This is a genomic window from Micromonospora sonneratiae (genome assembly GCF_042679305.1).
Lineage (GTDB): Bacteria > Actinomycetota > Actinomycetes > Mycobacteriales > Micromonosporaceae > Micromonospora_H > Micromonospora_H sonneratiae.
Genome location: NZ_JBHTMP010000037.1, coordinates 1 through 55,783, shown reverse-complemented (window position 1 = coordinate 55,783; position 55,783 = coordinate 1). Strand labels below are relative to the sequence as shown.

57 protein-coding genes and 1 pseudogene (1 of these 58 cut by a window edge) are annotated in these 55,783 nt (G+C 70.1%); 42 read left to right on the top strand and 16 right to left on the bottom strand.

What is annotated here, in order from left to right:
• The 7 genes from ACFQ4H_RS22325 to ACFQ4H_RS22295 form a co-directional block, all read left to right on the top strand.
• Window positions 1-489 carry the 3' portion of an ABC transporter permease gene (locus tag ACFQ4H_RS22325; RefSeq protein WP_377573435.1) on the top strand. Its footprint begins 333 nt before the window's first position, so the window shows 489 of its 822 coding nt (coding positions 334-822); its start codon lies beyond the left edge, outside the window; the stop codon is at window positions 487-489.
• A gap of 12 nt (window positions 490-501) precedes the next feature.
• Window positions 502-1,833: a sensor histidine kinase gene (locus tag ACFQ4H_RS22320; RefSeq protein ID WP_377573432.1), complete on the top strand. Its 1,332-nt coding sequence runs from the start codon at window positions 502-504 to the stop codon at window positions 1,831-1,833.
• Window positions 1,830-2,486, top strand: coding sequence for a response regulator (locus tag ACFQ4H_RS22315; RefSeq protein WP_377573430.1), 657 nt, complete (start codon window positions 1,830-1,832; stop codon window positions 2,484-2,486). Before ACFQ4H_RS22320 ends, ACFQ4H_RS22315 begins: the two co-directional genes overlap by 4 nt.
• A 187-nt stretch (window positions 2,487-2,673) precedes the next feature.
• Entirely contained in the window at window positions 2,674-4,218 is a 1,545-nt protein-coding gene (ffh, locus tag ACFQ4H_RS22310) for a signal recognition particle protein (RefSeq protein ID WP_377573428.1), read from the top strand.
• Window positions 4,219-4,321: 103 nt separating this feature from the next.
• A complete protein-coding gene (locus ACFQ4H_RS22305) occupies window positions 4,322-5,401 on the top strand; it encodes an amidohydrolase family protein (protein WP_377573426.1) in 1,080 nt (359 codons plus the stop codon).
• 156 nt (window positions 5,402-5,557) lie between these two features.
• On the top strand, window positions 5,558-6,964 hold the full coding sequence (proS, locus tag ACFQ4H_RS22300) for a proline--tRNA ligase (RefSeq protein ID WP_377573423.1): 1,407 nt from the start codon (window positions 5,558-5,560) through the stop codon (window positions 6,962-6,964).
• 104 nt (window positions 6,965-7,068) lie between these two features.
• Window positions 7,069-7,719, top strand: a complete 651-nt coding sequence (locus tag ACFQ4H_RS22295; protein ID WP_377573421.1) for a ribonuclease FAU-1 family protein — start codon at window positions 7,069-7,071, stop codon at window positions 7,717-7,719.
• A 67-nt stretch (window positions 7,720-7,786) separates the two neighbouring features.
• On the opposite strand, the gene ACFQ4H_RS22290 is transcribed toward ACFQ4H_RS22295, so the two are convergent.
• Window positions 7,787-8,158: an ArsR/SmtB family transcription factor gene (locus tag ACFQ4H_RS22290; RefSeq protein ID WP_377573418.1), complete on the bottom strand. Its 372-nt coding sequence runs from the start codon at window positions 8,156-8,158 to the stop codon at window positions 7,787-7,789.
• A gap of 122 nt (window positions 8,159-8,280) precedes the next feature.
• Between ACFQ4H_RS22290 and ACFQ4H_RS22285 the strand changes: the two genes are divergently transcribed.
• From ACFQ4H_RS22285 to ACFQ4H_RS22230, 12 genes are all read left to right on the top strand, one after another.
• Complete coding sequence (locus ACFQ4H_RS22285; RefSeq protein ID WP_377573416.1) at window positions 8,281-9,387, top strand: NADH:flavin oxidoreductase/NADH oxidase; 1,107 nt, start codon at window positions 8,281-8,283, stop codon at window positions 9,385-9,387.
• 226 nt (window positions 9,388-9,613) lie between these two features.
• Window positions 9,614-10,057 carry a 30S ribosomal protein S16 gene (gene rpsP / locus ACFQ4H_RS22280; protein ID WP_377573413.1) on the top strand — a complete coding sequence of 148 codons (444 nt, stop codon included), beginning with the start codon at window positions 9,614-9,616 and terminating at the stop codon, window positions 10,055-10,057.
• Between the two features lies 1 nt (window position 10,058).
• Window positions 10,059-10,292 carry an RNA-binding protein gene (locus tag ACFQ4H_RS22275; RefSeq protein ID WP_013732101.1) on the top strand — a complete coding sequence of 78 codons (234 nt, stop codon included), beginning with the start codon at window positions 10,059-10,061 and terminating at the stop codon, window positions 10,290-10,292.
• Window positions 10,292-10,852, top strand: coding sequence for a ribosome maturation factor RimM (gene rimM, locus ACFQ4H_RS22270; protein WP_377573411.1), 561 nt, complete (start codon window positions 10,292-10,294; stop codon window positions 10,850-10,852). The genes ACFQ4H_RS22275 and rimM overlap by 1 nt, the downstream gene beginning before the upstream one ends.
• 6 nt (window positions 10,853-10,858) lie before the next feature.
• Window positions 10,859-11,638 (top strand): tRNA (guanosine(37)-N1)-methyltransferase TrmD, encoded by a 780-nt coding sequence (gene trmD / locus ACFQ4H_RS22265; protein ID WP_377573408.1) that lies wholly within the window; start codon window positions 10,859-10,861, stop codon window positions 11,636-11,638.
• Window positions 11,639-11,797: 159 nt separating this feature from the next.
• On the top strand, window positions 11,798-12,154 hold the full coding sequence (gene rplS, locus ACFQ4H_RS22260) for a 50S ribosomal protein L19 (protein ID WP_377573406.1): 357 nt from the start codon (window positions 11,798-11,800) through the stop codon (window positions 12,152-12,154).
• Between the two features lie 127 nt (window positions 12,155-12,281).
• Complete coding sequence (gene lepB / locus ACFQ4H_RS22255; protein ID WP_377573403.1) at window positions 12,282-13,244, top strand: signal peptidase I; 963 nt, start codon at window positions 12,282-12,284, stop codon at window positions 13,242-13,244.
• The gene (gene lepB / locus ACFQ4H_RS22250; protein ID WP_377573400.1) at window positions 13,241-13,888 is read left to right on the top strand and encodes a signal peptidase I; all 648 of its coding nucleotides are present in this window, start codon (window positions 13,241-13,243) and stop codon (window positions 13,886-13,888) included. The genes lepB (ACFQ4H_RS22255) and lepB (ACFQ4H_RS22250) overlap by 4 nt, the downstream gene beginning before the upstream one ends.
• A gap of 42 nt (window positions 13,889-13,930) precedes the next feature.
• Complete coding sequence (locus ACFQ4H_RS22245; protein ID WP_377573397.1) at window positions 13,931-14,398, top strand: NUDIX hydrolase; 468 nt, start codon at window positions 13,931-13,933, stop codon at window positions 14,396-14,398.
• Window positions 14,392-15,219: a ribonuclease HII gene (locus ACFQ4H_RS22240; RefSeq protein WP_377573394.1), complete on the top strand. Its 828-nt coding sequence runs from the start codon at window positions 14,392-14,394 to the stop codon at window positions 15,217-15,219. Before ACFQ4H_RS22245 ends, ACFQ4H_RS22240 begins: the two co-directional genes overlap by 7 nt.
• Complete coding sequence (locus ACFQ4H_RS22235; RefSeq protein WP_377542109.1) at window positions 15,216-15,539, top strand: DUF2469 domain-containing protein; 324 nt, start codon at window positions 15,216-15,218, stop codon at window positions 15,537-15,539. The genes ACFQ4H_RS22240 and ACFQ4H_RS22235 overlap by 4 nt, the downstream gene beginning before the upstream one ends.
• Window positions 15,540-15,691: 152 nt before the next feature.
• On the top strand, window positions 15,692-16,381 hold the full coding sequence (locus ACFQ4H_RS22230) for a peptidoglycan DD-metalloendopeptidase family protein (protein WP_377573391.1): 690 nt from the start codon (window positions 15,692-15,694) through the stop codon (window positions 16,379-16,381).
• A 5-nt stretch (window positions 16,382-16,386) separates the two neighbouring features.
• Here ACFQ4H_RS22230 and ACFQ4H_RS22225 read toward each other — a convergent pair whose 3' ends face one another.
• The 5 genes from ACFQ4H_RS22225 to ACFQ4H_RS22205 all read right to left on the bottom strand — a co-directional run bounded on the left by ACFQ4H_RS22225 (window position 16,387) and on the right by ACFQ4H_RS22205 (window position 22,208).
• Window positions 16,387-17,577, bottom strand: a complete 1,191-nt coding sequence (locus ACFQ4H_RS22225; RefSeq protein ID WP_377573389.1) for an aminotransferase class V-fold PLP-dependent enzyme — start codon at window positions 17,575-17,577, stop codon at window positions 16,387-16,389.
• A gap of 57 nt (window positions 17,578-17,634) precedes the next feature.
• Window positions 17,635-18,576, bottom strand: coding sequence for a tyrosine recombinase XerC (locus ACFQ4H_RS22220; protein WP_377573386.1), 942 nt, complete (start codon window positions 18,574-18,576; stop codon window positions 17,635-17,637).
• Between the two features lie 33 nt (window positions 18,577-18,609).
• Window positions 18,610-19,956 (bottom strand): DNA-processing protein DprA, encoded by a 1,347-nt coding sequence (locus ACFQ4H_RS22215; RefSeq protein ID WP_377573384.1) that lies wholly within the window; start codon window positions 19,954-19,956, stop codon window positions 18,610-18,612.
• Window positions 19,956-21,473, bottom strand: a complete 1,518-nt coding sequence (locus tag ACFQ4H_RS22210; RefSeq protein WP_377573381.1) for a YifB family Mg chelatase-like AAA ATPase — start codon at window positions 21,471-21,473, stop codon at window positions 19,956-19,958. The genes ACFQ4H_RS22215 and ACFQ4H_RS22210 overlap by 1 nt, the downstream gene beginning before the upstream one ends.
• A gap of 237 nt (window positions 21,474-21,710) precedes the next feature.
• Window positions 21,711-22,208 carry a MarR family winged helix-turn-helix transcriptional regulator gene (locus tag ACFQ4H_RS22205; protein WP_377573379.1) on the bottom strand — a complete coding sequence of 166 codons (498 nt, stop codon included), beginning with the start codon at window positions 22,206-22,208 and terminating at the stop codon, window positions 21,711-21,713.
• 82 nt (window positions 22,209-22,290) lie between these two features.
• Between ACFQ4H_RS22205 and ACFQ4H_RS22200 the strand changes: the two genes are divergently transcribed.
• Window positions 22,291-23,214 carry an EamA family transporter gene (locus ACFQ4H_RS22200; protein ID WP_377573376.1) on the top strand — a complete coding sequence of 308 codons (924 nt, stop codon included), beginning with the start codon at window positions 22,291-22,293 and terminating at the stop codon, window positions 23,212-23,214.
• 55 nt (window positions 23,215-23,269) lie between these two features.
• On the opposite strand, the gene ACFQ4H_RS22195 is transcribed toward ACFQ4H_RS22200, so the two are convergent.
• The 3 genes from ACFQ4H_RS22195 to ACFQ4H_RS22185 form a co-directional block, all read right to left on the bottom strand.
• Complete coding sequence (locus tag ACFQ4H_RS22195) at window positions 23,270-23,623, bottom strand: YraN family protein (RefSeq protein ID WP_377573472.1); 354 nt, start codon at window positions 23,621-23,623, stop codon at window positions 23,270-23,272.
• Window positions 23,624-23,733: 110 nt separating this feature from the next.
• Window positions 23,734-23,880, bottom strand: a complete 147-nt coding sequence (locus ACFQ4H_RS22190) for a hypothetical protein (protein WP_377573372.1) — start codon at window positions 23,878-23,880, stop codon at window positions 23,734-23,736.
• Window positions 23,881-24,086: 206 nt separating this feature from the next.
• Entirely contained in the window at window positions 24,087-24,884 is a 798-nt protein-coding gene (locus tag ACFQ4H_RS22185; protein WP_377573370.1) for a S1 family peptidase, read from the bottom strand.
• A 502-nt stretch (window positions 24,885-25,386) separates the two neighbouring features.
• Here ACFQ4H_RS22185 and rpsB point away from each other — a divergent pair.
• The 7 genes from rpsB (at window position 25,387) to ACFQ4H_RS22150 (ending at window position 32,711) form a co-directional block, all read left to right on the top strand.
• Window positions 25,387-26,214 carry a 30S ribosomal protein S2 gene (gene rpsB / locus ACFQ4H_RS22180; RefSeq protein ID WP_377573367.1) on the top strand — a complete coding sequence of 276 codons (828 nt, stop codon included), beginning with the start codon at window positions 25,387-25,389 and terminating at the stop codon, window positions 26,212-26,214.
• A gap of 149 nt (window positions 26,215-26,363) precedes the next feature.
• A complete protein-coding gene (tsf, locus tag ACFQ4H_RS22175; protein WP_377573364.1) occupies window positions 26,364-27,194 on the top strand; it encodes a translation elongation factor Ts in 831 nt (276 codons plus the stop codon).
• Window positions 27,195-27,364: 170 nt separating this feature from the next.
• A complete protein-coding gene (gene pyrH / locus ACFQ4H_RS22170) occupies window positions 27,365-28,135 on the top strand; it encodes a UMP kinase (RefSeq protein WP_377573362.1) in 771 nt (256 codons plus the stop codon).
• 50 nt (window positions 28,136-28,185) lie between these two features.
• Window positions 28,186-28,743, top strand: coding sequence for a ribosome recycling factor (frr, locus tag ACFQ4H_RS22165; protein WP_377573360.1), 558 nt, complete (start codon window positions 28,186-28,188; stop codon window positions 28,741-28,743).
• Window positions 28,743-30,041, top strand: a complete 1,299-nt coding sequence (locus tag ACFQ4H_RS22160) for a phosphatidate cytidylyltransferase (protein ID WP_377573357.1) — start codon at window positions 28,743-28,745, stop codon at window positions 30,039-30,041. Before frr ends, ACFQ4H_RS22160 begins: the two co-directional genes overlap by 1 nt.
• A gap of 116 nt (window positions 30,042-30,157) precedes the next feature.
• Window positions 30,158-31,294, top strand: a complete 1,137-nt coding sequence (rlmN, locus tag ACFQ4H_RS22155) for a dual-specificity RNA methyltransferase RlmN (RefSeq protein WP_377573354.1) — start codon at window positions 30,158-30,160, stop codon at window positions 31,292-31,294.
• Window positions 31,295-31,340: 46 nt separating this feature from the next.
• Window positions 31,341-32,711 carry a DivIVA domain-containing protein gene (locus ACFQ4H_RS22150; RefSeq protein WP_377573351.1) on the top strand — a complete coding sequence of 457 codons (1,371 nt, stop codon included), beginning with the start codon at window positions 31,341-31,343 and terminating at the stop codon, window positions 32,709-32,711.
• A gap of 82 nt (window positions 32,712-32,793) precedes the next feature.
• Here the strand turns inward: ACFQ4H_RS22150 and ACFQ4H_RS22145 are convergent, their stop codons facing one another.
• Window positions 32,794-33,015, bottom strand: coding sequence for a DUF2631 domain-containing protein (locus ACFQ4H_RS22145; protein WP_377573348.1), 222 nt, complete (start codon window positions 33,013-33,015; stop codon window positions 32,794-32,796).
• Between the two features lie 179 nt (window positions 33,016-33,194).
• Between ACFQ4H_RS22145 and ACFQ4H_RS22140 the strand changes: the two genes are divergently transcribed.
• Entirely contained in the window at window positions 33,195-34,763 is a 1,569-nt protein-coding gene (locus ACFQ4H_RS22140) for a Rieske 2Fe-2S domain-containing protein (RefSeq protein ID WP_377573345.1), read from the top strand.
• Between the two features lie 8 nt (window positions 34,764-34,771).
• Complete coding sequence (locus ACFQ4H_RS22135) at window positions 34,772-35,266, top strand: hypothetical protein (RefSeq protein ID WP_377573343.1); 495 nt, start codon at window positions 34,772-34,774, stop codon at window positions 35,264-35,266.
• A gap of 160 nt (window positions 35,267-35,426) precedes the next feature.
• On the opposite strand, the gene ACFQ4H_RS22130 is transcribed toward ACFQ4H_RS22135, so the two are convergent.
• Together ACFQ4H_RS22130 and ACFQ4H_RS22125 are read right to left on the bottom strand one after the other, a co-directional pair.
• Entirely contained in the window at window positions 35,427-37,025 is a 1,599-nt protein-coding gene (locus ACFQ4H_RS22130) for a phytoene desaturase family protein (protein ID WP_377573340.1), read from the bottom strand.
• Between the two features lie 116 nt (window positions 37,026-37,141).
• Window positions 37,142-37,888, bottom strand: coding sequence for a TetR/AcrR family transcriptional regulator (locus tag ACFQ4H_RS22125; protein ID WP_377573338.1), 747 nt, complete (start codon window positions 37,886-37,888; stop codon window positions 37,142-37,144).
• Between the two features lie 107 nt (window positions 37,889-37,995).
• On the opposite strand from ACFQ4H_RS22125, the gene ACFQ4H_RS22120 reads away from it, so the two are divergent.
• The 8 genes from ACFQ4H_RS22120 (at window position 37,996) to ACFQ4H_RS22085 (ending at window position 47,988) form a co-directional block, all read left to right on the top strand.
• Window positions 37,996-40,203: an MMPL family transporter gene (locus ACFQ4H_RS22120; protein WP_377573335.1), complete on the top strand. Its 2,208-nt coding sequence runs from the start codon at window positions 37,996-37,998 to the stop codon at window positions 40,201-40,203.
• 64 nt (window positions 40,204-40,267) lie between these two features.
• Complete coding sequence (locus tag ACFQ4H_RS22115) at window positions 40,268-41,464, top strand: alkaline phosphatase PhoX (protein WP_377573333.1); 1,197 nt, start codon at window positions 40,268-40,270, stop codon at window positions 41,462-41,464.
• A gap of 23 nt (window positions 41,465-41,487) precedes the next feature.
• Window positions 41,488-42,027, top strand: a complete 540-nt coding sequence (locus ACFQ4H_RS22110) for a GNAT family N-acetyltransferase (protein WP_377573330.1) — start codon at window positions 41,488-41,490, stop codon at window positions 42,025-42,027.
• A gap of 58 nt (window positions 42,028-42,085) precedes the next feature.
• Window positions 42,086-43,297 carry a 1-deoxy-D-xylulose-5-phosphate reductoisomerase gene (dxr, locus tag ACFQ4H_RS22105; protein WP_377573328.1) on the top strand — a complete coding sequence of 404 codons (1,212 nt, stop codon included), beginning with the start codon at window positions 42,086-42,088 and terminating at the stop codon, window positions 43,295-43,297.
• Complete coding sequence (locus ACFQ4H_RS22100) at window positions 43,297-44,541, top strand: M50 family metallopeptidase (protein ID WP_377573325.1); 1,245 nt, start codon at window positions 43,297-43,299, stop codon at window positions 44,539-44,541. The genes dxr and ACFQ4H_RS22100 overlap by 1 nt, the downstream gene beginning before the upstream one ends.
• An 8-nt stretch (window positions 44,542-44,549) precedes the next feature.
• A complete protein-coding gene (gene ispG / locus ACFQ4H_RS22095) occupies window positions 44,550-45,725 on the top strand; it encodes a flavodoxin-dependent (E)-4-hydroxy-3-methylbut-2-enyl-diphosphate synthase (protein ID WP_377573322.1) in 1,176 nt (391 codons plus the stop codon).
• Between the two features lie 116 nt (window positions 45,726-45,841).
• Window positions 45,842-47,071: an MFS transporter gene (locus ACFQ4H_RS22090; RefSeq protein ID WP_377573319.1), complete on the top strand. Its 1,230-nt coding sequence runs from the start codon at window positions 45,842-45,844 to the stop codon at window positions 47,069-47,071.
• Between the two features lie 77 nt (window positions 47,072-47,148).
• Window positions 47,149-47,988 carry a GNAT family N-acetyltransferase gene (locus ACFQ4H_RS22085; RefSeq protein ID WP_377573316.1) on the top strand — a complete coding sequence of 280 codons (840 nt, stop codon included), beginning with the start codon at window positions 47,149-47,151 and terminating at the stop codon, window positions 47,986-47,988.
• A gap of 63 nt (window positions 47,989-48,051) precedes the next feature.
• On the opposite strand, the gene ACFQ4H_RS22080 is transcribed toward ACFQ4H_RS22085, so the two are convergent.
• The 3 genes and pseudogenes from ACFQ4H_RS22080 to ACFQ4H_RS22070 all read right to left on the bottom strand — a co-directional run bounded on the left by ACFQ4H_RS22080 (window position 48,052) and on the right by ACFQ4H_RS22070 (window position 51,169).
• Window positions 48,052-49,362: a dicarboxylate/amino acid:cation symporter gene (locus ACFQ4H_RS22080; protein WP_377573313.1), complete on the bottom strand. Its 1,311-nt coding sequence runs from the start codon at window positions 49,360-49,362 to the stop codon at window positions 48,052-48,054.
• A gap of 201 nt (window positions 49,363-49,563) precedes the next feature.
• Complete coding sequence (locus tag ACFQ4H_RS22075; protein ID WP_377573311.1) at window positions 49,564-50,154, bottom strand: DUF998 domain-containing protein; 591 nt, start codon at window positions 50,152-50,154, stop codon at window positions 49,564-49,566.
• A pseudogene (locus ACFQ4H_RS22070) lies at window positions 50,133-51,169 on the bottom strand (glutathione S-transferase family protein). Before ACFQ4H_RS22070 ends, ACFQ4H_RS22075 begins: the two are co-directional and overlap by 22 nt.
• Window positions 51,170-51,281: 112 nt before the next feature.
• Here ACFQ4H_RS22070 and pcaF point away from each other — a divergent pair.
• Complete coding sequence (gene pcaF / locus ACFQ4H_RS22065; protein ID WP_377573308.1) at window positions 51,282-52,484, top strand: 3-oxoadipyl-CoA thiolase; 1,203 nt, start codon at window positions 51,282-51,284, stop codon at window positions 52,482-52,484.
• A gap of 102 nt (window positions 52,485-52,586) precedes the next feature.
• Here the strand turns inward: pcaF and ACFQ4H_RS22060 are convergent, their stop codons facing one another.
• Complete coding sequence (locus ACFQ4H_RS22060; protein WP_377573305.1) at window positions 52,587-52,946, bottom strand: hypothetical protein; 360 nt, start codon at window positions 52,944-52,946, stop codon at window positions 52,587-52,589.
• Window positions 52,947-53,129: 183 nt separating this feature from the next.
• On the opposite strand from ACFQ4H_RS22060, the gene ACFQ4H_RS22055 reads away from it, so the two are divergent.
• From ACFQ4H_RS22055 to ACFQ4H_RS22040, 4 genes are all read left to right on the top strand, one after another.
• Window positions 53,130-53,981, top strand: coding sequence for a helix-turn-helix domain-containing protein (locus ACFQ4H_RS22055; protein ID WP_377573302.1), 852 nt, complete (start codon window positions 53,130-53,132; stop codon window positions 53,979-53,981).
• Between the two features lie 7 nt (window positions 53,982-53,988).
• A complete protein-coding gene (locus ACFQ4H_RS22050; protein ID WP_377573299.1) occupies window positions 53,989-54,273 on the top strand; it encodes a DUF397 domain-containing protein in 285 nt (94 codons plus the stop codon).
• A gap of 96 nt (window positions 54,274-54,369) precedes the next feature.
• A complete protein-coding gene (locus ACFQ4H_RS22045) occupies window positions 54,370-54,795 on the top strand; it encodes a hypothetical protein (RefSeq protein WP_377573470.1) in 426 nt (141 codons plus the stop codon).
• A 131-nt stretch (window positions 54,796-54,926) separates the two neighbouring features.
• Window positions 54,927-55,751, top strand: coding sequence for a transposase family protein (locus tag ACFQ4H_RS22040; protein WP_377573296.1), 825 nt, complete (start codon window positions 54,927-54,929; stop codon window positions 55,749-55,751).
• Window positions 55,752-55,783: the final 32 nt, after the last annotated feature.

Here is a 55,783-nt window from a genome sequence, read left to right as displayed (position 1 = left end):
AAGCTGCTGGCCCTGGCCGTCGCGACCCTGGTGCTGGTGCTCGCCCTGTTCACGGTCGGTGCCGTGACGAGCCTGCTGATCGCCGGAGCCGAGGCCCAGCCGGTGGACTGGCCGTCCTTGGGTGAGCTGGTCGTCGGTGTCGGTGCCGGATGGCTGATCGCCAGCATGTGGGCGATGCTCGGCGTGCTGCTGGCGGTGGCCTACCGTGGTGTGGCGTTGCCCATCGGCCTCGGCCTGGTCTGGCTGCTGGCGGTGCAGAACCTGCTGGCGGCGGTCGTCGCTCCGTTGCTGCCCTGGGTCGCGGACATGCAGAAGGCGCTGCCCGGTCCGAACGCCGGTTCGCTGGCCGCCGCACTCGGCTCGTCCCCGGACACGCCAGGGGTCGCGGAGTTGACCGGCGGTGGGCAGGCGACCGTGGTGGTGGCGGCGTACCTGGTCGGCTTCGTCGTCGTCGCCGGTGCGCTGCTGCGCCGTCGGGACGTGGTGTGAGAGCGTGCCGTGATGCGTACCCGCAACTGGGTCGTCGACGCCTCGCTGGCGCTGGCGTTGATCCTGATCAGCGTGATCGGCACCGGGCCGGCGGGCGCGAACCAGCCCGGCACGGCCCGGGTCGACGGGATCGCCCTGGGACTGGCCGCCGCCGTTGCCGCCATGCTGGTCGTACGTCGGCGCTGGCCGGTGACCACGCTGGCCGGCACGGCCCTGGTCACCGGGGTCTACCTGCTGCTCAACCTGCCGTACGGGCCGATCCTGGTCTCGCTGGCGGTGGCCGGCTACACGGTGGCGGTGTCGGTGCCGATGCGCCGGGCGTTGGCCGCCGGTGGCCTGGCGTTGCCGGTCGTGCTGCTGCACACCGTGACGGGACGAGTCGAACTGGCGGAGGTCCTTCCGGTGGCGGCCTGGATCGTGGTGCCGTTCGCGGTCGGAGCCACCGTACGGGTCGGTCGGGAGACGGCCGCGCGGGACCGTGAGGAACGGCTCCGGCAGCGGGCGTACGACGAGCGGCTGCGGATCGCCCAGGAGGTGCACGACGTGGTCGGCCACGGGTTGGCGGCGATAAACATGCAGGCCGAGATCGCCCTGCACCTGTTGGCGAAACGACCGGGGCAGGCCGAGGAGGCGCTGGCCGCGATCAGCCGGACGAGCCGGGAGGCGCTCGACGAGTTGCGGGTCACGCTGTCGGTCGTCCGTGCCCCGGGCACCGGCCGGTCCACGGACGACGACCGTACCGTGCCCGGCCCGCCCGGCCAGTGGGGCGCCGATCCCGGCCATGGTCCCGGCCACGATCCGGTTGCCCGGTCGAGCGGTGATCCGGTCAGCCCGTCGGACCTGGTCGGCTCGCCGGACGCGGTCAGCCCGTCGGACCTGGTCGGCTCGCCGGACCTGGTCAGCCGGGAATCCCGGGCACCGGTACCCGGGCTGGACCAACTCGACGTCCTGCGGGACCGGTTGGCCACGGCCGGACTGTCGGTTCGGGTGGTGGTCACCGGTCAGCGGCCGGATCTACCGGCGGCCGTCGACCTGGCGGCGTACCGGATCGTCCAGGAGTCGCTGACCAACGTCGTACGGCATGCCGGCGCGGCGACCGCGCTGGTCCGGGTGCACCGGGGCGAGGACGAGGTGACCGTCGAGGTCACCGACACCGGGAGTGCCGTACCACGACGGCAGCCCGGGCAGCAGCGCCGGTCCGGGTCACCGGACCCGGTCGTCGGACATGGTCTCGTCGGGATGCGGGAGCGGGCCGTCGCGCTCGGCGGGACGTTCGTCGTCGGGCCCATGGCCGGTGGCGGTTTCCGGGTGTACGCCACACTGCCCGTGTGGGAGCGCCCGTGACCAGTGTGCTGATCGCCGACGACCAGGATCTCATCCGGATCGGGCTACGCAGCCTGGTGGAGAGCGAGGACGATCTGACCGTGGCCGGGGAGGCGGCCGATGGCCTACGGGCGGTGGAACTGGCCCGCAGTGTGCGCCCGGACGTGGTGCTGATGGACGTACGGATGCCGGGCATCGACGGGATCGAGGCCACCCGGCGGATCGCCAGGGACCCGGCGACGTCGGCTACCCGGGTGATCGTCCTTACCACCTTCGAGTTGGACGAGTACGTCTTCGACGCCCTGCGGTACGGGGCCAGCGGTTTCCTGATCAAGGACACCAGGCCGGTCGAGTTGTTGCGGGCGATCCGCGTGGTGGCCGCCGGGGAGGCGCTGCTCTCCCCGTCGGTGACCCGTCGGGTGGTACGGGAGTTCGCCACCCGTCCGTCGCGGGTGCCCCGACCGCATCCCCGGTTGGGCACCCTCACCGACCGGGAACGCGAGATCGTCGGACTGGTCGGCGAGGGGTTGAGTAACGAGGAGATCGCCCTTCGGCTGGTGGTCAGCCCGGCGACCGCCCGTACCCACGTGAGTCGGGCGATGGGCAAGCTCGGGGCCCGGGACCGGGCGCAACTGGTCGTGTTCGCGTACCAGTCCGGGCTGGTCGACCGGTGATCCGATCGGCAGCGGTGACTCGTCGGTGCTGCCGGGTGTGATCCTGGACGTGGTCGGTCGTACGTGGGCAGGGGAGGGCGGATGGCAGCGGCTGGTGTGGTGGGCCGCTACCCTTGCGATGGCCGGTCGGGTACGTACGCCGGCCACGTTCTGTCCACGGGAATTTTGACAAACGGGATGTTACGTCGTGTTTGACACCTTGAGCGACCGCCTTTCCGGGATCTTCACCAAGCTTCGCGGCAAGGGGCGGCTCACCGACGCCGACATCGACGCCACCGCCCGGGAGATCCGGCTGGCGCTGCTGGAGGCGGACGTAGCCCTGCCGGTTGTCAAGGGGTTCATCGCCCGGATCAAGGAGCGGGCACGTGGTGCCGAGGTCTCCCAGGCGCTCAACCCCGCCCAACAGGTCATCAAGATCGTGCACGAGGAGCTGGTCGGCGTCCTCGGCGGCGAGAACCGCCGGTTGCAGTTCGCCAAGCAGCCGCCGACCGTGATCATGCTGGCCGGTCTGCAGGGTTCGGGTAAGACGACCCTGGCCGGCAAGCTGGCCCGCTGGCTCAAGTCCCAGGGCCACCAGCCGCTGCTGGTCGCCGCCGACCTGCAACGCCCCAACGCGGTCGGGCAGCTCCAGGTGCTCGGTGGCCGGGCCGGGGTCGAGGTGTACGCCCCGGAGCCGGGCAACGGGGTGGGTGACCCGGTGCAGGTGGCCAAGGCGTCGATCGAGCACGCCAAGCGGGCGGCCCGCGACATCGTCATCGTCGACACCGCCGGTCGGCTGGGTATCGACGCGGAGATGATGGCCCAGGCCGCCGCCATCCGTGCCGCGGTCAACCCCGACGAGGTCATCTTCGTCATCGACGCGATGGTCGGTCAGGACGCGGTCCGCACCGCCGAGGCGTTCCGCGACGGCGTCGGCATCACCGGTGTCGTGCTCTCCAAGCTCGACGGCGACGCCCGGGGCGGTGCGGCGCTGTCCGTACGGGAGGTCACCGGCCAGCCGATCCTGTTCGCCTCCACCGGTGAGAAGCTGGAGGACTTCGACGTCTTCCACCCGGACCGGATGGCCAGCCGGATTCTGGGCATGGGTGACGTGCTGACTCTGATCGAGCAGGCCGAGCAGGCCTTCGACGCCGATCAGAAGGAGAAGATGACCGCCAAGCTCATGGGCGGCGAGCAGTTCACCCTGGAGGACTTCCTCGACCAGCTCATCGCCGTCCGGCGGATGGGCCCGATCGCGAACGTGCTGGCGATGATGCCCGGCATGGGCCAGATGAAGGACCAGTTGGCCGAGGTCGACGACAAGCACTTCGACAAGGTCACCGCGATCATCCGTTCGATGACCCCGGGCGAGCGGACCAACCCGAAGATCATCAACGGTTCCCGCCGGGCCCGGATCGCCAACGGTTCCGGCGTGACCGTCATGGACGTCAACCAGCTGCTCAACCGCTTCGCTGACGCGCAGAAGATGATGAAGCAGATGGGCGGGATGATGGGCCTGCCCGGCGGCCGGCGCAAGGCGACGAAGTCGCCGAAGAACAAGCGCAAGGGTACGAAGGGTGGCGGCCGGCAGCGCGCGGCCGGGCCGGTCGGCGGTGGATTCCCGGGTGGGATGCCGCAACTGCCGCCGGGCCTGGACCCGAACGCGTTGGCCGGTGGCCAGGGCCTGCCGCCCGGGTTCAAGCTGCCCAAGCTCGACTTCGGCAAGCTGACCAAGCGGGACAAGGAAGACTGATCGCTGATCGGCACTGATCCCTGGTCGGCCGTCCGGTTCTCTGGTCGGCCGTCCGGCCAGCCGGTGCGAGCGTGGCGAGGCGTGATCAGGTAGGACTGTGCACATGGCTTTGCATGTGCGCGGTGTGGTCCTGCCCGACGACGAGGTACGCGACCTGTGGCTGGTCGGCGACCGGGTGACGTACGACCCGGTCCCCGGGGCACGGACCGTCAGCGACGGCGGCTTCGTCCTGCCCGGACTGGTCGACGCGCACTGCCACATCGGCATCGCTCCGGGGGGCGCCCCGATCAGCTCACTGGACCAGGCCCGGGAGCTGGCTGTACTCGACCGGGACGCGGGTGTGCTGGCCATCCGGGACGCCGGCTCGCCGTACCCGTACCCCGAGTTGGCGGACGACCCCGACCTGCCGCGACTGGCCCGCGCCGGCCGGCACGTCGCGCCGCCCAGGCGCTACCTGCGTGACATCGGCGTGGAGGTGCCGGCGGCCGAGGTCGCCGCCACCGTGGCCGAGCAGGCCCGGGCGGGCAGCGGCTGGGTCAAACTGGTCGGCGACTGGATCGAACGCGACGCCGGTGACCTCGCGCCGGCCTGGGATGCGGAGACGATGGCCGCCGCCGTCCGGGCCGCGCACGCGGCCGGTGCGCGGATGGCGGTGCACACCTTCTCCGAGTCGGCCGTCGCGACCATGGTGCGGGCCGGGGTGGACTCGGTCGAGCACGGTACCGGGCTGAGCCTGGACCTGATCGACGAGATGGCCAGACGGGGAACCGCGCTGGTGCCGACAATGATCAACATTCAGACCTTCGGCTCCATCGCCGAGCGGGCCCGGGAGAAGTTCCCCGCGTACGCCGACCACATGCTGGCCCTGCGCGACGGCTTCCCCGGGGTGGTGCGCTCGGCGTACGAGGCCGGGGTGCCGATCTACCTGGGCACCGACGCGGGCGGGGGGATCGCCCACGGGCTGGCGGCTACCGAGATGTTGCTGCTGCACGAGAAGGCCGGCATGTCCGCCGTCGACGTCCTGCGGGCGGCCTCCTGGGGAGCCCGGGACTGGCTCGGCTTCCCCGGTCTGGTCGAGGGGGGCCTCGCCGACCTGGTGGTCTACGACAGCGATCCGCGCCTCGACCTGCGGGTGGTACGCGATCCCCGCCGGATCGTCCTGCGCGGCCGGGTGATCCGCTGACGCCCGCCCCTTCTCGGTCGACCCGTACGGGGTGGGGGCGCTGGGGCAGGCACGGACGGTCTCCGGACCGCGGTGGGACGGCCCACGCGGGCTGACATGGCGTAGGAGGCCACCAGGTCACCGGAGGGGACATGGCGGCGAATAGGATGTGCGGTCATGGCACGTGTGCTCACTCCCCGGGCGGAGGACTTTCCCCGCTGGTACCAGGACCTGATCGCCAAGGCTCAGCTCGCCGACAACGGGCCGGTGCGGGGGACCATGGTCATCCGACCGGCCGGCTACGCCATCTGGGAGCGGATGCAGGCCGAGATGGACGCCCGGATCAAGGCAGCCGGCGCGGAGAACGCGTACTTCCCGCTGTTCATCCCGGAGAGCTACCTGAAGCGGGAGGCCGAGCACGTCGAGGGCTTCTCGCCGGAGTTGGCCGTGGTGACCCACGGTGGCGGCAAGCAGCTTGCCGAGCCGGTGGTGGTCCGGCCCACCAGCGAGACGGTCATCGGCGAGTTCATGGCCAAGTGGATCGGCTCCTACCGGGACCTGCCGCTGCTGCTGAACCAGTGGGCGAACGTGGTGCGTTGGGAAATGCGGCCCCGGATCTTCCTGCGGACCAGCGAGTTCCTCTGGCAGGAGGGGCACACCGCGCACGTCGACGAGGCCGACGCCCGTGCCTACGCCCGCCGGATCCTGCACGAGGTCTACGAGGACTTCATGGTGCGGGAACTGGGCATCCCGGTGCTGGTCGGGCTGAAGACCGCCCGGGAGCGGTTCGCCGGTGCCACCGCCACCTACACCTGTGAAGGCATGATGGGTGACGGCAAGGCGCTGCAACTGGGCACCAGCCACGAGTTGGGGCAGAACTTCGCCAAGGCCTTCGACATGACCTTCACCTCGGCGGCCGGCAGCGTCGAGCACGCCTGGACCACCTCCTGGGGCACCTCCACCCGGATGCTCGGTGGTCTGATCATGGTGCACGGGGACGACAACGGGCTGCGGGTGCCGCCCCGGCTGGCTCCGGTGCAGGCGCACATCATGGTGGTCAAGGCCGGTGACGGGGTGGCCGAGGCGGCGGCGAAGCTGCGCGACGCGCTGCGCGACGCCGGGGTCCGGGTCGGGCTCGACGACCGTACCGACACCCCGTTCGGCCGCCGGGCCGTCGATGCCGAGCTCAAGGGCTATCCGGTACGCGTCGAGGTCGGTCCCCGCGATCTCGCTGCCGGTAACGCGGTGCTGGTACGGCGTACCAACGGGTCGAAGACCCCGGTGCCGGTGACCGACGTGGTGGCCGCGGTGCTGGCCGCCCTGGAGGCCGACCAGCAGTCCCTGCACGACGAGGCGCTGGCGCTGCGCGAGTCGCGGACGGTGACGGTGCAGACCCTGGCCGAGGCGATCGAGGCGGCGGCGACCGGGTGGGCCCGGGTGCCGTGGTCGGAGGTCGGGCCGGCCGGTGAGACGGAGGCCAACGGCAAGGGCGTGACCGTACGCTGCCTGGTCCGGGCGGACGGCTCGGTTCCGGACTCGGAGGACGAGCCGGACCTGGTCGCGATCCTGGCCCGCGCCTACTGACGCTCTGGTGCCTGGCAGGGCCCCTTCCGGTGCAAGGAGCGACAGGAAGGGGCCCTTTCCGACAGCGCGGCGGCGGGCTGCGGCGGTGGGGATAGGGTCTGGGCATGGGATTTCAGCCCGGTGAGTTGGTGCTGCACCGCAACGTCCGCCGTGGGCGGATCGGTTGGGTCCGGCCGGCGCGGGTGGTCAGCGACGACGAGCGTGGCCTGCTGCTGTGGATCGGCCGGGGCACCCCGGTTGCCAACGAGGTCGCCGACGACGGCCGTGGCATGCGGATGATGCCGTTCGCGGAGTGGATCACCCGGTCCTACCGGCTGCGCGTGGGGGTGTGGAACGGCCCGCCGCTGTTGAAGTTCCTGCCGGCCGAGGGGGCCCATTCGGTCTGGTGGTTCCGGCACGAGAACGGACAGTTCGCCCGCTGGTACGTCAATCTCGAAGAGCCGGGTGTGCGGTGGGACGACGGCGACGTGGCCGGGATCGACGTGGTGGACCAGGACCTCGACGTGGTGGTCGAGGCCGACCGGACCTGGTGCTGGAAGGACGAGGGGGAGTTCGTCGAGCGGCTGGCCTTCCCCGAGCACTACTGGGTGGCCGACGAGGCGGCGGTACGCGCCGAGGGCGAGCGGGTGATCAAGGTGGCCGAGGCGGGTCAGTTCCCGTTCGACGGCACCTGGTGCGACTTCTCGCCCGACCCACGGTGGAAGGTGCCGACCGCCCTGCCCACCGGCTGGGACCGGCCGCCGGCTCGGCCGTAGGGGCGGAATGCCCGGCGGGCCGGTGACCGGCGGCTCCGCCTACCTTCTGTGAGCCGGGCGGCGGCTGTCAGCCCCGGGTTCCCTCCCGTTCCGCGGCGGCCAGCACGCTGTCCAGCAGGCCGGGGAAGCGGGCTTCGAGGTCGTCGCGGCGCAGCGCGTTCAGCTTCGAGGTGCCTCGATACACCTGGCTGATCACACCTGCCTCCCGCAACACCCGGTAGTGGTGGGTGGTGGTGGATTTGCTGACCGCGAGGTCGATGACCGAGCAGGCCGCCTCGCCGAGTCGGGCGAGGGTGTGGGCGATGTGCAGCCGGGTCGGGTCGGAGAGCGCATGTAGCACCGCTGCCAGCCGGATCTCGTCCCGGTCCGGGTGGGGGAGCGCGCGCCCGACGCCGAGGGCGGGTGCCGGGTCGGCATGGGCTGGGGCTTGCTGTGGCACAACACACCTCTTTTCTGGCTACCCGATAATACGACAGATCTCGTAGTTTCATTCTCATCGTATTACGATGTCCGTCGTACCAAGCGGGGGTTGTCGTGGCCGTCAGCAGCAAGGAGTACGCCGTGAGCGAGTCGACCGAGGGGCGGCGCAGCGCCCTGTTCCAGCCCATGACCCTGCGCTCGGTCACCGTGCCCAACCGGGTCTGGATGGCGCCGATGTGCCAGTACTCCGCTGCGGTCGACGGGCCCGACGTCGGGGTGCCGACCGACTGGCACCTCACCCACCTGGCCAGCCGGGCCGTCGGCGGTGCCGGACTGATCCTGGTCGAGGCCACCGCGGTCGCGCCCGAGGGCCGGATCAGCCCGGCCGACCTCGGGTTGTGGAACGAACGTCAGCAGGCGGCGTTCGTACGGATCACCGACTTCCTGAAGCGCAGCGGCACGGTACCCGGGATCCAACTCGCGCACGCCGGACGCAAGGCCGGCACCGACGCCCCCTGGCGAGGTGGTGCCCCGCTCGCCCCTGGACAGGGCGGCTGGCAGCCGGTCGGCCCCAGCCCGGTCGCCTACGACGAGCGGCACCAGGTCCCGCACGAGTTGAGCGTCGAGGAGATCAAGCAGGTGGTGGCGGACTTCGCCGCCGCCACCCGACGGGCGCTGGCCGCCGGGTTCCAGGTGGTGGAGGTGCACGGCGCGCACGGCTACCTGATCGGCGAGTTCCTCTCCCCGCACAGCAACCACCGCACCGACAGCTACGGCGGCTCCTTCGAGAACCGGATCCGGTTCGCCCTCGAGGTGGTCGACGCGGTCCGGGCGGCCTGGCCGGCCGACCTGCCGGTGCTGTTCCGGATCTCGGCGACCGACTGGCTTTCGGACGGGCAGGGCTGGACCGGTGACGACACCGTACGGTTCGCCAAGGAACTGCTGGCCCACGGGGTTGACCTGCTGGACGTCTCCACCGGCGGCAACGCTGCCAGGGTGCGGGTGCCCGTCGGACCCGGCTACCAGGTCCCGTTCGCCGAGGCGGTGGCCCGGAACACGGATCTGCCGGTGGCCGCTGTCGGCCTGATCACCGACCCGGAGCAGGCCGAGGCGATCGTGGCGTCGGGGCAGGCCGACGCGGTGCTGCTGGGGCGGGAGTTGCTGCGTAACCCGTACTGGCCCCGGCAGGCCGCGCACCGACTCGGGGCGGCTGCCGGCTGGCCCGACCAGTACCAGCGGGCGGTCTGAGCGATTTCCGGGCGGCGCGTCCGGCCGTCAGCCAGGGGGCGAAACGGTCGCCGCGCACATCTGGCAGAATGGTTGGCTGGTATCCGGCACGCGTGCGGCGCCCTCTAACCCGGGCGCGTTGCCAGTCCACCGAGCAGTCTCCGGCCCAAACCCCACTGAGCCGGCCGGCTCTCACCCGCGCACCGCCCGACTGGGCTGGTGAGAATCGCAACAGGAGCGAACACACGTGGCCGTAAAGATCCGGCTCCTGCGGATGGGCAAGATCCGCAACCCGCAGTACCGCATCGTCGTCGCCGACTCGCGCACCAAGCGTGACGGTCGGGCGATCGAGTTCGTCGGGATCTACCAGCCGAAGGAGCACCCTTCGGTGATCGAGGTCAAGTCGGACCGGGTCCAGTACTGGCTGTCCGTCGGCGCCCAGCCGAGCGAGGCGGTGCAGCGCCTGCTGGAGAAGACCGGCGACTGGCAGAAGTTCAAGGGTCTGCCGGCCCCGGCACCGCTGCTGGTGGCGGCCGAGCGGGCCGACCGCAAGGCGGCCTACGAGGCAGAGGCCAAGGCTGCGGCCGGCCTCACCGAGACGGCGAAGCCGGCGAAGAAGACCGCCAAGGCGGCCGAGGCTCCGGCCAAGACCGAGGAGTCGGCCGAGGCAGGCACCGGTGAGCAGGGCTGAGGTGGCCCTCCGGCCAGCGCTGGAGCACCTGGTCAAGGGCATCGTCGACCATCCTGACGACGTACGTGTCCGGATGGTCGACTCCCGTCGCGGCAAGCGGCTTGAGGTACGCGTACACCCCGAGGACCTGGGAACGGTCATCGGGCGGTCCGGTCGTACCGCCAAGGCGCTCCGCCAGGTGATCGGCTCGATCGGCGGGCGTGGCGTACGCGTCGACATCGTCGACTCGTACTGATGCAGCTGATCGTCGGCCGCATCGGTAAGCCGCACGGCATCCGCGGTGAGGTCACCGTGGAAGTGCGTACCGATGAGCCGGAAGCGCGCTTTGCCGCCGGTTCGGTGCTCCGCACCGAACCGGCGGCTTCCGCTGGTCGGCAGGATGCCGTGCCCGACCAGGGGGAACTGTTCAAGGTGCCGGACGAGCTGACCGTCGAGGCGGCCCGCTGGCACCAGGGGCGTCTGCTGGTCTGTTTCGACGGGATCTACGACCGCAACGTCGCCGAGGCGCTGCGTGGCACCCTGCTCTGCGTCGACAGCGCGGAGGTGGCCCCGCCCAGCGACCCGGACGAGTTCCACGATCACCAACTGGTCGGCCTCGCCGTGGTCGACCGGGCCGGGGAGCCGCTCGGCGAGGTGGCCCGGATCGACCACGCGCCCGCCTCGGACCTGCTGGTCCTGCGTCGCCCCGGCGGGCGTACCGCGTTGATCCCGTTCGTTCGGGCGATCGTCCCCGAGGTCGACCTGGCCAATCGCCGGGTCGTCGTCGACCCGCCGGGCGGGTTGCTCGACCTGTGAGCTGTCATGCGTGTTGACGTCGTCTCCATCTTCCCGGACTACTTCGCCCCGCTCGATCTTTCGCTGATCGGCAAGGCCCGGACCAGTGGCGTGCTGGATCTGGCCGTACACGATCTGCGGAGCTGGACCCACGACGTGCATCGCACGGTCGACGACACCCCCTACGGCGGCGGTCCGGGCATGGTGATGCGGCCCGAGCCGTGGGGGGCGGCGCTCGACGCGATCGCGCCCGAATCGGCGGACGGGCCGCCGCCGCACCTGCTGGTGCCCAGCCCGGTCGGGCGGCGCTTCACCCAGGAGTTCGCCTACGAGTTGGCGGCCCAGCCCCACCTGGTCTTCGCCTGTGGCCGGTACGAGGGCATCGACCAGCGGGTCCTGGACCACGCCGCCACCCGGATGCCGGTGACCGAGATCTCGTTGGGCGACTATGTGCTCTTCGGCGGCGAGGTCGCGGTCATCGTGATCCTGGAGGCGGTGACCCGGCTCCTGCCCGGTGTGCTCGGCAACGCCTCGTCGCTGGACGAGGAGTCCCACGCGCACGGGCTGCTCGAGGCACCGGTCTACACCAAGCCACCCACGTGGCGGGGGCATGCCGTACCGGAGATCCTGCGCTCCGGCGACCACGGTCGGATCGCCCGGTGGCGACGGGACGAGTCACTGCTACGGACCGCGTCCCGGCGTCCCGACATGTTGGCGGCGCTACCGGCGGGGGTGCTGGACAAGCGGGACGTCGCGACGCTGACCGGGGCCGGATTTCAGGTGCCGGACGGGGATGTGGCAAAGTAAGAGATTGCCGCAGTTTTCTGCGGATGCCGCAGCTGTCTCGCGCCGCGAGGGGCTGCGAGGATCCCCGCCGGGGTTGGTCACAGGACGACCCATCGGGGATCAGAACCACCCATCCGCGTGCCGATGACCGGTACGCCGTGAGCCTACGAGGATGCAGCGATGAACACCCTGGACGCCCTTGACGCCCAGTCGCGGCGGACCGACCTCCCCGACTTCCGCGCCGGTGACACCGTCAAGGTGCACGCGCGAGTTGTCGAGGGCAACCGTTCCCGGGTCCAGATCTTCCAGGGCACCGTCATCCGGCGCCAGGGCTCCGGTCTGCGGGAGACCTTCTCCGTACGCAAGATGAGCTTCAGCGTCGGTGTCGAGCGGACCTACCCGCTCAACAGCCCGTCGATCGACCGGATCGAGGTCGTCACCCGTGGTGACGTGCGTCGCGCCAAGCTCTACTACCTCCGTGAGCTGCGCGGCAAGAAGGCGAAGATCAAGGAGAAGCGCGAGAAGCAGCCGAGCTGACCTCGCCCACTGCGCTGTCGCCGTGGCCTGGTCGCGGCGACGGGACACATCCGTGCTACCGCCCGGGGAGCCTGGAAACAGGCACCCCGGGCGGTAGCGTTGTATCCCGAGCCCGGGGAGATGTGTAGTGCATAACGTGGACGAAGAGGACGATGTCGAGCCAAGGAGCCGCCGCGTTCGCCGCCCCCGTAGGCAGATGCCGCTGTGGCAGGAGTTGCCACTGCTGCTCATCGTGGCCTTCGGCATCGCCGTACTGATCCGCACCTTTCTGTTGCAGCCGTTCTTCATCCCCTCCGGGTCCATGGAGGACACGCTGCTCATCGGCGACCGGGTGCTGGTGAACAAGATCGTCTACGACGTACGGGACCCGAAACGCGGTGAGGTGGTCGTCTTCCGGGGCACGGACCGGTGGGTGCCGGAGCGGGCCGGGCAGCCGGAGGCGGGGTTCTTCACCCGGTTGTGGCGTACCCTCGGCGACCTGGTCGGGGTCAGCCAGCCGGGGGAGAAGGACTTCATCAAACGTGTCATCGGGCTGCCCGGTGACCGGGTGGCCTGCTGCGACGAGCAGGGGCGGGTGACCGTGAACGGGGTTCCCCTGGACGAGACCTACGTGCCCCGGAACTCTCCGTTGGACCTTCCGCCGAACAGCCAGGAATGCCGGTCCCGCCGCTTCGAGGAGGTGGTGGTGCCGCCAGGTGAGATCTTCGTGATGGGCGATCACCGACTCGTCTCGCAGGATGCCCGCTGTCAGGGGCCGGTTCCGATCGAGAACGTGATCGGCCGGGCGATCGCCGTCGTGTGGCCGTACGACCGTTGGGCCTCGCTCTCCGTACCGTCGACCTTCGACAACCTGCCGGAGCCGGCCACAGCGGCACCGGCCGGTACGGCCCCGCCCCTGGTCGATGGATCGGGTTCGTCGGTCGGCGGGGATGCGGGCACCAGGGCCGCCGAGGTGGACCCCGACGTGTCCCCGGTCGCACCGAGCTCCGGGGGAGGCATCGCCATCGTCATGCCAATTCTGGGATCGTTGGTCATCACCGCGCGTTCCCTACGGCGGCATACAGCTCGACCCCGTAGGCTCCACCCGTGATTGACGAGCAGACCGACAAGCCCAAGCCGCGTAACTCGTTCTGGCGAGAACTACCCATCCTGCTGGGTGTGGCGATCCTCGTCGCGGTCCTGGTGCGGGCGTTCGTCGTACAGACCTTCTACATCCCGTCACCGTCGATGGAGCACACCCTCGACATCAACGACCGGGTCCTCGTCAACAAGTTGGTCTACGACTTCCGCTCCCCCCACCGCGGCGAGATCATCGTGTTCCGTGCGCCGAACGAGTGGAGTGGCAACCCGGACGGTGAGGACTTCATCAAGCGGGTGATCGGTGTCGCCGGCGACCGGGTGGTCTGCTGCGACGCCCAGCAGCGGCTGATGATCAACGGCCATTCGCTCGATGAGCCGTACCTGTACACCGACGAGGAAGGCGTACGGAACCCCGCCGCCTCCGAGGAGTTCGACATCACGGTGCCGGCCGGTCGGATCTGGGTCATGGGGGATCACCGGCTGGTCTCCGGTGACTCGCTGGAGCACTGGCGGCGTAGCCAGAACATCGAGATGGCGACGATTCCGGAGAGTTCCGTGGTGGGGCGGGCGTTCACGATCTTCTGGCCGTTCAGTCGGGCCACGATCCTGTCGGTCCCCGATTCGTTCAACGGGATACCGGACGCGAAGGGCTGACCGGCCGGTAGCGGCTCGTCGCGGGTCTCCTAGGCTGGACCGGTGACCACGTTCACCCCTCGTCGCGCGGCCCGCGTGCTCCTGATCGACAGTGCCGACCGGGTGCTGCTGTTCCAGGGGACCGATCCGGCCCGGCCCGAGCATCGATACTGGTTCACCCCCGGGGGTGGCCTCGACAGCGGCGAATCGTCGGCCGCCGGGGCCGCCCGGGAGCTGGCTGAGGAGACCGGGCTGCGGCTGGCCGCCGACGAACTCGGGGAACCGGTCTGGCAGCAGGTCGTCGAGTTTCCCTTCGACGGCCGCTGGTACCGCCAGGAGCAGGAGTTCTTCCTGGTCCGGGTGCCGTCCTGGGAGGTGGACACGACGGGCTTCGACGAGGTCGAACGGGCCAGCGTGCACGGTCACCGGTGGTGGACGGTCGAGGAGCTGGACCGGACTTCCGAGCGTTACTACCCGGACGAGTTGCCCACCGTACTGCGCCGGGTGCTGGTGGGGGAGGGACGATGCTGACCCCGCCACGGACCGTGGTCCGTCGCGACGGTGGTCTGTACGCGTTGGAGCGGGCGTTGCAGCGGCGGGGTTTCCAACATGTCGCTGGTGCGGACGAGGCGGGCCGGGGTGCCTGTGCCGGCCCGCTGGTCGCCGCTGCCGCCGTGCTGCCCGCCGGTCGGCGGGGTGAGGTCGAGGGGCTGGCCGACTCCAAGCTGCTGACCCCGGCGGCCCGAGAGCGGGTCTACGACGCGATCCTGGAGCGGGCCCTGGCGTATGCCGTGGTGATCATCCCTGCGGACGAGGTGGATGCGCGAGGGCTGCACGTCTGCAACCTCGCCGCGATGCGCCGCGCCCTGGCCTCGTTGACCACCCGGCCGGACTACGTGCTGACCGACGGATTCGGCGTCGACGGGCTGGGCGTGCCGGGGCTCGCCGTCTGGAAGGGCGACCAGGTGGCCGCCTGCGTCGCCGCCGCCAGCGTGCTGGCTAAGGTAACCCGTGACCGGATCATGGTTGATCTGGAGGCTCGATTTCCCGGGTACGGCTTCGGTGAGCACAAGGGGTACATCACGGCGGAGCACAGCGCTGCCCTGGAACGGCATGGTCCGTGTCTGGAGCATCGCTTCTCGTACGGGAACGTGGCGGCTGTCTCCGGTCGGGCCGGACAGCCGCCCCGGGCCCGGCGCCCCTCTGGCAGCCGCAGCGGGTGCGTCGGAGCGACTGAGTCGATGGGGCGATCAGGCCCGGCAGGGAGTACCGTCGGCGTGGCGTTGGGCGAGCAGCCTCGGCCGTCAACGCCGGTGGGGGAAGATGTGGCCATGGAAGGCGGAGTGCGATGAGCGCGGAAGATCTCGAGAAGTACGAGACCGAGATGGAGCTACAGCTCTACCGGGAGTACCGCGACATCGTCCGTCAGTTCTCCTACGTGGTGGAGACCGAGCGCCGGTTCTACCTGGCCAACCAGGTCGACCTGCACGTTCGTAACTCCGACGGCGAGGTCTACTTCGAGGTGGAGATGCACGACGCCTGGGTGTGGGACATGTACCGCCCTGCGCGCTTCGTGAAGAATGTCCGAGTCATGACGTTCAAGGATGTGAACGTGGAGGAGTTGGAGAAGCCGGAGATCTCCCTCCCGGCGGACTCCGGCTTCGGCAGCTGACCCGCGAGCTTCGGTAGCTGCCCCACGAGCGGTGGTCGACCCACGAACCACCCGTAGGAAAGCTCAGCGGATATCCACAGCCGGGCCGGTTGTCCACAGATCGGAGCGAGGCCGTTGTCGGCCCCGCCGGTCGACGGCCACGCTGCACTGTCATGCAGACCTTTCGCATACCGCGCCTGGCGGTGCCGGCACCGTTGGCCCTCCTGCTGTCCGCGATGACAGCGTTGCCGTTGCCGTTGCCGCCGGGGAGCCCGGTGGCAACGGCAGCTCCGGCCTCGGCCTTCGCCCTGGTCCCGGCTTCCGTTCCGGCTCCGGGCTCCGTTCCGGCAACGGCTTCCGTTCCGGCTCCGGCAAGATCAGTGGTGTCGACGAATCCGGTGATGTCACCCGGGACGGGGCCGGACGCTCCAGCCGCCCGGTTCGGATGGCCGGTCGACGGGGTTCCCCGACCGGTACGTCGGTTCGACCCGCCGCCCCAGCCCTGGGCAGCCGGCCACCGTGGGGTGGACCTGGCCGGCGAGCCGGGCGCAGCGGTACGGACGGCGGGTCCGGGAACCGTTCTGTTCGCCGGACTGGTCGCCGGCCGTCCGGTGGTCAGCGTGGCGCATTCCACCGGGCTGCGCACGACGTACGAGCCGGTGCGCCCGCTCGTCAGCGTCGGGCAGCGGCTGGACCGCGGTGAGCAGGTCGGTGTGCTCCTGCCGGGGCATCCCGGCTGCCCCGAGGCGGCCTGCCTGCACTGGGGGCTACGCCGGGGAGAGGTGTATCTGGACCCGCTGGCGCTGCTGGGGCTCGGCCGGGTTCGCCTACTACCCGTCGTCGGCCATCAGGCGGCCGGGTGAGCGGATCAGGCCAGTTCGGTGAGCAGGGCCGGCAGGCGTCGGGCCAGACGGTCGTACTCGTCGGCGCGGTTGTAGACCTGTCCGGACAGTCGCAGCCAGCCCCGGCCACCCCAGGCGTTGATCGCGACCTCGGTGGCCAGCTTCTCGGCGACACGTAGTCGCAGTGCGGTGGCGTCGGCCAGCGTGGTGGCCAGGCCGGCCGGCAGCGGGACGAGGCGCATGGCGACCGCCGGTCCGCCGGGGTCGGGCAGGTCGGCCGGTTGCAGGCCGAGCGCCTCGCCCACCACCCGCTGCCCGTACGCGGCCAGTGCGGCGTTGTGCGCCCGGACCCGGTCCACCCCGAGGGTACGCAGTGTGTAGAGCCCGACCGGGGCGGCCAGCCACGCGGTGTAGTCCAGCGTCGCCTGCCACTCCACCCGTAACGGGAAACCCGACTCCTGCTCCCAGGAGACGACCAGTGGCTCGATCCGTTGCCGCCAGGCGGGCGTGACCGCCAGTACGGCGGTGCCGCGTGGGGCGTACGCCCACTTGTGCAGGTTGCCGACCCAGAAGTCGGCGCCGATGGCGTCGATGTCGACCGGCAGCATCCCGGGGGCGTGTGCCGCGTCGATCAGCACGGGCACCTCGTGCACCCGGGCGGCGGTGGTGATCTCCCGTACCGGCAGCAGTCGGGCGGTGGGCGAGGTGATTTGGTCGACGATGAGCAGCCTGGTCCGTCCCGGCCGCAGCCCGGTACGGACGATCTCGACGATCTCGTCATCGGTGGCGCGCAGCGGCACCGGCAGGACGCGCAGGACCGCACCGGTACGGCGGCACTCCCGTTCGACCGCGAGTCGTACCGCGCCGTACCCGTGATCGGTGCAGACGATCTCGTCGCCGGGTCGTAGCCGCAGCGACTGGAGCACGATCGCCGCCCCGGTCGTGGCGTTGCCGATCAACGCGGTGCCGTCGGGATCAGCGCCCAGGAAGGTGGCCAGGTGCCGACGGGTGTGGACGATCCGGTCGACCAGTCCCTGGGTGAAGAAGCGCATCGGATTCGCCTCGGTCTCGTCGCGCAGCCGCTGCTGGGCACGCTGTACACCGATCGGCACGGAACCGAACGATCCGTGGTTGAGATGCGCGACGGCCGGGTCGAGGGAGAACAGGAGTCGGGCACCGGGAATCGGTTCGGGCGGTTGCGGATCTCCGGCGCTCACGCGCTGATCCTAAACGGCGGATACACCGACTGGCAGGTCCCGAGCCGTCGAATGTGCTCAGGCGCGTGGGTGGGCCTGCCGGTAGACCGCACGTAGTCGTTCCACGGAGACGTGGGTGTAGATCTGGGTGCTCGACAGGGAGGCGTGGCCGAGGAGTTCCTGCACCGCCCGCAGGTCGGCTCCGCCCTCCAACAGATGCGTGGCGGCCGAGTGTCGCAGCCCGTGCGGGCTGGTCCGGGGTAGACCGGCAGCCCGGGCGTAGTCGCTGACGATCCGACGGGCCATCGTCGGCTGTAGCCGGCCACCCCGGGCCCCGACCAGCAGCGCGTCCGTACGGCCCGGGCCGGCCAGTGCCGGGCGGCCGAGGCGTAGCCAGTCGTCGAGTGCCCGCTGGGCGGGCAGCCCGTACGGGACGGACCGCTCCTTGCCGCCCTTGCCGAGCACCCGTACGACCCGACGGGCGTGGTCGACATCGCCGAGGTCCAGCCCGCACAGCTCGCTGACCCGTACCCCGGTGGCATAGAGCAGTTCGAGCAGTGCCCGGTCCCGCAGTTGTACCGGGGAGACTCCGTCATCCGGAGCGACGACCAACTGGGCCGCCTGATCGGCACGCAGCACGCTGGGCAGCTCCCGGTGCGCCCTGGGGCTCGCCAACGGCGCTCCCACGTCGCTGGCCAACAGCCCGGTACGGTGCGCCCAGGCGCTGAAGGTACGGGCCGACGCCGCCCTGCGGGCCAGCGAGGTGCGGGCGGCTCCCAGGGTGCGCAGTTTGGCCAGCCAACTCCGCAACACGGCGAGGTCCAGGTCGCCAGGTGTCGAGTGGCCCATCCGGACGGCGTGGTCGAGCAGCGAGACGATGTCGGCGACGTACGCCCGGACGGTGTGCTCGGACCGGTTGTCCACCCGGGACAGATGCTGGGCGAAGTTGTCCACCGCCTCCCGCATCGGTGCCGGCAGGGTCTCGTGGATCGCCCGGGTGCTCCGCCTGTTGCGACTCATCGTCCTGACCGTGGATCGTGGCCCGGGCCCCTGTCAAGTTGTGGGGTGAGTCGCTGCCTGGATCACCGGCTGGGCGACGGGCGGCGGCAGGGCGGATTCGGACGGCGGCAGCGCGGATTCGGACGGCGGCAGCGCGGATTCGGACGGCGGCAGGGCGGATTCGGGCGGCGGCAGCGCGTAGCCGCCGTCCCGACGGACGAGCAGGCCGAGGTTCTCCAGCAGGGACAGCTTCCGCAACGTGGTGCGTACGTCGACACCGGCCCGGGCGGCGATGGTGTCCGGACCGAGCACACCGCGCCGGGGCACCGATTCGAGGATCGACGCCGACTCGTCGTCGAGGAGGTCGCGGGGTCGTCGCGGGCCCTGGACGGGGGGAGCGAGGTCCGCGCCGATCCGACCGACCTCCTCCAGGATGTGTGCCACACCGGTGACCAGCCGGGCGTTGGGACACTCGCGGAGTACCTCGTGTGCGCCGACCGACATCGCGGAGGTGACCGGCCCGGGAACCACCATCGCCGGGCGTCGGATGGCCAGGGCCCGGTGGGTGGTCTGGGTGGCGCCGCTGCGTGCGGCGGCCTCCACCAGGACGGTGCCCGATGTCGCCGCCGCGATGACCCGGTTGCGGATCAGGAACCGGGGCCGTAGCGGCTCCGCCCCGGGCATCCATTCGCTGATCAGCAGGCCGGTGTCGGCGATCCGGTCGAAGAGCGCGGTGTTGCCGACCGGATATGGACGGTCGACGCCGCAGGCCAGCACCGCCACGGTCAGCCCGCCCGCGCTCAGGGCACCACGATGTGCAGCCGCGTCGATTCCGTACGCTCCGCCGGAGACCACCGTCCATCCCCGGTCAGCCAGTCCATAGCCGATCTCGGTGGCGATGTGGTTGCCGTACGGGGTGGCGGCCCGGGAACCGACCACTGCCACCGACCGATCGAGTGCCTCCGCCAACGGCCAGGAGCCGCGTACCCAGATGCACAGCGGGGGTGCCGTTTCCTGGTCGACCTTGCGGGTGGCGCTGGTCAACGTCATGCCGACCAGGTCCCTGACCCGCAGTGGCCATTCGTCGTCCTCGGGGGTCACCACCCGTGCGCCGAGCCGCTCGGTGTGCTCCAGCGCGCGTTCGGCGATCTCGCGTGGGTTACCGGCGGTCATCCGGGCCCGTACCGCCGCGCGCAGCTTCGGATCGGCCACGTCACCGAGGATCAGCCGGTGCAGCGCCTCGATGGGGCCGACCCGGCTGACCAGCCGGTAGACCGACCGGGTGCCGGGCTCGGTGAGCCAGGTCAACGCGACCCGGGCCAGCCGGACCTCGTCCGGTCCGAGCACGGTGCCGGCTGCCACCAGCAGGGAGCCGGGCGGGTGCAATTCCTGCTCGGTCATCAGGCCTCCCCGGTACGCAGTTGACAGGCCTCGTCCACGTCACTCGGATCGGGACGGTCACGACCGTCCAGGTCCGCGATCGTCCAGGCCAGCCGGAGGATCCGGTCGAAGCCGCGAGCAGAGAGGGAACCGCTGTCCAGTCGTTGGCGCAGGGCACTGGTGGCGGCGGCCGGCAGCCGCCACGGTGGACGCCGTAGCCGTGGCCCGGGTACGTCGGCGTTGACCTTCCAGCCGTTGCCGGTCCACCGGGCGGCGGCTGCCGCCCGTGCCCGGTCGACCCGTTCGGCGACGACGGCGGAGGTCTCGGGTTCGGTTTCGGTCGCCATCAGGTCGGCGGCCCGTAGCGGATCCAGGGTCACCCGTACGTCGATGCGGTCCATCAGCGGTCCGGAGAGCCGCCCGAGATAGCGCCGCCGGGCCAGTGGCGTGCACTCGCAGTAGGTGTCGCCGGCGGGTTTCGCGCAGGGGCAGGGGTTGGCGGCGAGCACCAGTTGCACCCGGGCCGGATATTCCGTGCCGCCCCGGCTCCGGTTCAGCACCACCCGGCCGTTCTCCAGCGGTTGGCGCAGGGCCTCCAGTGCGCCCTTGCCGAATTCGGGCGCCTCGTCCAGGAACAACACGCCCCGGTGGGCTAGCGAGAGTGATCCGGGGCGGGCCAGCCCGGATCCGCCGCCGACCAGTGATGCGACCGTGGCCGAATGGTGGGGTGCCTGGAACGGTGGGCGGCGGAGTAGCTGCCCGCCCGGTGGTAGCTGGCCGGCGATCGAGTGCAGTGCGGTCACCTCCAGGGCGGCTTCGTCGTCGAGGGTGGGCAGGATGGAGGGCAGACGTTCGGCCAGCATGGTCTTGCCCGCGCCGGGTGGGCCGAGCAGCGCCAGGTGGTGACCGCCGGCGGCGGCGACTTCGAGTGCCCGCCGGCCCAGCCCCTGACCGGCCACCTCGGAGAGGTCCGGCCCGGCTGCCGGCCCTTCGGGCGTCGGAGCCGGCGGGTCGAGCAGCGCCGTGCCGTCGCGGACGAAGGCGACGAGCCGGTGCAGGGTGTCCACGGCCTTGACCCGTACGCCGGGCACGATGACGGCCTCGGCGGCGTTGGCCAGCGGCACGATGACCCGGGTGATTCCGGCCTGGGCCGCCGCCGCGACCATCGGCAGCACGCCGCGGACCGGCCGGACCGTCCCGTCCAACCCCAACTCACCGAGGAGGACCACCTGTTCCAGCGGGAACAGGGGCAGTTCGCCGGAGCCGCCGAGCAGAGCCGTCGCGATGGCCACGTCGAACGCCGAGCCGTGCTTCGGCAGGGGGGCCGGGAGCAGGTTGACGGTGATCCGGCGATTGGGCCAGTGCTGACCGGAGTTGACGATGGCGGCGCGTACGCGGTCGCGGGACTCGTTGAGGGTGGTGTCCGGTAGTCCGGACAGTACGACGGCGGGCAGCCCCGGGGCCAGGTCGGCCTCGACCTCGACGAGGTGCCCGGTCACCCCGATCAGGCCCACGGAGAGCACCTTGGCGTAGCTCATCGGGCCGCCGTTTCGGCGTACCGGTCCGACTGCGGGTGAGGGTGGGCCGGGAGAGTCTCCACCGGTTGTGGTGGCCGGCCCTGGTGGTACGTGTCGCTTGTCTGTCCTGGCGTCATCATGGGCAGACGGTGACCGATGCCAGGGACGAGCGACAGTCCGATCCGGTCGCTCTGTGGACAACCGGATGCCCTGTGGACAGCCGGACAATCAAGCCTGCGATGTGCTACGGGCCGTCGGTCAGTCGATGGTGTCGCCGAGTGACTCCAGCAGTTCCCGGAGCGTGCCGGCGAGGGCGTCCCGCTCGGCTCTGCCGAGCGGGGCGAGCAGTCGTTCCTCGGTGGCGACATGGTCGGGCAGGGCCCGGTCGATGAGGGTCCGACCCTCGTCGGTGAGGGCGACGTGTACGCCTCGGCCGTCGGATTCGCTGGGCGTACGGGTCACCAGGCCGCGCGCCTCGAGGCGGTCGAGCCGCTGGGTGATGGCTCCCGAGGTGACCATGGACGACCGCATCAGGTCGGTGGGGGTCAGCCGGTGCGGTGGCGCGCTGCGGCGAAGGGTGGCGAGCACGTCGAACGACGCGGAGTCGAGCCCGTGCGAGCTGAACGTGTGGTTCAGTTCGGTGTTGACCAGTCGGGAGAGCCGCGCCAGCCGGCCGAACACCGCCATTGGGGAGACGTCCAGGTCAGGTCGCTGGTCACCCCACTGCTCCAGCACCCGATCAACGTGGTCTGCCACCACTACAGCCTAGGTGATGTCTTAGCGGTGAGATAGATCGCTTCGGCTCCCAGATAGCTTAGCGGTGAGATAAATTGCCTTAGTGCTAAACAATCGGATCGGGATCGTGCTGGTGACCGCGTTGGCACCCGGCATCTGGGGAACGACCTACCTCGTCACCACCGAGCTGCTGCCGCCGGACCGCCCGCTGCTGGCGGCGGTGGTACGGGCCCTGCCCGCCGGCCTGGCGCTGGTCGCTCTCACCCGACGCCTACCGCAGGGGGTGTGGTGGTGGCGGGCGCTGGTGCTCGGCGTCCTCAACATCGGGGCGTTCTTCGCGCTACTGTTCGTCGCCGCCTACCGGCTACCGGGCGGGGTCGCCGCCACCATCGGTGCGATACAGCCGCTGCTGGCCGCTGGGCTGGCGGTCGGCCTGCTCGGTGAGCGGCTGTCCCTGCGTACCGTGATCGCCGGTGTCGCGGGGGTGGCCGGGGTCAGCCTGCTCGTCCTGCGGGCCGGTGCGCGTCTCGACGGCGTCGGTGTCGCCGCCGCGGTCGGCGGTGCGGTCGTCATGGCGGTCGGGGTCGTCCTCAGCAAACGCTGGGTCTCCCCGGCACCCCTGCTGGCGACCACCGGTTGGCAGCTCACCGCTGGCGGCCTGCTGCTTCTCCCGGTCGCGCTACTCGTCGAGGGACCACCTCCCACGACGCTGACCGCCACGAACCTGGCCGGCTACGGCTACCTCGCGGTCATCGGCTCCGCACTCGCCTATGCCCTCTGGTTCCGGGGAATCCGTGCCCTGTCTCCCGCCAGCGTCACCTTTCTCGGCCTGCTCAGCCCGCTGGTCGCCACCATCCTCGGCTGGCTCGTCCTGGACCAGCAGCTCACCGGAGCGCAGTTGCTGGGCGGGATCATCGTCCTGGCCGCCCTGGTAGCGGCACAGAAACAGCAGCATCCGCAACGTGCCGCGCGGCGGCCGGTCACCGAACGGGTGGCCGAACCGGCGACGACCGGCCCCGGCAGCTGAGAAGAACGGTCGACCGGACGGCCCGTACCGCGTGCCAACGGCAGTGGAGCGCTGGTCAGAACGCACCCCTGAGGTGGTCGACCCGGGCCGCCCCGCGGGCCGGTACGAGTACCTCGATCACGTCGAACCGCACCTCACGGGGTTGAGCCGAGTGCTCGTCCAGCCACTGCGCGGCAAGTCGCCGCAACCGTCGCACCTTGGCCGGTACCACCGCCTCGGCCGGGGTGCCGAAGGTGTTGCCACGCCGCGTCTTCACCTCGCAGAAGGCCAGCACTTCGCCGTCCCAGGCGACGATGTCGATCTCGCCCTGCTCACTACGCCAGTTGCGGGCCACCACCCGCATGCCGGCCGCCACCAGATGGCGTACGGCGCACCGCTCGCCGTACGCGCCAACCGCCTGTCTGACCATCGTCACGGCGGTGAGGATGACCTGGTGACCGGCCACCGGAAACCCCTTGGGCGGGGACTGTGGACAACCGGGTGGCCTGTGGATCGGCGGACGATCACGTCGACGATGTGCTAGGGCGTCATGGCGATCTCTGGCTGGTCAGGCGACCGCTCGGTCAGGACGGTCCCGGTCGTCTCCGTACCGAGGGCGTGGATGGTGCCGGTCGCGATGGTGGACATGATCGCAGTGCCGAGCTTGATGCCGACCTGCTGGCTCATGGTGGTCAGTCCGGTGGCGAGACCCTGCTCACCGTCAAGCAGACCGGAGGTGGCGGTGACGAGAGTGCCGGGAGCAGCGATCCCCCACCTTCCTCGTCCTCGGCGATCGCCGGGAGCGGTGGTTCCCCACCGCCCTGGGAGACCGCCGGGAGCGGCGGCCGGGCCGGTGGGGGTTTCCGGCTCGGCCGCCGCTCTGGCCGGATCGCTCAGCCGCCGAGGCTCGCAGCGGCCGAGGCGATCGCCGTGGCGAACGTGCTGACCTGGGTGTAGACACCCGGGTAGTTGGGCCGGGCACAGCCGTTGCCCCAGCTGGTGATGCCGACCTGGATCCAGGCGTTGCTGGCGTCACGGCGGAACATCGGGCCGCCCGAGTCGCCCTGGCAGGTGTCCGTACCGCCTGAGGCGTAGCCGGCACAGATCTCCTCGTTGACGATCACGTCACCGCCGTACGACGCGTCGCAGCTGGCGTCGTCGACGAACGGGACGGTCGCCTTGAGCAGGTAGCGCTGCTGTGCGCCACCCTCCCGGGCGGCTCCCCAACCGGCAATGGTGAAGGTGCCGCTGTCGTACGCGGTGGTGGTGGCGATCGGCAGCGTGGCCAGCCCGGTGACCGGGGTGGCCAACCGGATCAGTGCCCAGTCCTTGCCGTTGCCGTTGTAGCCGGGAGCCCGGTAGACGTAGTTGGACCGGACCTGGATCCGGCTGGACGACTGGAGGTCGACCACGCCGAGCGTCGCCGTGATGCTGGTGTTGGTGCCGGTCGAGCCGACACAGTGTGCGGCGGTCAGCACCAGGCGGGGGCTGTAGAGGGAGCCACCACAGCCCATCGACAGCCGGACCATGAACGGAAACTCGCCCTGGGCGGCGCGGGTGCCGCCGACGACGAGCGGGGTCACCGCGCCCTCCGGTGCGGCGGATGCCGGTGCGGCGAGGGTGAAGCTGCCGACGGTCACCGCGGTCAACGCGGCGGCTGCCAGGCCGATGAGTCTGCGCCAGCGAACCATTGGTCCTCCCAGTCTCGATGGCGTGAGCCTGGACGGCGTGTTGAGCGGGTCCGCCCAGTTCGCGATGCGGGCAGCCTAGAGACGTTCATAGATGTAACGCAATGCGTCTCCGTCATCCCGGATGTGTCATATCGGCTGCGTGTTCCGGTGGTGGAACCGGGTCGCCAGGGGCGGGGCGGGTGCGAGGATGGTGGCCACGTCGACCGAGCGACGTCACCCGCCCGGAAAACCGATGTGCGGTACGCAACCTCGCGAACCGGGCATCGCGGGCTGAACCCGCCATCGGGGGTTTGTGTGCCGGTGGGTGGGGTGGGGCGTACACTGGTCGACTGGCGACCGCCTCGCGCGGTCGACCTCGCGTGCCCTCTCCGCGGATCTCCGCGGGGCGCCGACCCCCTGGTCCCGATCTTGATCGGGCCCACCATGGCCGGCGACCAGGCGCCAGGACGTCCGGCCGCCGGCTGGACGTGACAACCAGGGACCTCTGAAGGAGCACCCCACCATGGCCGTAGTGACCATGCGTCAGCTGCTGGAAAGCGGCGTCCACTTCGGGCACCAGACCCGGCGCTGGAACCCGAAGATGAAGCGCTTCATCTTCACCGAGCGCAACGGTATCTACATCATCGACCTGCGCCAGACCCTCGACTACATCGAGAAGGCGTACGAGTTCGTGCGCGGCACCGTCGCCGAGGGTGGCAGCATCCTCTTCGTCGGCACCAAGAAGCAGGCCCAGGAGGCCATCGCCGAGCAGGCGACCCGGGTTGGTCAGCCCTACGTCAACCACCGCTGGCTGGGCGGCATGCTGACCAACTTCCAGACGGTCTACAAGCGGCTGCAGCGGATGAAGGAGCTGGAGGCGCTGGGCGACCTGTCCGGCACCGCGCAGGGCTACACCAAGAAGGAGACCCTGCAGCTGTCCCGGGAGAAGGACAAGCTCAGCCGCACGCTGGGCGGTCTGCGGGACATGCAGAAGCTGCCGGCCGCGGTGTGGGTGGTCGACACCAAGAAGGAGCACATCGCCGTCGACGAGGCCCGCAAGCTGGGCATCCCGGTCATCGCGGTGCTGGACACCAACTGCGACCCCGACGAGGTCGACTTCCCGATCCCGGGTAACGACGACGCGATCCGCTCCGCCGAGCTCCTGACCAAGGTCATCGCCGCCGCCGTGGGCGACGGCCTGATCGCCCGTTCCGGCAAGCGCCGCGGGGCCGACGAGAAGCCCGAGCCGGGTGTCGTCGCCGCCGACGAGCCGCTGGCCGAGTGGGAGCGCGAGCTGATCGAGGACACCGAGAAGAAGGCCGAGGAGCCCGCGGCTGCCGCCGCCGAGTGACCTCGCCATCGGGCCCGCCGGCCACGCGAGTGGCCGGCGGACCCGACCCGGGTACGAGCCTGCGACCCGACCCGGACAAGTTTCGGTCTGCGTCAGCGGGCAACCCCTAGACCACCCAACCAGCCGCGACACACACTGAAGAGAGAGTCATGGCCAACTTCACCGCCGCGGACGTCAAGAAGCTCCGGGAGCTCACCGGCGCCGGCATGATGGACTGCAAGAAGGCGCTCACCGAGGCCGAGGGCGACCTTGACAAGGCCGTCGAGATCCTGCGCATCAAGGGTGCCAAGGACGTCGGCAAGCGGGCCGGCCGTACCACCGCGAACGGCCTGGTCGCCCACTCCGGCAAGGCACTGCTCGAACTCAACTGCGAGACCGACTTCGTCGCCAAGAACGCCGACTTCATCGCCCTGGCCCAGCAGTTGGTCGAGCACGGCGAGCAGGTTGGCGCCGCCGACGCCGAGGCGCTGCTGGCTTCGACCCTGGCTGACGGTCGTACCGTCGCCGACGTGGTCCAGGAGCAGTCCGCCAAGATCGGCGAGAAGCTGGTGGTCAACCGCTTCAGCGTGCTGGAGGGCACCGTCGCGGTCTACCTGCACCGCAAGAGCCAGGACCTGCCGCCGCAGGTCGGCGTGCTGGTGGCGTACACCGGCAAGTCGGACGAGGCCGCCGACGCCGACGCGCGTGGCGTGGCCATGCAGATCGCCGCGATGCGCCCGAAGTTCGTGACCCGCGACGAGGTGCCGGCCGAGACGGTCGAGTCGGAGCGGCGGATCGCCGAGCAGACCGCCCGTGAGGAGGGCAAGCCGGAGGCTGCCCTGCCGAAGATCGTCGATGGTCGGGTGAACGCCTTCTTCAAGGACTTCGTCCTGCTCGAGCAGGCGTCCGTCGCCGACAACAAGAAGTCGGTCAAGCAGGTGCTGGCCGAGGCCGGCATCGACGTGACCAGCTTCCTGCGGTTCGAGGTCGGTCAGGCCTGAGTAGCACCCGGTAGTCCGGGCGCGGACCCGCGCCCGGTAGGGGACGACGTCGACGAGGAGGCCGCTGGTGTACGCGACAGGCACCGCGGCCTCCTCGTCACATAGGGTCAGCAACGTCAGGTTGGGTGACAGTGCGCAGCGGGCATGCCCGCGGAGGAGAGGCGGGTCGGATGACGCAGGTTGTTGATGGCCGGACCCGGGCAGCGGAGGACGATCCCACCGCGCCACCGCCCGGCCGGGCCCGTCGGGTGGTCCTCAAGCTGTCGGGTGAGGTCTTCGGCGGCGGGGCGATCGGGGTCGATCCCGACGTGGTACAGGCCATCGCCCGACAGATCGCAACGGTCGTACGCCGCGGCGTACAGGTCTCCGTGGTGGTCGGCGGCGGCAACTTCTTCCGCGGCGCCGAACTGCAGAAACGTGGTATGGACCGGGCGCGGGCCGACTACATGGGCATGCTGGGCACGGTGATGAACTGCCTGGCCCTGCAGGACTTCCTCGAGAAGGAAGGCGTCGAGACGCGGGTCCAGACCGCGATCACGATGGCCCAGGTGGCCGAGCCGTACATTCCGCTCCGGGCCATCCGGCACCTGGAGAAGGGCCGTGTGGTGATCTTCGGTGCGGGTGCCGGTATGCCGTACTTCTCCACCGACACGGTCGCCGCGCAGCGGGCACTGGAGATCCGTGCCGACGTCGTGCTGATGAGCAAGAACGGGGTGGACGCGGTCTACACGGCCGATCCGCGCACCGATCCGACCGCCAGCAAGCTCGACTCGATCACCTTCGCCGAGGCGCTACGCCGCGGCCTGCGGGTCGCCGACGCCGCCGCCTTCAGCTTGTGCATGGAGAACGGTCTGCCGATGCTCGTCTTCGGTGCCGAGGGGGAGGACACCATCATTCGCGCAGTTGGTGGCGACCGCATCGGAACGTTGATCACGGCGTGAACTGAAGACTTTTTCGACAACGACGCACAAAGAAGGAGGCGACGGAACAGGTGATCGACGACACGCTCCTCGAGGCCGAGGAGAAGATGGACCGGGCGATCGAGCACGCCAAGGAAGAGTTCGGGGCGATCCGTACCGGCCGTGCCCACCCCGCGATGTTCTCCAAGATCGTCATTGACTACTACGGCACTCCCACTCCGCTGACCCAGATGGCGTCGATCGGCGTGCCGGAGCCGAGAATGGCGCTCATCAAGCCGTACGACGCCTCACAGCTGGCGGCCATGGAGAAGGCGATCCGTGATTCCGACCTCGGTGTCAATCCGAACAACGAGGGTAACCAGCTCCGTATCCTGCTGCCGCAGATGACCGAGGAGCGGCGCCGGGACATGATCAAGATTGCTCGCCACAAGGGCGAGGAAGCCAAGGTCGCGATCCGCAACATCCGGCGCAAGGCCAAGGAAGAACTCGACCGCATCGTCAAGGACGGCGAGGCCGGCGAGGACGACGGGCGCCGCGCCGAGAAGGAACTCGACGACCTCACCCACCGGTACGTAACCAACGTGGACGATCTGGTGAAGCACAAGGAAACTGAGCTGCTTGAGGTCTGATGTCATATCGCGACCCCCACGGCAGCGCCGAGCCTCGCGGCTGGCCGCCGCCAGACGATCCACCTGCCTGGCAGTGGCACGACAGCAGCGATGAGACTCGGCTTCGGGCGCGGCACGCCGGTGCCGCGCCCGAAGCCTATGCCGACAATCCGCACCACGATTCCGGCGAACGTTACCGGGACGACGTCCCGGCTGGCCGGGACAACGGCTACGCCGACCCGGGCAGCCACTCCTTCTGGCCAGAACAGGACGAGTCGTCCCGCCGACATGCGGACGACGGGACGTCCACGTATCCCCGGAACGAGGATGGGCGTGACGACACCGGCCTGACCGAGGTGATCGAGCCGGTCGACGCGCCGCTGCTCGAACCGGTCGCCCCGGGCACGGGGCCGGAGTTCGCCCCGGCGGACGAGGGCACGCCACCCCGGTCCCACAGCGGGCGACGCCGGGCCAGCCGGACGCGACCCGCGACGACGCCACCGCGTACCGGGCGGGCCGGCCGGAACCTGCCGGCAGCCATCGGGGTGGGGCTCGGCCTCGGCGTACTCATCGTGGTGCCGCTGTTCCTGTACCGGCCGGCGTTCCTCGCCGTGATCGCCATCGCGATCAGCGTGGGCACCTGGGAGATGATCCGGGCGATCCGGCGCAGCGGTGCGAACCCGCCGATGGTGCCGTTGCTGGCCGGCGGCGTTCTGATGATCGGACTGGCCTGGTGGGCCGGTCCGGACGCGCTCAGCCTCGGACTGCTGGTCACCGTGCTGTCGGCGATGGTGTGGCGACTCAGTGACGGCCCGGCGGGCTTCCAGCGGGACCTCACCGCGAGCGCGCTGATCGCGGTCTACGTGCCGTTCCTGGGTGGGTTCGCCGCGATGTTGGCGGCACCTTCCGACGGTGCCCTGCGGATCATGGTTACGCTCGTGGCGGTGGTGCTCTCCGACACCGGCGGTTACGTCGCCGGGGTGTTCCTCGGTAGGCACCCGATGGCCCCGTCGATCAGCCCGAAGAAGTCCTGGGAGGGCTTCGGTGGTTCGGTGGGCGCGGCTGCGCTCGGCAGTGCCCTGCTGCTGTGGCTCCTGCTCGACGTCGCCCCCTGGTGGGGGGCCGTGTTCGGGCTGGCGGTGTCCGGCGCAGCGGTACTCGGTGACCTCGCCGAGTCGATGATCAAGAGGGATCTGGGCATCAAGGACATGAGCAACCTGTTGCCCGGGCACGGCGGACTCATGGACCGGTTGGACTCGATCCTGTTCGCGGTGCCGACCGCGTATCTGTTGCTGGCGATCTTCGCTCCGACGGGATGATCTAACAGGATGTTCGTGTGGAGCCGCGCTTTCCGGACATTGACCCGAGGGGCCAAGCCGGGTCGGTCCCCATGGCCAGGTACGCAGATGCGGGGACGTGGGAGACTGGACAGGCCATGACAAGCCTGCCCGTGATCCCGATCAGTCCGGACGTCGTTGCCGGAGCCGCCGCCTCGCCACGTGCGTCGATGCCACCTCGCCACCTCGCCGACCTCGACCTGTCGGGTCGGCGGGAGCTGGTCACCGAGTTGGGCGAGCCCGCATTTCGTGCCAAGCAGGTGTCCACCCACTATTTCGGTCGCCTGGTGCGTGATCCGGCCCAGATGACCGACCTGCCGGCCGCGGTCCGTGAGCGGTTGGCCGAGGCGCTCCTGCCGACCCTGCTCCGACCCGTCCGGGAAATGGTCTGCGACGACGGTGCCACCCGTAAGGCCCTCTGGCGGCTGCACGACAACTCGCTGGTCGAGAGCGTGTTGATGGGCTACCCCGATCGGGTCACCGTCTGTATCTCCAGCCAGGCCGGCTGCGGCATGGCCTGTCCGTTCTGCGCGACCGGACAGGCCGGCCTGACCCGGAACCTCTCCACGGCGGAGATCATCGACCAGGCGGTCTACCTGGCCGGCGTGGCCGCCTCCGGGGCGGTCGCGGGCTCGCCGTCGCGCCTGTCACACGTCGTCTTCATGGGCATGGGCGAGCCGTTGGCCAACTACGCACGTGTGATCGCGGCGATCCGACGGCTCTGCGCACCCGCGCCCGAGGGACTCGGCCTGTCTCAGCGCCACATCACCGTGTCCACGGTGGGCCTGGTTCCGGCCATGCGTCGGTTGGCCGGTGAGGGACTCTCGGTGACACTCGCGCTGTCCCTGCACGCCCCCGACGATGACCTGCGCGACGAACTCGTACCCGTCAACCAGCGCTGGAAGGTGGCCGAGGTGCTGGACGCGGCGTGGGACTACGCCGCCCGCACGGGGCGTCGGGTGTCGATCGAGTACGCAATGATCAAAGATGTGAACGACCAGCCGTGGCGGGCCGACCTGCTTGGTCGATTGCTGGCCGGTCGGTTGGCCCATGTGAATCTCATCCCGTTGAACCCGACGCCCGGCAGCCGCTGGGATGCCAGCCCGAAGCCGGTTGAGCGGGAGTTCGTGCGGCGCTTGCGCGAGGCCGGGGTCTCGACCACGGTCCGGGACACCCGGGGCCGGGAGATCGACGGCGCGTGTGGTCAGCTGGCCGCAGCGGAGGAGGCACCGTGAACGGGCCTCGTGGACGGCGTGACGACCGAACCAACCAGGAGACATAGTGGCGAGTCAGGGTCAGCGTTTCCGGCGTAAGGCGCTCCGCCGGGGCTACAAGGTCGATGAGGTGGACGACTTCCTGGACCGGGTCGAGGCCACCCTCGCCGGGGAACCGGTCGACGCGCCCGTCGCCTCCCAGGAGGTTCACGACGTAGTTTTCCGGGTCCGCTTCAACGGATACGACGAGTGGCAGGTCGACCTGCATCTGGACCGGGTCGAGCGGCAACTCGCCGAGTTGGAGGAGCGGGGTGGGGGCGCCGCCGCCCGTGGCGGGGAGCCGCGCTCGGCTGAGCGTACGGTGCCGGCGGACCGCACGGGCGCTCAAGATCGCATGGGGCCGCCGGACCGCCTGGGTCCAGCGGACCGCATGGGTCCGCCCGACCGGATGGGTCCGCCGGACCGCATGGGCGGACACCCGGACCGGATGGGTCCGCCGGAGCGGATGGGGCCACCCGGTCGGCCCGCCGGTCCGCCGGACCGGATGGGTCCGCCGGACCGCATGGGTGGACATCCGGATCACCCGGGCGGACACCCGGACCGGATGGGTCCGCCGGACCGCATGGGCGGACACCCGGACCGGATGGGTCCGCCGGAGCGGATGGGGCCGCCCGGTCGGCCCGCTGGCCCACCGGACCGCATCGGTCCGCCGATGCGGGACGACGATTACGGCAGGCCACCGGTCGCGCCGCCGATGCCGCCCCGCCAGATGCCGGCCCAGGCCGGTCCGCCCGAGGCCCGTTACGGCGGATTCGACCAGCCCACGACCCCGTTCGGCCCCGGGCCCGACCGGCCCCGTGGCGACTTCGACGGCCCGCGTGGGGCCGGGCACGCTCGTGGCCCGGGTGGCTTCGGCGGCGACTACGAACCGGACGACCACTTCGATCGGCGCGAGCCCGGTCGACACGGCAAGCCGGAGATGACCACCGAGATTCGACTGCCGGATCGTGAACCGCGTGCTCCGGGCCGGGATCCTGGGCACGGCGTGCCGCCGCCGGCCGGACCGCCGCCCATGGCTGGACCGCCGCCCATGGCCGGACCGTCATTCGGTGGCGTACCGGCGGGTGCCCCGGCTCCGGTCGGTGGGCTGCCTCCGGTTGGTGGCCCGCCCCTGTCGGGGGCCGGCGGCGACGTCGAGCGGGTCGACCACATTCGCCGTACCTTCCAGGTCCGCCGGTTCGGCAGCGGCTATGACCCGCACCAGGTCGACCGGTTGTTCGAGGACATCCTTGCCAGCATGACCGGCCGGGGACCCATGCCGGTCAGCCCGGGCGAGCTCGACACGATCGACTTTGAGCTCGTACCCGGCGGTTACTTCGAGGCCGAGGTCGACGCGGCGCTCAAGGAAGTGAAGGACATCATTCAGCGTCGGCGCTGAACGCAAGATCCTTGGACATGGACAGGCCCGCCCCGGAATCGAGGTTCCGGAGCGGGCCTGTCTACGTTTCGGTGCCTGACCCTCAGGAGCGCAGCCCGTTGCGGCGTAGGACGATGTCGCCGAGCACGATGCCCAGCAGCCCCACGGCGAGCCCGATCAGCCAGATATTCTCGACGTTGCCCTCGTGGTTGCCGATCATCATGAGCAGCAGCAGCGCCGCGGTGACGACTGCGCCGATCTGGCCCGCCTTGCGGTTTCCCGGCTTGCGCTGGTCTGGCGACGTTACCGGCTCGCTTCCTGCCACGTTCTGGTCCTTCCCTCGCGATCGGATCTCCGGCTAAGTCTGGCACGCCTCGTCGCGAGGGGTACGCAGGGTCCACCGACCGGTAGTCCCGCTTACTACCGGCGTCGCGGGTCGGGCGGCCCACCCCCTCCGGTAGCGTTTTGGCGTACACCCGAATTTCTGTTTAGGGGGACTGTGCGGTGCGACTGACCGGTACGGGACACGCGAGCATGCGGATCGACACAGCCGCGGGCAGCATTCTCTGTGACCCGTGGGTTAACCCGGCTTATTTTGCTTCATGGTTCCCATTCCCGGACAATTCACAGCTGGACTGGGAGACGCTCGGCCAGGCCGACTACCTGTACGTCTCCCACCTGCACCGGGACCACTTCGATGCGGCGCACCTCAAGCAGTTCGTCTCGAAGAAGGCGACCGTGCTGCTGCCGGAGTACCCGACTTCCGAGCTGGAGGACGAACTGCGGGAGTTGGGCTTCACCAGCTTCCTGCGGACCAAGACCAACGAGGTCGTCGAACTCGACGGCGGCCTGAAGGTGATGATCCAGGCGCTGACCAGCCCGACCGACGGGCCGATCGGCGACTCGTCACTGTGGGTCGAGCACGACGGTATCCGCCTGCTCAACCAGAACGACGCCCGTCCCACCGACCTGAGTGTCTTCACCGAGCTCGGGCACGTGCACGCGCACATGCTCCAGTTCTCCGGTGCGATCTGGTACCCGATGGTCTACGAACTGCCCACGGCGGCGAAGACGGCGTTCGGCAAGCAGAAGCGGGACCGGCAGTTCGACCGGACCTGGCGCTACATCAACGACCTGAAGGCCTCGCACGTCTTCCCGATCGCCGGACCGCCCTGCTTCCTCGACGACGAGCTGTGGCAGTTCAACGACATCCACGGTGACGAGGGCAACATCTTCCCCGACCAGCAGGTCTTCCTCGACGAGTACGCCAAGGTCGGCGGCACCAACGGTGTGGTCCTGCTGCCCGGCAGTGTCTCCGAGATCACAGCCGACGGCTGTGAAACCACGCACCCGATGCCGGTGGCCGAGTTCTTCGCCAACAAGGTCGCCCACCTGGAGGAGATGCGGGAGCGGAAGAAGCCGATCATCGAGGCGGAGAAGGCGTCCTGGCGGCACCCGGAGATCGACGTCCTCAAGGAGATGAAGCGGCGGATCGAGCCGTTGCTCGAGGAGTCCGTCTACCTGGCGAAGGGCGTCGGCGGTCCGGTCCGGTTCGACCTGGTCGGCTACGACGGTGAGTCGGTCGAGTCGATCGTGGTGGACTTCCCGGAGAAGCAGGTCCGGCCGTACGCCGACGAGAAGGTCCGCTACCGGTTCCGTACCGAGCGGGCGCTCGTCGAGCACCTGCTGCACGTCGAGGAGGTCGACTGGGTCAACTCGCTCTTCCTCTCCTGCCGGTTCTCGGCGGCCCGGATCGGCCAGTACAACGAGTTCGTCTACGCGTTCTTCAAGTGCCTGTCCCAGGAGCGCTTGCAGTACGCCGAGGGCTGGTACGCCGAACAGAAGCCGGACGCCGAGGACATCAAGCTCGGTGACTGGATCGTCCAGCGGCGCTGCCCGCACCTGAAGGCCGACCTGACCCGGTTCGGTGTTATCGACGGTGACCAGCTCACCTGCCAGCTGCACGGCTGGCGGTTCGACCTGCCCAGCGGGCGGTGCCTGACCAGCGTCGGTCACGAGCTGCGCTCCCGTCGGGCGGACGAGCCCGCCCCCAGCGAGGTAGCTGACGCGTAGGACACACCGTGACCCGGACAGCGGCGACCGGCTACGACGGGATGTCGTCCCGTCATGTTCCCGAGGCCGAGCTACGGGCGTTCCTGCGGGACTGCTTCGAGCTCGGTGACGAGGAACTGTTCGTCGGCCACGCTGACCGGGTCACGGAAGCCCTCGCGACCGCCCCGGCGGACGCGAGGTTCGCCGCGTTCTGCACCTATGGCGAGGTCAGTGGTCATTTCGCGATGCACTTCAGCGTCGGGATCGAGGGCCATCTGGTCGACCGGGTCGGCCGCCGGGAATTCGCCGTCCGGCTCGCCGCTCGGTTCGCGGCGTACGTGCTGTTCGGGGAGACGGAACCGCCAGGGCTCTGGACCCTGATCCTGCCCGATGGCAGCCACCTGTTGGCCACAATGGACGCCGACGACGACCGGTACCTGCTCGAAACGGTCACCGCGCCGGTGCCCGGGCTGCCCCGGGTACGCGTCGACGACAGCCTCTGGCAGGTCCGGGACCGGCACTGAGTATCCGTACGGTGGATCGTCGCGCTCGGATCGGTGCGTGACCTGCAACCACCGCCCCCGCCACCGCAGTCCGCCCCCGGTTACTGCGTGGAGCACAGACGGCGGCGACACGCGTTGCCCCGGCGGCTGACCGGCCGAACGGGCACACCGCGGGCGTCGGTCAGCGGCCGAGGTCGGCCAGGATCCGGCGGGCGGCGTTGTGTCCGGCGGCTCCGATGACGCTGCCGGCCGGGTGGCAGCCGGCGCTGCCGGCGTACACCCCGTCGATTCCGGTGGCGTACGGCATCCGGTCGGTGAACGAGACCGTGTTGTCGACGTGGTGGATGTGTCCGCCGGTGATGCCGAAGTGCTCCTCGATCCCGGGCGGGGCCAGTGGCACCGCGTCGGCGACCAGGTCGGCGGTGCCCGGGGCGTACCGCTCGCAGATGGCCAGCAGCCGGTCGACGTAGGACGGCAGCGCCGCCGCCCAGGTCGTACCACTCAGCGCGTAGGGCACGGACTGCACGAACAGGGCGGACGAGTGGTGCCCGGCGGGGTCCCGCAGCGACGGGTCGACGGTGGTGTGCAGGTACCACTCGATGGTCGGCTCGTCAGGCAGTCGGCCGGCCTGCACGTCGGCCCACATCCCACGCAGCGCCGACATCGGCGAGTCGCCGCCGCCCGCGCCGACCAGGGAGGCCGAGCCGGGCAGCAGGTGGATGGTCGAGCCGAACGGACTCGGGGCGTCCGGGGGCAGGCAGGAGAAGCGGGGCAGGTCGGTCAGTGCCAGGTTGAGCTTGAGCGTGGTGCCGGGGCGGCGGGCCGCCGCCATCTGCGTGGTCAGCGCGGCCGGCGCCGCACCGTCGGGCAACAGGTCCAGCAGCCGGTACGGGTCACACGCGCCGAGCACCACCTCGGCCGTGACCTCCCGTCCGTCGGCCAGTACGACTCCGCTGGCCGCGCCACCGGCCAGGGTGACCGCGCTGACCGGCGTACCGGTGAGGATTCTGGCCCCGGCGGCGCGGGCGGCGTCGGCGAAGGTCCGGGAGACGGTGCCCATCCCGCCGGCGGCGATCATCCAGGTGCCGTCGGCACCGGGGAGCCGGCACATGTTGTGCACCAGGAAGTTGTGTCCGGTGCCGGGGTCGTCCGGTCCGGCGTTGAGGCCGGAGAGGCCGTCGGTGACGGCGTACATGGAGATCAGCAGTTCGGAGTGGAAGTCGAAGCGGGCCAGGTAGTCGACGACCGACCCGCGGACCAGGTCGACGAAGGTCTGTCGCAGGTCGGGCCGAAGGTAGCGCTCGGCGGTCTCCTCGACCGGCAGCGGCTCGGCCAGCCAGGCCGGGGCCAGGTCCTCGCGCAGCTGGGCCAGTTCGGCCTGCATGGCGTCGTCGGCGGCCACGTCGGCGGGGGAGAAGAAGGCCGTCAGCTGGGCGCGGGTCGCCGCCCGGTCGGAACCCATCAGCAGGTACGGCGAGCCGGCATCGCCGGGGGTGGGCAGGAAGTAGTGCGGGTCGCGGCGCAGCACCGGGATCTCCACGCCGAGGGTGCGGATCAGTTCCGGTGGCATGAGACCGAGCAGGTAGGAACCGGTGGAGTGGCTCAGTTGCGGCACCTTCGGGAACGGCTGCTCGGTGCGGGTGGCCCCGCCGATCACGTCCGCCGCCTCCAGTACGAGCACGTCGAGCCCGGCGCGGGCCAGCAGGATCGCGGACACCAGACCGTTGTGCCCGGACCCGACGATCACCACGTCGGCCCGGGTCGGCAGTTCGTCACCCATGCCGGGGGAGCCTAGTGCCCCGGGTGCCGTCGGTCAGCCCCTTCTGTCGATGGTTCCCGGGTCCCGGCCCGGTGGTGGCGGGGGCGATGGCCGGCACCAACGACGATCGCCTTCCGTCACGGGGACGGATCCACGCCGGTCGGCCCGTCGGGCAGCCTCGTCGGCCGGTCGGCCAGCAGTTGCGCGGTGAACATCTCCAGTTCCAGCTCGAACAGCGCCTCAGCCTCGGTGACCGCCCAGTCGAACTGGCGGAAGACCTCCATGGCGACGAGGCCGTAGAGCCGGGCCCAGGCGGACAGGAAGATGTAGGCGACCTCGATCGGCAGATCACCGTGGTTCTCCCGCAGCGGCTGGAGGAACCGGCCCAACCGCCGCTCGATCCGGTCGCGGGGCGGGGCGGGCAGGGGACCGCGTCGCCACAGTTCGACGATCGGCTGGATGAACTGCGCGCCGAGCTGGGCACTCGGCTGTTGCGGGTCGCCGCACTCCCGGACGGACGCCAACTCGGGCACCGGGGTACCGAAGATCAGTCCGAACTCGACCGGGTGTCCGATCGCCCAGTGGCGGAAGGCCCGGGCCATTGCGACCAACTGCCGGACGGGGTCGTCGTCCCCGGCGGACCGTCGGGCGGCCTCGACCGTGTTCCGCATCTCCTCGAACAGATCCCCCACGACCGCCGCGACGAGCGCGTCCAGACTGGGGAAGTAGCGGTAGATCGCGGGGGCGGTCATGCCCATGTCCCGAGCGATGGCCCGCAACGAGATCGCCTGTGGTCCACCGGTCGTGAGCAGCCGTCGAGCGTTCTCCTTGATCTCCGCAAGGGTGGCGGTACGCAGCCGTTCTCGGCGGGTGGGTACGGACATCTGCGCGCTCCCTTGACCAAGGAGAACACCGTTGAGATAGTTAACGGCGTTCACTCAGCTAATCATCGTTACAGCTTACGTCTAGATCGTGTCGTTTGAGGAGACCGATGTTCGCGTGGTGGGGAAGAGCCGTGGTCCGGCTCCGCTGGGTGGTCCTCGCGGCTGCCGTGTTACTGGCCCTGGTGGGCGTGACCTGGGGTACCGGGGTGTTCGGCTCGCTGACCGGTGGCGGCTTCGAGGATCCCGCGAGCGAGTCGAGCCGGGTGCAGAAGCGGATCACCGAGGCGCTGGGCAGCCACGGTGCCGACCTGCTGGTGCTCTACTCCAGCGATGCGACGACCGTGGACCAGCCGGCGTTCCGTGACCCGGTGACCGCGACCCTGGACCGGGTGCGCCAGCGGCCCGAGGTGGCCAGCCTGACCACCTGGTACGACACCCAGGAACCGAGCCTGGTGGCCAAGGACCGGCACGCCACGTACGCGATGATCGTGCTGCGGACCGATGACGAGGACCGCAAGCGGGACGCCTACGACGCGCTGCGCCCGGTGCTCGATGCGCCGGGGGTGACCACGGAGGTCGGCGGGCCGGTGGCCATCCAGGCGACGGCGACCGACCAGACCACCGAGGACATCACCAAGGCGGAGATCGTGTCCCTGCCGATCCTGCTGGTGCTGCTCATCCTGATCTTCGGCGGGCTGGTCGCCGCCTCGACCCCGCTGCTCATCGGCGGGTTGGCCATCGTCGGCGGATTCGTCCTCGTCCGGCTGCTGGCCATGGTCACCGACGTGTCGATCTTCGCGATCAACGTCATCACCCTCATCGGCCTCGGCATGGCGATCGACTACGCGTTGTTCGTGGTGAGCCGGTTCCGGGAGGAGCTCGCCGCCGGCCACGACACCGGTACGGCGATCGGCCGGACGATGGTCACCGCCGGTCGTACCGTCATGGTCTCCGGGCTCACCATCGTGCTGGCCCTGGCCAGTCTGCTGATCTTCCCGCAGGCGTTCCTGCGCTCGATGGGGCTGGGCGGGATGGCCGCGGTGCTGCTTGCCATGCTGGCCTCGCTGACCGTACTCCCGGCACTGCTGGCGATCCTCGGGCCCCGGATCAACGCGCTCCGTATCCCGCTGCCCTGGTCGCGTCGCAGGGCGAAGGCCGGCCCGGTCGGGGCCACCGCACCGGCCGGCGGCTGGGCCCGCCTGGCCCGCAGCGTGATGCGTCGCCCGGTGCTCTACGCCAGCGGCGTGATCGTGGTGCTGCTCGTCCTGGCGGCACCATTTCTGAAGATCAGTTTTGGCGGTTTCGACGAGCGGGTGCTACCGGCCGAGGCGCCCGCTCGGATGGTCAGCGAACGGATCCGGGCGGACTTCCCGGGCGGGAACACCGCCCCGATCGAGGTGCTGGTCTCCGGAGCCAGCGCCGAGCAGACCCAGCGGTTCGCCGACCAGGTGATGGGGGTGGCCGGGGTGACCGGCACCCGGGTGACCGGCAGTTGGGACGGCTCGACCCTGCTGTCGGTGGGCTACACCGGTGAGGTGGGCGGTGACGTCGCGAAGGACGCGGTACGGGCGATCCGCGACCTGGAAACGCCCGCCGGTGTGGAGGTGCTCGTCGGCGGTCGCCCGGCCATCGACCTGGACCTGCTGGACGGGCTGGTCTCCCGGCTGCCCTGGATGGCGCTGGTGATGGCCTCGGCAACGTTGGTGCTGCTCTTCCTTGCCTTCGGGTCGGTGCTGCTGCCGATCAAGGCGGTACTGATGAACCTCGTGTCGATCGGGGCGTCGTTCGGTGTCGTGGTCTGGGTCTTCCAGGACGGGCACCTCTCCGGCCTGCTCGACTTCACCCCGTCCGGCTTCATCGAGCCGAGCAGCCCGATCCTGATGCTGGCCGTGTTGTTCGGGCTCGCCACCGACTACGAGGTCTTCCTGCTCTCCCGGGTACGGGAGGAGTGGGACCGGACCGGGGACAACACCGCCTCGGTGGAGACCGGGTTGCAGCACACCGGCCGGATCATCACCGCTGCCGCCCTGCTGCTGATCGTGGTGGTCGCCGGGTTCGCCACCGGGGGCATCATGATGATCAAACTGATCGGGGTCGGCATGATCGTGGCGATCGTGGTCGACGCGACGCTGGTCCGGGCGCTGCTCGTACCGGCCACGATGCGGCTGCTCGGCCGCTGGAACTGGTGGGCGCCCGGGCCCCTGGCCCGCTTCTACCGTCGGTACGGCATCCACGAGTCGGCCGAGCCGCAGTCGGCCGTGACGACGGAACCGGAGTCCGAGCGGGAGAGTCGTCACCACGCGTTCACCAAATAGCGGGTTTCATCGATGTCCTGACGGCTCTATCGTCGTCAGGACATCGACCGTTGGGGAGGTAATCGTGGAGCGTCGTACGATCCTGCGCACCGCCGTCCTCGGTGCCGGTACCGCCGCCTTCGCCGGAGTGCTCTGGCAGCAGGCGTTCGCCCGCCAGCGGTGGCAGGAACAGTTCGCCGATCCGGCGCAACCCGGCCCCAGCCCGTACGGCGACCTGCTGGCCGCCGACGCCAACGGCATCCAGTTGCCCGCCGGCTTCACCAGTCGGGTGATCGCCCGATCCGGGCAGCGGGTCGCCGGCACCTCGTACACCTGGCACTGGGCCCCGGACGGAGGTGCCTGCTTCCCGGCCGGGGACGGCTGGATCTACGTCTCCAACTCCGAGATCCCGCTGACCGGTGGCGCCTCGGCGGTGCGCTTCCACGCGGACGGTTCGGTCGCCTCGGCGTACCGGATCCTCAGCGGCACCAACGTCAACTGCGCGGGTGGGGCGACCCCGTGGGGAACCTGGCTCTCCTGCGAGGAGGTGCCGCTCGGGCGGGTCTTCGAGACCTGGCCGGACGGCAGCCGCCCGGCCGAGGAACGGACCCGGATGGGTCGGTTCAAGCACGAGGCTGCCGCCTGCGACCCGGGCCGACGGGTGGTCTACCTGACCGAGGACGAGGGCGACGGTTGCTTCTACCGGTTCGTCCCGGACACCTGGGGCGACCTGCGTACCGGGAAGGTGCAGGTGCTCTGTGCCCCGGCCGACCAGACCGCCGGGCCGGTGACCTGGCAGGACGTACCCGACCGGGACGGGTTCCCGGTCGCCACGCGGGCCCAGGTGGCGGCGGCCAAGCACTTCGACGGCGGGGAGGGCTGCTGGTACGACCGGGACACCTGCTGGTTCACCACCAAGGGGGACAACCGGGTCTGGGCGTACGACGCGGTCGGCCAGCGGCTCGACCTGGCGTACGACGACTCGCTGGTCCCGGCCGGCGCGGCCCCGCTGACCGGGGTGGACAACATCACCGGTACGGCCGGCGGAGATCTCTATGTCGCCGAGGACGGCGGCAACATGGAGATCAACGTCATCACCCCGGCCGGTGTGGTGGCACCCTTCCTGCGCATCCTCGGCCAGTCCTCGTCGGAGATCACCGGCCCGGCGTTCTCCCCGGACGGCTCGCGCCTCTACTTCTCCTCCCAGCGGGGCACCTCGGGCGGCAGCGCCGGCAGCGGCGGCATCACCTACGAGGTGACCGGTCCGTTCCGTTCGCGGTGATCCAGAAGCCGTAGAGTCTCCGCGTGGCGATCTATGAAACCGAGCGGCTGGTGATCCGCGACTGGACCGAGGACCCGGCGGACCTGGACCGGGCGTACGACATCTACTCGCGGCCCGAGGTCGCCCGCTTCCTCGGCGCCCCGCACCTGCCGTTGACCGCCCCGGAGGGGGCGATCGAACTGGTGCAGAACTGGCACCGGCGCAACGCCACGTTCGGCAGCGGCTATGGCATCTGGGCGATCCAGCTCCGGGAAACCGGCCAGATCGTAGGTACGGTGCTGCTCAAGCCGCTGCCCGGCCGGGACGAGCGGACGCTGACCGACGACATTGAGGTGGGCTGGCACCTGCACCCCGACTGCTGGGGACACGGCTACGCCACCGAGGCGGCACGGGGCGCGGTCGAGCGGGGTTTCGCCAGGGGGCTGACCGAGATCTACGCGGTGGTGTCGCCCGGCAACGAGGCGTCGATGGCCGTCGCCCGGCGGTTGGGCATGGTCCCGATCGGCCGGCGCACCGACTGGTACGGCGGTGAGGAGCTGGAGACTTTCCTGCTGCGTCGCTAGGAAGGGCCTCCTATACAACAGAAAACGACAGGAAGGGGCCCTTCCTTACACTGACCGGATGAGTTCTCCCCGCGACATCGTCCTGCTCGGTTCCACCGGATCGATCGGCACACAGGCCATCGACATCGTCCGCCGAAACCCGGACCGCTTCCGGGTGGTCGGTATCGGTGCGGGGGGCGGGAACGTTGAGTTGCTGGCCGCCCAGGCGCTGGAACTCGGGGTCGAGGTGGTCGGGGTGGCCCGGTCGTCGGCGGTCCAGGATCTGCAACTGGCCTTCTACGCCCAGGCGCAGAAGAAGGGGTACGCGACCGGCGACTACCGGATTCCCAAGATCGTTGCCGGGCCGAACGCCATGACCGAGTTGGCCGAGTGGCCGTGTGACGTGGTGCTCAACGGGGTGGTCGGCTCACTCGGGCTGGCACCGACCCTGGCGGCGCTGCGCGCCGGTCGTACGCTCGCCCTGGCCAACAAGGAGTCACTGGTGGCCGGCGGCCCGCTGGTCCGCGCCGCGACCACCCGACCCGGACAGATCGTGCCGGTCGACTCGGAACACTCGGCGCTGGCCCAGTGCCTGCGCTCCGGTGACCGGGCCGAGGTACGGCGGTTGATCGTCACCGCCAGCGGTGGCCCGTTCCGGGGTCGCCGGCGGGACGAGTTGACCGAGGTGACCGTCGAGCAGGCCCTCGCCCACCCGACCTGGAACATGGGGCCGGTGGTCACGATCAACTCCGCCACGCTGGTCAACAAGGCGCTGGAGGTGATCGAGGCGCATGAGCTGTACGACGTGCCGTACGCCGACATCGAGGTCATGGTCCATCCGCAGTCGGTGATCCACTCGATGGTGGAGTTCGTCGACGGCTCGACCATCGCGCAGGCCAGCCCGCCGGACATGCGGCTGCCGATCGCGCTGGCGCTGGGCTGGCCGGACCGGGTGCCGGGTGCGGCGAACGGCGTCGACTGGACCGCCGCGCACACCTGGCGGTTCGACCCGCTGGACGATGAGGCGTTTCCCGCCGTACGACTCGCCAAGCAGGCCGGAGTCGAGGGGCGCTGCCGGCCGGCGATCTACAACGCCGCCAACGAGGAGTGCGTCGCCGCCTTCGTCGCGGGTCGGCTACCGTTTCTTGGCATCGTCGACACGTTGCAGCGGGTTCTGGAGGCGGCGCCCGATTTCGCGGAACCGGGTACGGTCGAAGATGTGCTGGCCGCGGAATCCTGGGCCCGCGGGCACGCCCAGGAGATCATCAAGATGACGGTGGAAGGAGCTTGATGGCGTACCTGCTCGGGGTGGTGCTCTTTGCCCTGGCGATCCTCATCTCGGTGAGTCTGCACGAGGCCGGGCACATGCTCACGGCCAAGCGTTTCGGGATGAAGGTCACCCGCTACTTCGTCGGCTTCGGCCCCACCATCTGGTCCTTCAAGCGGGGGGAGACCGAGTACGGTCTCAAGGCGATCCCGCTGGGCGGATTCTGCAAGATCGTCGGAATGACCCCGCAGGACGACGACGTCGATCCGGCCGACGAGCCCCGGGCGATGTGGCGGTTCCCGGTGTGGAAGCGCACGGTCGTGATGGCCGGCGGGGTGGTCGTCAACTTCGCGCTGGCCATCGTCACGCTCTGGCTCGCCGCGATGTTCATGGGCCTGCCCAACCCCGAGTTCCCGGCCACCGAGGCACAGGCCCGGCAGGAGCCGGCGGTGATCGCGATCGCCGACTGTGTGGTGGTGGAGAACGCCGCCCGCGCCTGCGCACCCGGTGACCCGGCCAGCCCGGCGGCACAGGCCCTGCGCGACGGCGACCGGATCACCGCGATCAACGGCAGGCCGGTGGCGAACTGGGGCGAGATGCTCCAGGTGGTCCGGGCGACCCCGCCCGGCCCGGCGACGGTGTCCTACGTCCGGGACGGGGCGGAGGGCAGCGCCCAGCTCAACCTGGCGTCGGTGCAGCGCGCGCCGCTGGACGACGACACCGGCGCGACCACCACGGTCTCCGCCCTCGGGGTCGGGCTGGATATCCAGAAGCCGACCATGGTCACGTACGGACCGGTCGACGCGGTCGGCGCGACCGCCGACTACACCGGCAACATGGCGGTGGCCACCGTCCAGGCGATGGCCCGCATCCCGGAGAAGATTCCGGCGCTCTGGGCCTCCATCACCGGGGCCGAGCGGGACATCGACACCCCGATCAGCGTGGTCGGCGCCAGCCGGCTGGGCGGCGAGGCGGTCGAGAACGACGCCTGGGAAATCTTCGTGATGCTCTTCATCTCCCTCAACTTCTTCCTCGGCGCGTTCAACCTGCTGCCGTTGCTGCCGATGGACGGCGGGCACATCGCCATCGCCTGGTTCGAGCGGGCCCGTTCCTGGGTCTTCGCCCGGCTGGGCAGGCCCGATCCGGGCCGCGTCGACTACTTCAAGCTCATGCCCTTCACGTACGCGGTGATCCTGATCGGTGGTGCCTTCACACTGCTGACCGTCACCGCGGACGTGATCAATCCGATCACGCTCTTCACAAGGTGAGTGCCCCAGTGACTGCTGTCAGTCTCGGCATGCCCGTCGTGCCACCCCCGCCGCTGGCTCCCCGGCGAGCCAGCCGCCAGATCATGGTCGGTTCGGTCCCGGTGGGTGGTGGCGCACCGGTCTCCGTGCAGTCGATGACCACCACACTGACCGCCGACGTCAACGCGACCCTCCAGCAGATCGCCGAGTTGACGGCGGCCGGCTGCCAGATCGTCCGGGTGGCCGTACCGTCCCAGGACGACGTGGAGGCGCTGCCGGCGATCGCGAAGAAGTCGCAGATCCCGGTGATCGCCGACATCCACTTCCAGCCCAGGTACGTCTTCGCCGCCATCGACGCGGGTTGTGCGGCGGTCCGGGTCAACCCGGGCAACATCCGACAGTTCGACGACAAGGTGAAGGAGATCGCCCGCGCGGCCTCCGACGCCGGGGTGCCGATCCGGATCGGCGTCAACGCCGGCTCGCTGGACAAGCGGCTGCTGACCAAGTACGGCAAGGCCACCGCCGAGGCGCTGGTCGAGTCGGCGCTGTGGGAGTGCTCGCTGTTCGAGGAGCACGGCTTCCGGGACATCAAGATCTCGGTGAAGCACAACGACCCGGTGGTGATGGTCCGGGCGTACCGGCAACTCGCGCAGCAGTGCGACTATCCGCTGCACCTCGGGGTGACCGAGGCGGGACCGGCGTTCCAGGGCACGATCAAGTCCGCGGTCGCCTTCGGTGCGCTGCTGGCCGAGGGGATCGGCGACACGATCCGGGTGTCGCTGTCCGCGCCGCCGGTCGAGGAGATCAAGGTCGGTGCGGCGATCCTGGAGTCGCTGGGGTTGCGTGAGCGGGGTCTGGAGATCGTTTCCTGTCCGTCCTGCGGCCGGGCCCAGGTCGACGTCTACAAGCTGGCCGAGGAGGTCACCGCCGGGCTGGAAGGCCTGCCGGTGCCGCTGCGGGTGGCGGTCATGGGCTGCGTGGTCAACGGGCCGGGGGAGGCCCGTGAGGCCGACCTCGGTGTGGCCTCCGGCAACGGCAAGGGGCAGATCTTCGTACGGGGCAAGGTCATCAAGACCGTGCCGGAGGCGCAGATCGTGGAGACCCTGATCGAGGAGGCGCTGCGACTGGCCGGGGAGATGGGCGCCGAACTCCCCGACGACCTGCGCGATCTGGTGCCGGGCGGCGCGACGGTGACGGTGCACTGAGACAGGTACCGCTGAACCACGCAACGGGTGGCTGGCCCCGGGTACGGGTCGGCCACCCGTTTCGTATGCCGGGACGCAAATAGCAAACCGTACGTCCGTCTTGTTAATGTCCCCGGGTGCGACGACTGCTCCCTGAACCGGGTCCGGCCCGGGTCCTCACCTTCGCCACCCTGGTCAGAACCGTTGGCCGGGGAATCTGGCTGGCCGCCAGCGCGCTCTTCCTGACCCGGTCGGTCGGCCTGTCGGTCGGGCAGGTCGGTCTCGGGCTCAGCGTCTTCGCGCTGGTCGGCCTCGTCGCCAGCACCCCGATGGGCTACCTCGCCGACCGGTACGGTCCGCGGCGGATCCAGCTCACCGCGCTGGTCGCCGGTGCCGTACTGACCAGCCTGCTCGTCACCGTCCGGTCGTTCCCGGCGTTCCTCGCGGTCGGCATCGGCACCGCCCTGGCCAGCGCCGCCTACCGGGGTGCCCAGGGCGCGGTGATCGCCGGCGCCGTCCCAGCCGACCAACGGGTCCGCACCCGCGCCTACCTGCGGGCCACCACCAACGTCGGGATCTCGGTCGGTGCCGCCGTCGCCGGAATCGGCATCGCCGCCGACACCCGTACCAGCTATGTGGCGCTGATCCTGGTCAACGCGGTCGCCGAGTTGACCGCAGCGGCGGTCCTCACCCGGTTGGCGCCGATCCCACCGGTCCCGGCACCGGAACACGGGCCCCGGCTGATCGCGTTACGGGACCGGCCGTTCCTCGCCTTCACCGTGCTCGACGGGCTGATGTCGATGCACTTCGGGCTGCTCAACATCGCCCTGCCGCTGTGGATCGCCCAGCACACCACCGCACCCCGCTGGCTCATCTCCGTACTGATGCTGGTGAACACCATCATGGTGGTGCTCTTCCAGGTCCGTGCCTCGCGGGGGACCGAACGGCTCACCGGGGCGGGTCGCGCCTCGCGCCGGGCCGGCCTGGCGATCGCCACCGCCTGCGTCCTGTTCGCCGCGAGTGGCTCGGTGTCGACGGCGGCAGCGGTCGGACTGCTGGTCGCCGGGGCACTCGCCCACGTGATCGGCGAACTGTGGCACTCCGCAGCCGGCTGGGGCATCTCGTTCGGGTTGGCTCCCGCCCACGCGCACGGGCAGTACCAGGGGGCGTACGCGATGGGCATGGAGTTGGGCGGGATGCTCGCCCCGGTGGTGGTGACCACGCTGGCCGTCGGTTGGGGAGCACCGGGCTGGTTGGTGCTCGGTGTCCTCTTCGTCGGGCTGGGTGCCCTGGTGCCGCCGGTGGTCGGTTGGGCGGCCCGGACCCGGCCCGCGCCGGCAGATGCGGAACCGGTCAGCGTGCCATGATGGAGAAAGCCCGTGAATGAGCCGCCTCGCCCAGCGTCAGGCCCGCCTGCCCGTCCGGCATCTGGCACCCTGAAGGGGTGCTGATGGTGCCGGTACGGCAATTGGGGGAAACCGAGCGCGGTGCGGTCGAAAAGCTCCTCGACCGTGATCCCATCGGGGCCGCCCAGGTCGCTGAACAGGTGGCCGCGCACGGGCTGTCCTGGTGGCGGGCCGAAGGCCGGGTCTTCGGCTACGGCGCGCGTCGTCGGGTCGAGGCGCTGTGCTGGTTCGGTGGCCACCTCACCCCGGTGCTGGCCGAGGCGCCGGCGATCGCGGCGTTCGCGGACCTGCTCAGCGACCAGGAACGGATCTGCTCGTCGATAGTCGGCCGGGCCGACGCGGTGCTCGGCCTCTGGGATCGCCTCTCGCCGCACTGGGGCCCGGCCCGGGACATCCGGCCCAATCAGCCGCTGCTGGCCACCGACACCGTGCCCCGGATGGCGGTCGACCCAGACGTACGTCTGGTCCAGCCGGCAGAGGTGGACCTGTTGTTCCCGGCGGCGGTGGCGATGTACACCGAGGAGGTCGGGATCTCGCCGTTCACCGAGGACGGCGGTCTCGGCTACCGGCGGCGGGTCACCGAACTGGTCCGGGCGCGGCGTGCGTACGCCCGGTTCGTCGACGGGCAGGTGGTCTTCAAGGCCGAGTTGGCCGTGGTCACCCGGCGTACCGCCCAGATCCAGGGGGTCTGGGTGGCACCGGAGTGGCGGGGCCGGGGGATTGCCGGTGCCGCGGTGGCGGCGGTGGTACGGGACGCCCTGGCCCGGGTGGCACCGACGGTGAGCCTCTACGTCAACGACTACAACGCCCCGGCCCGTCGGGTCTACCAGCGGTGCGGATTCCAGTCGGTGGGCACCTTCGCCACCGTGCTGTTCTGAGCTTCGGGGCAGGAAAGGGCCCTTCTCAAGGCAGAAAGCGATGAGAAGGGCCCTTCCCTACGATCAGGCCGGTACGGGGGCCGGCTCGTCACCCCGGGTGGGCTCGGTGACCGCCGGGCTCTCGTCCAGCCCACGCCGGCCGGCCGAGTCGTACGCCCTACGGTCCAGCAGCCCTTCCCGGGCGGCGACGACCGTCGGCACCAGCGCCTGCCCGGCCACGTTCGTCGCGGTACGGATCATGTCCAGGATCGGGTCGATCGCCAGGAGCAGACCGGCACCGGCCAGCGGCAGGCCCAGCGTGCTGAGCGTGAGGGTGAGCATCACGATCGCGCCGGTCAGACCGGCGGTGGCGGCGGAACCGACCACCGACACGAAGGCGATCAGCAGGTAGTCGACCGGGCGCAGGGCCACGTCGAAGACCTGGGCGACGAAGATGGCCGCCAGCGCCGGGTAGATGGCGGCGCAACCGTCCATCTTGGTGGTGGCACCGAAGGGCACCGCGAAGGACGCGTACTCGCGGGGGACGCCGAGCCGCTCCACGGCCCGCTGGGTCACCGGCATCGTGCCCACCGACGAGCGGGAGACGAAGGCCAGTTCGATGGCGGGCCACGCCCCGGCGAAGAAGCGCAGCGGGTTGAGCCGGCCGGCGACGATCAGCACCAGCGGGTAGACCACGAAGAGCACGATCGCGGAGCCGACGTAGACGGCGGTGGTGAAGGTGGCCAGCGGGGCCAGCAGGTCCCAGCCGTACGACTCGACGGCGTGCCCGATCAGGCCGAGCGTGCCCAGCGGGGCGAGCCGGATGACCCACCAGAGCGCCTTCTGGACGATCTCCAGCAGCGACCGGTTGAGGTCGACGAACGGTTCGGCGGCCTTGCCGACGAGCAGCGCCGCCGCGCCGACGACCAGGGCGAGGAAGACGATCTGGAGTACGTTGCCCTCGACGAACGCGCCGACCGGGTTGGTGGGCACGATGCCGGTGAGGAAGTCGGTCCAGGAACCGGTCTTCTTCGGGGCGGTCGCGCCGGCGATGTCCAGGGTGACGCCCTGGCCGGGGTTGGTGATCAGGCCGACGCCGATACCGACCCCGACCGAGACCAACGCGGTGATGGCGAACCAGAGCAGGGTCTTGCCGGCCAGCCGGGCGGCGTTGGCCACGCCCCGCAGGCTGACCACGCTCACCACGATGGCGGTGAAGACGAGCGGGGGTACGGCGAGTTTCAGCAGCTGGACGAAGAGGCTGCCGATGGTGTCGAGGGTGGTGCCGAGCCAGGAGACGTCACTGGCCCGGGCCAGGTAGCCGAGGCCGGCGCCGAGCACCAGGCCGAGCAGGATCTGTACGGAAAAGGGCACCTTGCGAAGTGCGGCGAGCATAGGGAGTCCAAGAGTCTGGTCCGGGTTTCCATCCCCGGAAGAGGTCGACGGTCAGCGGGGCGGCTGAGCGCGACAGATGCCGCTGGCCTGTAGTCGGAGGTCGACATACAGGCGGGCAGTGAGACACCAGACATTGATCATCGTCTGGCCACGATACGCGAGCGGGGCCGGTAGGGGAAGGAGTAGTTGGCGTGAGGCTCCTTACTGGCCCCGGGGGAACAAACGGACCGCCCGCCGATGTTGGATCACCACCACCACGGCGGCGGTGAGCACCCACAGCATCACGTTGGCCAGCAACAGTCGTTCCACGACGCCCACCACCCTTCCCCGGCCGAGCGTCAGGATCGCGATGCCGACCGTCGCCGACAGCGGCAGCGCGAAGGCGGCGGCCAGCACGGACAGCCGCCGCAACGACCGGGGAGCGCGGGGCGACACGACGATCACCAACATGGCGAAGACCGAGGCGGCGACGGCGGCGATGGCCGCCCCACCGTGCACCAGGTCAGCGGTGGTGGCCCGCTCGAACGGGGGCAGCGGACAACCGTCGGTGCAGGTCACCGCGCCGGAGAGCACGGTCGACAGCCCGCTGAGGGCCAGCAGGGCGGCGGCCGGTCGTAGCGTCGGGGGCAGTGCCGTGGCGAACAGGAACAGGGCGGCGGCCAGGCTGAACATGCCCAGCTGGAACGTTGACGCGTACGCGCTGGTGGCGATGCCGGCCTCACTGACGTACCCGGTCAGCCCGGGCCCGGGCCCGGCGACCACCGCGACGGTCACGGCGCCAGCGCCGACCACGGTGCAGATGGCGGCGGCGGTGGCAGCGAGAAACGCGATGGTCGACCGGTCAGCCACGTCCGTGCGGGGCGGTCCAACCGGACTCGTCGGGACCCAACGGCACGATTCCGGTGGGGTTGATCGCCGGATGCGTACGGTAGTAGTGCGCCTTGATCTGGCTGAAGTCGACCGTGTCCCCGAAACCCGGGGTCTGGAACAGGTCACGGGCGTACGCCCACAGCACCGGCATCTCGGTCAGCTTGTTGCGGTTGCACTTGAAGTGCCCGTGGTAGACGGCGTCGAACCGGACCAGCGTGGTGAAGAGCCGGATGTCCGCCTCGGTGATCGAGTCACCCATCAGGTAGCGGCGGTCGGCCAACCGGACCGAGAGCGCGTCGAGCCGCTCGAACAGCCGGACGAACGCCTCGTCGTACGCCCGCTGCGAGACGGCGAACCCGCACCGGTAGACCCCGTTGTTGACGTCCCGGTGGATGTCGGCCATCAACCCGTCCAGCTCCGGCCGCAACGCCACCGGGTACAGGTCCGGGGCACCGGGTCGGTGCAGGTCCCGCCACTGCGTGGAGAAGTCGAGCGTCAACTGCGGATAGTCGTTGGTGACCACCTGGCCGGTGACCGTGTCGACCAGCGCCGGAACGGTGACTCGGCCGGTGAACTCCGGGTCGGTGGCCAGGTAGACCTCGGAGAGGAACTTCACCCCGAGCACCGGATCACGACCATCCGCGTCGAGGGTGAACCGCCAACCGCGATCGTCCCGGATCGGGTCGACCGTGCCCAACGAGATCGCGTCGTCGAGGCCGAGCAGCCCCCGGACGATCCGGGCCCGGTGTGCCCACGGGCAGGCCCGACACCAGATGAGCCGGTAGCGTCCGGCCTCCAGCGGCCACCTGCCCTGCTCGTCCGGCCCGCCGCCGGGCGGGGACTGCGACTCGGCACTCACCCGACCGGTGAACCGGTTGGACTGTCGGACGAACTCGCCGGTGCTCGATGTCTCCCGGCCGAACTGGGGCTGAGCCATGCCGACCAATCTATCCCGGCGGGCGGACCGTCGGAACCGGACTCGGTGGCGTACGCCGCCCCCGCCGGCTCCGGGCCTGACGCTCGGGAAAGACCTGGATATCCTGCCTGACGTGACAGCGGCATTTCTCGTTTCCGGCGTACGCACCCCCATCGGCCGGTATGCTGGCGCGCTCGCCGGCGTACGACCGGACGACCTGGCGGCCCATGTGATCCGGGAACTGGTGGCCCGGCACCCCTCGGTGGACTGGGCGTCGGTCGACGACGTCGTGCTGGGCTGTGCCAACCAGGCGGGCGAGGACAACCGCAACGTGGCCCGGATGGCGGCCCTGCTGGGCGGTCTGCCCGAGGGGGTACCGGGCACCACTGTCAACCGGCTCTGCGGTTCCGGGCTGGACGCGCTGGCGTCCGCCGCCCGGGCCATCGTCGCCGGGGACGCCGATCTGGTCGTCGCCGGTGGTGTGGAGAGCATGAGTCGGGCCCCGTTCGTGCTGCCGAAGGCGACCAGCGGCTTCTCCCGTACCGCCGAGATCCACGACACCACCATCGGTTGGCGGTTCGTGAACCCGCTCATGCGGAAGGGGTGGGGGACCGACTCGATGCCGGAGACGGCCGAGAACGTGGCGGCCGAGTACGGCGTCGACCGGGCCACCCAGGACGCGTTCGCCCTGCGTTCCCAGCAGCGGGCCGCCAGGGCACAGGCCAACGGCCGGCTGGCCGAGGAGATCGTGCCGATCTCGGTGCCCGAGGGCCGACGCGACACCCGGCTGGTGAGCGTCGACGAGCACCCCCGGGAGACCTCCCTGGAGCGCCTCGCCGCGTTGCCCACGCCGTTCCGCGACGGGGGTACGGTGACCGCCGGCAACTCGTCGGGTGTGAACGACGGCGCGGTGGCGCTGCTGGTGGCCAGCGAGGCGGCGGTCAACCGGTACGGCCTCACCCCGCTGGCCCGGGTCACCGGTGCCGCCGCTGCCGGCGTGCCACCCCGGGTGATGGGCGTGGGCCCGGTCCCGGCGACCAACCGGCTGCTGGCCCGGCTGGGGCTGAGCCTGTCGCAGGTCGACGTGGTCGAGTTGAACGAGGCGTTCGCCGCTCAGGCGGTGGCGGTGCTGCGGGAACTCGGGCTGCCGGAGGACGCCGAACACGTCAACCCCAACGGTGGGGCGATCGCTCTCGGGCACCCACTGGGGGCCAGCGGAGCCCGGTTGGCGCTGACCGCCGCCCTGGAATTGCGTAATCGCGGAGCGCGTCGGGCGCTCTGCACTATGTGCGTCGGAGTCGGCCAGGGCATTTCCCTGCTGCTCGAATCGGCCTAACCCGTCTTTCCCTGTTGATCAAGAGATTTAGGTCAGAAAGAGTGGCTTCGCATGACGCAAACCTCTTGATCAACAGGGGAAGACGGGGGTGGGGCGGGGTGGTCAGGACGGTGGGCGGACGCGGGCGGTCCAGTAGGTCAGGTCGGAGCGGTGCTCGGTCAGCGTGATTTGCTCGCCACACGCTTTCTTGATGATGTCGGCCGCCTCGTCGAGGTCGAGGGCGTCCTGGGCCAGGTACTCGTCGCGGTAGACCCGCAGGCCCACGTCGTAGCGGTGGTGTCCCAGCGCCTCGGCCGCGTCCGGGGAGACCAGCACCACAGTGTAGCGACTGGCTTCCTGCTCCGCGTCGCTCGGCGATGACGGCCGTTCCCGATCGCGCCTGAAACGCTCCACCACCGACGGAATCGGCCCCGGCGAATTCGCCGGATCGTACGGCTGCGCCCATGGCGCCAGCACGCTCATCAGCAACCGTCCGTTCGTGGCCGCCCGATCGGTGCTCGTCTCAGGCCCGCCGGGCGTCAATTGATTCATTGGCAATTTGGGTCCCTCCAATTGCTGATCGCTACCCCGTTGTGTTGTCGAGCAATTTCTGTTTAGAGTTCCGTCTGCACGCATCGGAGTCAACGCATTGCGGAGGGTGCAAAAATGGTGCGGCAATATCTGCCCACGGTGGTCAGCCGAGGGCTCGGCGGTGAATTGCGACAGCTGCGCAAGGCGCGGGGCCTGACCGCGCTGGTGGTGTGCCGACAATTGGGCTGGCAGCCGTCCCGACTGTCCAGAATGGAGACCGGGCAGCAGGGCATCCGGCCGGAGGACGTGGCCTCGCTACTGGTGATCTACGGCGTGATCGGAGCGGAACGCAAGCGGCTGCTGGCGATGACCGAGCGGGCCGGCGAGCGCGGCTGGTGGGAGCTGCTCGGCCCAGGGCTTACCTCGTGGTCGAAGACCTTTTTCCAACTGGAGGCGCAGGCCACCCGGCTGGCCAGTTGGCAGCCGCTGCTGGTGCCCGGGCTGTTGCAGACCGAGGACTACACCCGGGCGGTGATGCGGGCGGCCGGCATTCCGGAGGCCGACGCGCGGGTCCGGGTGGCCGCCCGGCAGGGCCGGCAGGCGATCCTCAACCGTCCGCAGCCACCGCGGTTTCACGCCATTGTGGACGAGATCGCGTTGCGTCGGGTGCTCGGCGACCGGCGGGTGATGGCCCGCCAGTTGCGGTGCCTGATCGAACTGGCCGAGACCCCGCACATCAGGCTGTCGGTGCTGCCGCTCGCCGTCGGCGGGCATCCCGGGCTGGACGGGGCGTTCCTGATCCTCGACTTCGAGCGCGAGCCGTCCGTGGTGCACCAGGAGCAGAGGATGTCCAGCGTGTTCCTGGAGGAGCCGGAGCAGGTGGCCGCCTTCCGCCGGGTGGCGGATAGACTGGCGGCGATGGCGCTCAGCCCGACCCGGTCGGTCGAGTTTATTGCGCAGGCCGCAATAGAGCACGAGCGAAAGTGAGCCCGAGATGATTACTCCGGAGCTATCAGACGCGGTGTGGCGCAAGTCCAGTCGCAGCGGTTCCGACGCCGACTGCGTCGAGGTGGCCGAGGTGCCGGCGGTGTGGCGCAAGTCCAGCCGTAGCGGCTCCGACGTCAACTGTGTCGAGGTGGCCGAGCTGGTGCGGGCGGTCGCCGTACGCGATTCCAAGGATCCGACCGGGCCGGTGCTCGCCTTCGGATGTGAGGCTTGGGCGAGCTTTGTCGCTGGCGTACCCGATGGGGGTTTCGACGGCGGGCGACCGGCGGCTTGACCCTCGACCCGGTCGAGGCCCGATTCTCTCCCCGGACGCGTCGACCGACCGGAGGAGCGGGCAGTGAGCGACAAGCCAGACGAGATCATCGCCGAGATGAGCGCAGCGGTCGAGCTGGGACGGGCGGGGCAGACCGGGCCGGCTCGGGAGCAGCTCACCGCGCTCTGGGAGCGGGTCGGGGCGGACGGTGACCCGTTCCACCGGTGCGCTGTGGCCCACTATCTGGCTGACCTACAGGACGACCCCGCCGACGAACTCGCCTGGAATTTGCGCGCCCTCGAAGCGGTCGACACCCTCACCGACGAACGCCTCCAGCGCTACCACTCGTCGTTGCAGGTCCAGGGGTTCATGCCGTCGCTGCACCTCAACCTCGCCGAGGACTACCGCCGGCTCGGCCAGCTAGATGAGGCTCGGGAGCACCTGGCCCGCGCCGAGGAGAGTCTGTCGGCGCTGAGCAAGGACGACTACAGCGAGATGATCCGGGGTGGCATCCGTCGAGCGGCCGAGGCGCTGGCGACCTGACGTCAGCTGTCGACCGTGGGTTGTGCGGCGGCGCGGAGCACGTCCTGCCGATCTTGTGGCGGTGGCTTGCGGTGTGAGCGGCAGGCTGGGCGCTAGTGCCGGCCGATTGGGGACAGCCGCGTTGGGTGCCTATGACCGGACTGAGCCGGGAGCAACTCGACCGGCTGTACACCGAGTTGGATCTGATCCTGGACTGGCAGGCATCGCTGGGCCGGCCGAAGGCTGTGCCACTGTACACGGCGCTGGTGATGGTCCTGCTCAAGCTACGCCACAACCTGCCCGAGGACGTCTGTGCCCAGGTGTTCGGCTGCGGGACCGTCACGGTAAGGCGCTACCAGGAGCAACACGAACCGCTCATCGACGCGATCCTCGACGAGTGCGCCACGCGGGTGAGCGCCCAGGCCCGTTCGCAGGCGGTGCTGGTCGACGGGTTCATCGCCCGGTCGGCACGCGCCGACACCATCGGCCTGTTCTCCGACAAGAAACACCTGTCTGGGCAGAACGTCCAGGCCGTGGCCACCCTCACCGGCAGGGTGGTCGACGTCGGGCACCCCTACCCAGGAGCCCGCCGACAGCAAGGCGTTCATCGATTCCGGTATCGCCGACCGCTGGGCCAGCCTCTACCTCCCGACGGCCCCAGCGCGATCGGCGACATGGGCTACCAGGGCACCGGCTTGACCACCCCGTACAAGCGGCCACCGGGACAGGGCCTGACCGAGGTTTGCCGCGCGTGCAACACCACGATCCACCGTACCCGCGCCGCCGTCGAACGCGCCATCGCCCCAAGAACTGGAAGATCCTCAACGACCGACTACCGCCGATTCCTCCACGACTTCCCGCGAGTGCTACGCACTTGTCACGAAGCTGAAGATCTATCGGTGGGCTTGCTAGTACGGCAGCCGCCGTTTGAGATCTTGCTGGTGGAGCGGGGTGGACGCGAGGCGGCCACCGCGTGATCGTCTGTACGTTGTGGACATAACTTCAGATC

Bases quoted from the DNA above. Each gene is read 5' to 3' on its own strand.
- tsf (WP_377573364.1), top strand. From the start codon at position 26,364: ATGGCCAACTTCACCGCCGCGGACGTCAAGAAGCTCCGGGAGCTCACC.
- dxr (WP_377573328.1), top strand. From the start codon at position 42,086: ATGAGTTCTCCCCGCGACATCGTCCTGCTCGGTTCCACCGGATCGATC.
- rimM (WP_377573411.1), top strand. From the start codon at position 10,292: ATGCAGCTGATCGTCGGCCGCATCGGTAAGCCGCACGGCATCCGCGGT.
- ACFQ4H_RS22050 (WP_377573299.1), top strand. From the start codon at position 53,989: ATGATTACTCCGGAGCTATCAGACGCGGTGTGGCGCAAGTCCAGTCGC.
- rlmN (WP_377573354.1), top strand. From the start codon at position 30,158: ATGACAAGCCTGCCCGTGATCCCGATCAGTCCGGACGTCGTTGCCGGA.
- ACFQ4H_RS22195 (WP_377573472.1), bottom strand. From the start codon at position 23,623: ATGGTCAGACAGGCGGTTGGCGCGTACGGCGAGCGGTGCGCCGTACGC.
- ACFQ4H_RS22305 (WP_377573426.1), top strand. From the start codon at position 4,322: ATGGCTTTGCATGTGCGCGGTGTGGTCCTGCCCGACGACGAGGTACGC.
- proS (WP_377573423.1), top strand. From the start codon at position 5,558: ATGGCACGTGTGCTCACTCCCCGGGCGGAGGACTTTCCCCGCTGGTAC.
- ACFQ4H_RS22045 (WP_377573470.1), top strand. From the start codon at position 54,370: ATGAGCGCAGCGGTCGAGCTGGGACGGGCGGGGCAGACCGGGCCGGCT.
- ACFQ4H_RS22080 (WP_377573313.1), bottom strand. From the start codon at position 49,362: ATGCTCGCCGCACTTCGCAAGGTGCCCTTTTCCGTACAGATCCTGCTC.
- ACFQ4H_RS22120 (WP_377573335.1), top strand. From the start codon at position 37,996: ATGTTCGCGTGGTGGGGAAGAGCCGTGGTCCGGCTCCGCTGGGTGGTC.
- ACFQ4H_RS22060 (WP_377573305.1), bottom strand. From the start codon at position 52,946: ATGAGCGTGCTGGCGCCATGGGCGCAGCCGTACGATCCGGCGAATTCG.
- ACFQ4H_RS22160 (WP_377573357.1), top strand. From the start codon at position 28,743: ATGTCATATCGCGACCCCCACGGCAGCGCCGAGCCTCGCGGCTGGCCG.
- ACFQ4H_RS22210 (WP_377573381.1), bottom strand. From the start codon at position 21,473: ATGAGCTACGCCAAGGTGCTCTCCGTGGGCCTGATCGGGGTGACCGGG.
- rplS (WP_377573406.1), top strand. From the start codon at position 11,798: ATGAACACCCTGGACGCCCTTGACGCCCAGTCGCGGCGGACCGACCTC.
- ACFQ4H_RS22240 (WP_377573394.1), top strand. From the start codon at position 14,392: ATGCTGACCCCGCCACGGACCGTGGTCCGTCGCGACGGTGGTCTGTAC.
- ACFQ4H_RS22220 (WP_377573386.1), bottom strand. From the start codon at position 18,576: ATGAGTCGCAACAGGCGGAGCACCCGGGCGATCCACGAGACCCTGCCG.
- ACFQ4H_RS22320 (WP_377573432.1), top strand. From the start codon at position 502: ATGCGTACCCGCAACTGGGTCGTCGACGCCTCGCTGGCGCTGGCGTTG.
- trmD (WP_377573408.1), top strand. From the start codon at position 10,859: ATGCGTGTTGACGTCGTCTCCATCTTCCCGGACTACTTCGCCCCGCTC.
- ACFQ4H_RS22100 (WP_377573325.1), top strand. From the start codon at position 43,297: ATGGCGTACCTGCTCGGGGTGGTGCTCTTTGCCCTGGCGATCCTCATC.
- ACFQ4H_RS22215 (WP_377573384.1), bottom strand. From the start codon at position 19,956: ATGACCGAGCAGGAATTGCACCCGCCCGGCTCCCTGCTGGTGGCAGCC.
- ACFQ4H_RS22125 (WP_377573338.1), bottom strand. From the start codon at position 37,888: ATGTCCGTACCCACCCGCCGAGAACGGCTGCGTACCGCCACCCTTGCG.
- ACFQ4H_RS22040 (WP_377573296.1), top strand. From the start codon at position 54,927: ATGACCGGACTGAGCCGGGAGCAACTCGACCGGCTGTACACCGAGTTG.
- ACFQ4H_RS22055 (WP_377573302.1), top strand. From the start codon at position 53,130: ATGGTGCGGCAATATCTGCCCACGGTGGTCAGCCGAGGGCTCGGCGGT.
- ACFQ4H_RS22190 (WP_377573372.1), bottom strand. From the start codon at position 23,880: ATGAGCCAGCAGGTCGGCATCAAGCTCGGCACTGCGATCATGTCCACC.
- pyrH (WP_377573362.1), top strand. From the start codon at position 27,365: ATGACGCAGGTTGTTGATGGCCGGACCCGGGCAGCGGAGGACGATCCC.
- ACFQ4H_RS22130 (WP_377573340.1), bottom strand. From the start codon at position 37,025: ATGGGTGACGAACTGCCGACCCGGGCCGACGTGGTGATCGTCGGGTCC.
- ACFQ4H_RS22185 (WP_377573370.1), bottom strand. From the start codon at position 24,884: ATGGTTCGCTGGCGCAGACTCATCGGCCTGGCAGCCGCCGCGTTGACC.
- ACFQ4H_RS22295 (WP_377573421.1), top strand. From the start codon at position 7,069: ATGGGATTTCAGCCCGGTGAGTTGGTGCTGCACCGCAACGTCCGCCGT.
- ACFQ4H_RS22235 (WP_377542109.1), top strand. From the start codon at position 15,216: ATGAGCGCGGAAGATCTCGAGAAGTACGAGACCGAGATGGAGCTACAG.
- ACFQ4H_RS22230 (WP_377573391.1), top strand. From the start codon at position 15,692: ATGCAGACCTTTCGCATACCGCGCCTGGCGGTGCCGGCACCGTTGGCC.
- rpsB (WP_377573367.1), top strand. From the start codon at position 25,387: ATGGCCGTAGTGACCATGCGTCAGCTGCTGGAAAGCGGCGTCCACTTC.